The 45,292-nt window shown below is 71.4% G+C and carries 39 protein-coding genes and 1 pseudogene (1 of these 40 only partly in view); 14 read left to right on the top strand and 26 right to left on the bottom strand.

The window, feature by feature from the left end:
* Positions 1–19: 19 nt before the first annotated feature.
* From B2K11_RS13395 to xylA, 5 genes are all read right to left on the bottom strand, one after another.
* Positions 20–1,177, bottom strand: coding sequence for a class I SAM-dependent methyltransferase (locus B2K11_RS13395; protein WP_163618778.1), 1,158 nt, complete (start codon positions 1,175–1,177; stop codon positions 20–22).
* A gap of 176 nt (positions 1,178–1,353) precedes the next feature.
* Positions 1,354–2,979 (bottom strand): LuxR C-terminal-related transcriptional regulator, encoded by a 1,626-nt coding sequence (locus B2K11_RS13390; protein WP_163618777.1) that lies wholly within the window; start codon positions 2,977–2,979, stop codon positions 1,354–1,356.
* Complete coding sequence (locus B2K11_RS20485; RefSeq protein ID WP_204260129.1) at positions 2,924–3,352, bottom strand: hypothetical protein; 429 nt, start codon at positions 3,350–3,352, stop codon at positions 2,924–2,926. The genes B2K11_RS13390 and B2K11_RS20485 overlap by 56 nt, the downstream gene beginning before the upstream one ends.
* A gap of 329 nt (positions 3,353–3,681) precedes the next feature.
* A complete protein-coding gene (gene xylB / locus B2K11_RS13380) occupies positions 3,682–5,028 on the bottom strand; it encodes a xylulokinase (RefSeq protein ID WP_163618776.1) in 1,347 nt (448 codons plus the stop codon).
* 160 nt (positions 5,029–5,188) lie between these two features.
* The gene (xylA, locus tag B2K11_RS13375; RefSeq protein ID WP_163618775.1) at positions 5,189–6,397 is read right to left on the bottom strand and encodes a xylose isomerase; all 1,209 of its coding nucleotides are present in this window, start codon (positions 6,395–6,397) and stop codon (positions 5,189–5,191) included.
* Between the two features lie 158 nt (positions 6,398–6,555).
* Here xylA and B2K11_RS13370 point away from each other — a divergent pair, with 158 nt between their 5' ends.
* The gene (locus tag B2K11_RS13370; protein ID WP_163618774.1) at positions 6,556–7,719 is read left to right on the top strand and encodes an ROK family protein; all 1,164 of its coding nucleotides are present in this window, start codon (positions 6,556–6,558) and stop codon (positions 7,717–7,719) included.
* 61 nt (positions 7,720–7,780) lie between these two features.
* On the opposite strand, the gene B2K11_RS13365 is transcribed toward B2K11_RS13370, so the two are convergent.
* Positions 7,781–8,776, bottom strand: coding sequence for a LacI family DNA-binding transcriptional regulator (locus B2K11_RS13365; RefSeq protein WP_163618773.1), 996 nt, complete (start codon positions 8,774–8,776; stop codon positions 7,781–7,783).
* A gap of 175 nt (positions 8,777–8,951) precedes the next feature.
* On the opposite strand from B2K11_RS13365, the gene B2K11_RS13360 reads away from it, so the two are divergent.
* The 4 genes from B2K11_RS13360 to B2K11_RS13345 are packed head-to-tail and all read left to right on the top strand — an operon-like array spanning position 8,952 to position 14,450.
* Positions 8,952–10,241, top strand: coding sequence for an ABC transporter substrate-binding protein (locus tag B2K11_RS13360; RefSeq protein WP_163618772.1), 1,290 nt, complete (start codon positions 8,952–8,954; stop codon positions 10,239–10,241).
* A gap of 17 nt (positions 10,242–10,258) precedes the next feature.
* Positions 10,259–11,257 (top strand): sugar ABC transporter permease, encoded by a 999-nt coding sequence (locus tag B2K11_RS13355; protein WP_163618771.1) that lies wholly within the window; start codon positions 10,259–10,261, stop codon positions 11,255–11,257.
* Positions 11,258–11,271: 14 nt separating this feature from the next.
* The gene (locus B2K11_RS13350) at positions 11,272–12,150 is read left to right on the top strand and encodes a carbohydrate ABC transporter permease (protein ID WP_163618794.1); all 879 of its coding nucleotides are present in this window, start codon (positions 11,272–11,274) and stop codon (positions 12,148–12,150) included.
* Positions 12,147–14,450 (top strand): glycoside hydrolase family 3 N-terminal domain-containing protein, encoded by a 2,304-nt coding sequence (locus B2K11_RS13345; RefSeq protein WP_163618770.1) that lies wholly within the window; start codon positions 12,147–12,149, stop codon positions 14,448–14,450. The genes B2K11_RS13350 and B2K11_RS13345 overlap by 4 nt, the downstream gene beginning before the upstream one ends.
* Before the next feature lie 507 nt (positions 14,451–14,957).
* Here the strand turns inward: B2K11_RS13345 and B2K11_RS13340 are convergent.
* From B2K11_RS13340 to B2K11_RS13325, 4 genes are read right to left on the bottom strand one after another with little or no spacing between them, the layout of a single operon-like run.
* Positions 14,958–16,463 (bottom strand): alpha-L-arabinofuranosidase C-terminal domain-containing protein, encoded by a 1,506-nt coding sequence (locus B2K11_RS13340; protein WP_163618769.1) that lies wholly within the window; start codon positions 16,461–16,463, stop codon positions 14,958–14,960.
* Complete coding sequence (locus tag B2K11_RS13335; RefSeq protein ID WP_163618768.1) at positions 16,460–17,581, bottom strand: Gfo/Idh/MocA family oxidoreductase; 1,122 nt, start codon at positions 17,579–17,581, stop codon at positions 16,460–16,462. Before B2K11_RS13335 ends, B2K11_RS13340 begins: the two co-directional genes overlap by 4 nt.
* Positions 17,566–18,258, bottom strand: a complete 693-nt coding sequence (locus B2K11_RS13330; protein WP_163618767.1) for a ThuA domain-containing protein — start codon at positions 18,256–18,258, stop codon at positions 17,566–17,568. The genes B2K11_RS13335 and B2K11_RS13330 overlap by 16 nt, the downstream gene beginning before the upstream one ends.
* The gene (locus tag B2K11_RS13325) at positions 18,255–19,484 is read right to left on the bottom strand and encodes a Gfo/Idh/MocA family oxidoreductase (RefSeq protein WP_163618766.1); all 1,230 of its coding nucleotides are present in this window, start codon (positions 19,482–19,484) and stop codon (positions 18,255–18,257) included. The genes B2K11_RS13330 and B2K11_RS13325 overlap by 4 nt, the downstream gene beginning before the upstream one ends.
* A gap of 93 nt (positions 19,485–19,577) precedes the next feature.
* On the opposite strand from B2K11_RS13325, the gene B2K11_RS13320 reads away from it, so the two are divergent.
* From B2K11_RS13320 to B2K11_RS13310, 3 genes and pseudogenes are all read left to right on the top strand, one after another.
* Positions 19,578–20,576 (top strand): substrate-binding domain-containing protein, encoded by a 999-nt coding sequence (locus tag B2K11_RS13320; protein ID WP_239526050.1) that lies wholly within the window; start codon positions 19,578–19,580, stop codon positions 20,574–20,576.
* Positions 20,577–20,849: 273 nt separating this feature from the next.
* A complete protein-coding gene (locus B2K11_RS13315) occupies positions 20,850–22,301 on the top strand; it encodes an aspartate aminotransferase family protein (protein WP_163618765.1) in 1,452 nt (483 codons plus the stop codon).
* Positions 22,302–22,338: 37 nt separating this feature from the next.
* Positions 22,339–22,629 (top strand): annotated as a pseudogene (locus B2K11_RS13310) (hypothetical protein); the annotation flags it as partial.
* Positions 22,630–22,863: 234 nt separating this feature from the next.
* Here the strand turns inward: B2K11_RS13310 and B2K11_RS13305 are convergent.
* Both B2K11_RS13305 and B2K11_RS13300 read right to left on the bottom strand, forming a co-directional pair.
* Positions 22,864–23,190, bottom strand: coding sequence for an ATP-dependent DNA ligase (locus B2K11_RS13305; RefSeq protein WP_163618764.1), 327 nt, complete (start codon positions 23,188–23,190; stop codon positions 22,864–22,866).
* A gap of 20 nt (positions 23,191–23,210) precedes the next feature.
* Positions 23,211–23,786 (bottom strand): TetR/AcrR family transcriptional regulator, encoded by a 576-nt coding sequence (locus B2K11_RS13300; protein WP_163618763.1) that lies wholly within the window; start codon positions 23,784–23,786, stop codon positions 23,211–23,213.
* 111 nt (positions 23,787–23,897) lie between these two features.
* On the opposite strand from B2K11_RS13300, the gene B2K11_RS13295 reads away from it, so the two are divergent.
* A complete protein-coding gene (locus B2K11_RS13295; RefSeq protein ID WP_163618762.1) occupies positions 23,898–24,926 on the top strand; it encodes an SDR family NAD(P)-dependent oxidoreductase in 1,029 nt (342 codons plus the stop codon).
* Between the two features lie 61 nt (positions 24,927–24,987).
* On the opposite strand, the gene B2K11_RS13290 is transcribed toward B2K11_RS13295, so the two are convergent.
* The 6 genes from B2K11_RS13290 to B2K11_RS13265 form a co-directional block, all read right to left on the bottom strand.
* Positions 24,988–26,547, bottom strand: coding sequence for an SLC13 family permease (locus tag B2K11_RS13290; RefSeq protein WP_163618761.1), 1,560 nt, complete (start codon positions 26,545–26,547; stop codon positions 24,988–24,990).
* Positions 26,548–26,740: 193 nt separating this feature from the next.
* Complete coding sequence (locus tag B2K11_RS13285; RefSeq protein WP_163618760.1) at positions 26,741–28,798, bottom strand: NAD(P)-binding protein; 2,058 nt, start codon at positions 28,796–28,798, stop codon at positions 26,741–26,743.
* A gap of 146 nt (positions 28,799–28,944) precedes the next feature.
* Positions 28,945–30,105, bottom strand: coding sequence for a cystathionine gamma-synthase (locus tag B2K11_RS13280; protein ID WP_163618759.1), 1,161 nt, complete (start codon positions 30,103–30,105; stop codon positions 28,945–28,947).
* Positions 30,102–31,316 (bottom strand): pyridoxal-phosphate dependent enzyme, encoded by a 1,215-nt coding sequence (locus tag B2K11_RS13275; protein ID WP_239526042.1) that lies wholly within the window; start codon positions 31,314–31,316, stop codon positions 30,102–30,104. The genes B2K11_RS13280 and B2K11_RS13275 overlap by 4 nt, the downstream gene beginning before the upstream one ends.
* 193 nt (positions 31,317–31,509) lie before the next feature.
* The gene (gene msuE, locus B2K11_RS13270) at positions 31,510–32,127 is read right to left on the bottom strand and encodes an FMN reductase (protein ID WP_239526040.1); all 618 of its coding nucleotides are present in this window, start codon (positions 32,125–32,127) and stop codon (positions 31,510–31,512) included.
* Positions 32,124–32,984 (bottom strand): sulfurtransferase, encoded by an 861-nt coding sequence (locus B2K11_RS13265; protein WP_163618758.1) that lies wholly within the window; start codon positions 32,982–32,984, stop codon positions 32,124–32,126. Before B2K11_RS13265 ends, msuE begins: the two co-directional genes overlap by 4 nt.
* Before the next feature lie 216 nt (positions 32,985–33,200).
* On the opposite strand from B2K11_RS13265, the gene B2K11_RS13260 reads away from it, so the two are divergent.
* Positions 33,201–33,797 (top strand): hypothetical protein, encoded by a 597-nt coding sequence (locus B2K11_RS13260; protein ID WP_163618757.1) that lies wholly within the window; start codon positions 33,201–33,203, stop codon positions 33,795–33,797.
* Between the two features lie 9 nt (positions 33,798–33,806).
* On the opposite strand, the gene B2K11_RS13255 is transcribed toward B2K11_RS13260, so the two are convergent.
* A complete protein-coding gene (locus B2K11_RS13255; RefSeq protein WP_163618756.1) occupies positions 33,807–35,939 on the bottom strand; it encodes a DEAD/DEAH box helicase in 2,133 nt (710 codons plus the stop codon).
* Positions 35,940–36,131: 192 nt separating this feature from the next.
* Between B2K11_RS13255 and B2K11_RS13250 the strand changes: the two genes are divergently transcribed.
* The 4 genes from B2K11_RS13250 to B2K11_RS13235 all read left to right on the top strand — a co-directional run bounded on the left by B2K11_RS13250 (position 36,132) and on the right by B2K11_RS13235 (position 38,488).
* Complete coding sequence (locus B2K11_RS13250) at positions 36,132–36,461, top strand: DUF6412 domain-containing protein (RefSeq protein WP_239526039.1); 330 nt, start codon at positions 36,132–36,134, stop codon at positions 36,459–36,461.
* Between the two features lie 85 nt (positions 36,462–36,546).
* Positions 36,547–37,299, top strand: a complete 753-nt coding sequence (yidC, locus tag B2K11_RS13245; RefSeq protein ID WP_163618790.1) for a membrane protein insertase YidC — start codon at positions 36,547–36,549, stop codon at positions 37,297–37,299.
* Between the two features lie 37 nt (positions 37,300–37,336).
* Positions 37,337–37,729: a TIGR03618 family F420-dependent PPOX class oxidoreductase gene (locus B2K11_RS13240; RefSeq protein WP_163618755.1), complete on the top strand. Its 393-nt coding sequence runs from the start codon at positions 37,337–37,339 to the stop codon at positions 37,727–37,729.
* 141 nt (positions 37,730–37,870) lie between these two features.
* The gene (locus B2K11_RS13235; RefSeq protein WP_163618754.1) at positions 37,871–38,488 is read left to right on the top strand and encodes a TetR/AcrR family transcriptional regulator; all 618 of its coding nucleotides are present in this window, start codon (positions 37,871–37,873) and stop codon (positions 38,486–38,488) included.
* A gap of 84 nt (positions 38,489–38,572) precedes the next feature.
* Here B2K11_RS13235 and B2K11_RS13230 read toward each other — a convergent pair whose 3' ends face one another.
* The 7 genes from B2K11_RS13230 to B2K11_RS13200 all read right to left on the bottom strand — a co-directional run.
* Complete coding sequence (locus tag B2K11_RS13230; protein WP_163618753.1) at positions 38,573–39,697, bottom strand: Gfo/Idh/MocA family oxidoreductase; 1,125 nt, start codon at positions 39,695–39,697, stop codon at positions 38,573–38,575.
* Positions 39,694–40,521 (bottom strand): sugar phosphate isomerase/epimerase, encoded by an 828-nt coding sequence (locus B2K11_RS13225; protein WP_163618752.1) that lies wholly within the window; start codon positions 40,519–40,521, stop codon positions 39,694–39,696. The genes B2K11_RS13230 and B2K11_RS13225 overlap by 4 nt, the downstream gene beginning before the upstream one ends.
* 176 nt (positions 40,522–40,697) lie before the next feature.
* Positions 40,698–40,880 carry a twin-arginine translocase TatA/TatE family subunit gene (gene tatA, locus B2K11_RS13220; RefSeq protein ID WP_163618751.1) on the bottom strand — a complete coding sequence of 61 codons (183 nt, stop codon included), beginning with the start codon at positions 40,878–40,880 and terminating at the stop codon, positions 40,698–40,700.
* A gap of 13 nt (positions 40,881–40,893) precedes the next feature.
* Complete coding sequence (locus tag B2K11_RS13215) at positions 40,894–43,638, bottom strand: Tat pathway signal sequence domain protein (protein WP_163618750.1); 2,745 nt, start codon at positions 43,636–43,638, stop codon at positions 40,894–40,896.
* Positions 43,639–43,739: 101 nt separating this feature from the next.
* A complete protein-coding gene (locus B2K11_RS13210; RefSeq protein WP_163618749.1) occupies positions 43,740–44,285 on the bottom strand; it encodes a LacI family DNA-binding transcriptional regulator in 546 nt (181 codons plus the stop codon).
* 28 nt (positions 44,286–44,313) lie between these two features.
* Positions 44,314–44,943, bottom strand: coding sequence for a hypothetical protein (locus B2K11_RS20650; RefSeq protein ID WP_163618748.1), 630 nt, complete (start codon positions 44,941–44,943; stop codon positions 44,314–44,316).
* 4 nt (positions 44,944–44,947) lie between these two features.
* Positions 44,948–45,292, bottom strand: the end of a protein-coding gene (locus B2K11_RS13200; RefSeq protein WP_163618747.1) for a carbohydrate ABC transporter permease. The gene runs 552 nt beyond the window's last position; only the last 345 of its 897 coding nucleotides appear in the window; its start codon lies beyond the right edge, outside the window — the gene reads right to left on this strand; its stop codon occupies positions 44,948–44,950.

Here is a 45,292-nt window from a genome sequence, read left to right as displayed (position 1 = left end):
CCAGAGCCAGAGCCAGAGCTCAGACGATCTCGTAGAAGCGCCAGAGACCGAACTCGGGGATGAGGACGCGGACGTCGCTCCAGCCCGCCGCCCGTGCGTACCCGCGGAGGGTGTCCGGGCGCATCACGGTGCCGGTGGCAGCGCTCGGGCGATGGGACATGCCGTCGGGCAGGCACACGAACAGGCTGAAGCCGTACAGCAGGCGTTCGAGCTCGCTCGAGTCGGGGGTGAAGCGCTCCTCGGTCGCCTCGTCCATGATCACCACGACGCCGTCCTCTCGCACCGCCTCCCGTGCCGCGGCGAGGACCGCCACGGGGTGGGGCATGTCATGCAGGCACTCGAAAGCGAAGACGGCATCGAAGGGGCCCTGTGCGGCGACGAGTGCGGCGTCGGACAGCAGGAACTCGACGCGGTCGGCGACGCCGGCCTCGACGGCATTCCGCCTCGCCGTCTCGACCGACGCCTCGTCGATGTCGAAGCCGACCACCCGCAGCTGCGGATAGGCCTTCGCGAGGGCGATCGACGACCAGCCTCCGCCGGAGCCGAGGTCGGCGATGCGCGCCTGCGGCCGCCGCAGCACGTCGTCGAGGCGGCCGTTTCCTGCGACGACCGAGGGCAGCTGGTCGAACCACGGGCGGTTCATGTCGGCCTGGGCCTCTCGGGCGTGCCTGCCGAGCTGCTCCCAGCTCACGCCGCCGCCCGTCCGGTAGGCCTCCAGCAGTGCGTCGAGCTGGCCCGAGACGGCCGCGGCCATGCGTGCGAGGGGCTCGAGGTACGACAGGCTTCCCCGGTCCAGCAGCACCTCAGCCACGCCGGGCGCGAGCCGGAAGCGCCGCGCGTCGGCACGAGCCGCGCCGGAGTGCTCGCGCGACGCGCCTTCGCCGGTGGACGACGGCGCGGGGGCCGTCACCTCGTCGACCAGCAGGACGCCGCTCGCGGCCTGCTGCTCGAGCCACTCGCGGGCGTAGCGGGGGTCGCAGCCCGTGCGCGCCGCGAGCTCACTCGCGGCGACGCCGTCGCTCCGCGACAACTCGGCGTACCACCCGAGCTGCGAGCCCAGGTGGATGGCCATGATGTCGAACCAGCCGAGCGTCGCGCCCATGAGCCGGTCTGCGAACTCCGCCGTCGCGTCGGTTCCTGTTTCGGTTCCTGTTTCGGTGATGGTCGTGGTGGACATCGTCGTCTCCTTCGTGAACGTCCTTCGAATGTCTGGTTCCGACGGTACGGAGCAGCCGGTCGCCGGCGCGTCGGGTGAACCACGCAACTTCCCGGGCGTGGTCTGCATCATTCGGTGCACACGCCTGTGCTCGATGCGCCGCGGTGCATCGGGCGGTCAGCGGCCGCGACGAAGTATCAGCGTCCGCGCCGGCCGGCCTGCTCGTGCCACCACGCGGCGGCCGCCGTCCGCGAGCCGACGTCGAGCTTGACGTAGACGTTCGCGAGGTGCCTGCTCACGGTCTTCTCGCTGATGTAGAGCTCTTCGGCGATCTGCCGATTCGCCCTGCCCTGTGCGACGAGCTCGACGATCTCGCGCTCCCGGGCCGTCAGCGGACCGCCGTCGGCCGTCGCAGAAACAGACCGGACGACCACGGGCGGTGCTCCGAGACGCTCGAAGATCACGCCCGCCTGCTCGCGCAGCTGCCCCGCGAGCGCGGCGTCGCCACGCCGCTCGTGTGCGGAGGCCAGCCAGTACAGCACGTTCGCCTGCTCCCAGGGCTGCCGCAGCCGCCGGAAGAGGTCGAGGGCGACATGCAGGCGGCCGATCGCGCCTTCGGCGTCGCCGTCGTGGAGCATCGTCATCCCGCCGGCGTGGGCGGCCCACGCCTGGAATCCATCGCTGCCGAAGGCGCGGGCATCGGCCTCGAGCTCGTCGAGGAGCTGCTGGGCCCACTCGGTCCGCCCGGTGGCAAGCGCGATCTCGACTCCCGGACGCAGCAGCCGCGCCCGACCCATGCGGTCCCTCTCCTCGAGCGACGTCGTGATCATCGCCGCGGCGCGCTCCGGCTCGCCTTCTGCGAGCACCAGCAGCGCCTCACCGGGGACCGGATCGACGCCGGCCGATCGCGCTCGGCCGTATGCCGCGCGTGCTCCCGCCGCGTCGCCGCGCAGCCGGCGGATCTCACCCAGCTGGTGCCAGCCCTCGCCCGCGACCCACGGATGGTCGGATCCGAGATCGTCGCAGGCACGCTGCAACGCCGCCTCCGCGGCATCCCACTCCCCGCTTGCCGACTGCAACTCGAGCCGGTGCACGCGGCACACGCCGGCGTACACGACGTGCGCCCCGCGCGCCGCACACCATGCCTCGGCGGCGCGCGTCCAGTCGGCCATGCGGCGGAAGTCAGCCAGCTCGTGGCACACGTGGATCGTCGTGCAGAGCACGTCGCCCGCCCACTCGGGCTCGAGCTCGTCCGAGACGACGCACAGCATCGCCTCGTCGAGCAGGGCGAAGCCGGCGGCGGTGCGTCCGGCGCGGATCGCGTGCATCCCCGACACGACGGCACTCAGCGCCGACACCGCCGGAAGCCGCAGCTCGTCAGCCAGCTCCTGCATGCGCGAGACGCTCTCGGCGGGCCAGAGGGCTCCCGTGCCGTCCAGATCCATGCTCGCGGTCAGGTAGACGTCGTACGCGTGGCCCCGCCCGTCCCGAAGGTCGGCCAGGATCTTGTGAGCCCGCCGAGCCCAGGCGGTGCCGACGGTCAGCTCGGCGCGCGTGAGCCGCACCAGTGCGATGACGAGGGCTGCTTCGGCGGCGGCCATCTCGGCGCCTTCGCGGGAGAGCACGCGGAAGGCGGATTCGAGGTGCTCCAGGCCCGCCTCCTGGTGACCGAGCCACCACTCGCACGACGCGAGCGCGCGCAGATCGTCGCCGGTGGCCGCAGCCCCATCGCGGGCCGCTGCGAAGCCGTCCCGTGCCGTCTCCCAGTCACCGGACCGATATGCCGCCCGAGCCCGCTCGAGCCCGGCGATCGTGTCCGCCATGCGGGAATGGTACCGCCGCGTCGCCGTCGCCGCCGGGTGAGGACGCGGGCCCGGGTACAGGGTCCGCGAGCCGGAGCACGGCCCGCCGTCGGCGCATCGACATCCCGTAGAGCGCGAGCATGACCGCCATCGTCGCCAGATAGAACGCGTGCAGCACCCAGATCGGGCCGAACGGCAGGCTCACGACGTAGACGGTGTGCACGAGATTGCCCGCGTTGCCGAGGACCAGCGCGCTCGCGCTGTACGACCGCAGATCGCCCGAGCGGACGGCCTTGACCACCATCGGCAGGTTGGCCGCGGCGAACAGCACGGTCGAGACCGTGCCTGCGAGCATCGCTGCGTCCATACCCATGATGATGGCGACGTCCGCCACCGCGATACATCGGCCGTTCGATGCATCCGTGCGTGCGCGTCTGCATGATTCCGCCCGTCGCCCCTTCCGGCCGGTGGCCCGCGCCTGCGCCCGCACGGCCGGCCCGGTCGAGGATTCAGGAGACACGCCGTCCGCGGGCCCGCATCCCCGCTCAGCTGGCCCGGTTCTCCTGAATCCGCGACCGGCGGCCGGGTCGGCGCGAACGCGGACGCGGACGCGGTGGGCCAGACCGTCCGACGGGCGACCGCGAAGAATTCAGGAGAAACGCCGGCCAGCGGGGCCGGCGACGCCACCGCCACGCGGGTTCTCCTGTATCCTCGACGAGGCGATCAGGCGGAGAGGACGGATGCCGCCTGCCGCGCGGCGCCGAGCGCCACGTACTCTCCGGGCTCGGGCACCTCGACCGGCAGTCCCAGCACCAGCGGTGCGATCTCGCGCACCGCCTCGGACTGTGCGCCGCCGCCGATGAGCAGGGCGCGCTCCAGCGGAACGCCCAGGCCGCGCAGCGCGGCGAGACCCGCGGCGAGCCCGGACAGCATGCCCTCGACCGCCGCGCGCGCGAGGTTCTCGCGCGTGGTCGAGGCGAGGGTCATGCCGGTGAGCGAAGCGGTGGCGTCGGGCAGGTTCGGCGTGCGCTCCCCGTCGAAGTACGGCACCAGCTGCAGGCCCGACGACCCCGGCTGGGCCGCGAGAGCGAGCCGCGAGAGCTCGGCGTGGTCGACGCCGAGCACGCGGGCGATCGCGTCGAGGACGCGCGCGGCGTTGAGCGTCGCGACCAGCGGCAGGAACCGTCCCGTGCAGTCCGCGAACCCGGCGACCGTGCCGGAGGGATCGATGGTGCGCTCCTCGCTCACCGCGAAGACGGTCCCGCTCGTGCCGATCGACACCACGACGTCTCCAGGCCCGGCACCGAGCCCCAGCGCCGCCCCCGCATTGTCGCCGGCACCGCCGCCGACACGGCGGCCTGCGGCATCCGTCACCCACTCCTCGGGTCCGAGCACACGCGGGAGCACCGCGTCGTGACCGAGCGCCGCGACGAGCAGCTCACGGTCGTAGCCGCCGGTCGCGGGATTCCAGTACCCGGTGCCGGAGGCGTCCGAGCGGTCGGTGACGAGCTCGTCGAGCACCGGTCCGCGCGGTGATTCGCCGTCGGGGCCGAAGCCGCGCAGCCGCCACGTCAGCCAGTCGTGCGGCAGAGCGACGGCGGCCACGCGAGCGGCGTTCTCGGGCTCGTGATCGCGCAGCCAGCGGAGCTTCGTGATCGTGAAGGATGCCACGGGCACGAGTCCCGTCCGCCGCGCGAGGTCGTCGGCACCGAACTCGGCCGTGAGGTCGGCGGCCGCCTGCGCCGAGCGGGTGTCGTTCCACAGCAGCGCGTCGCGGATCACCCGCCCCTCGGCATCCAGCGCGACCATGCCGTGCTGCTGCCCGCCGATCGCCCACGCCTCGACCGAGTCCATGCCTGCGGCGCTCGGCTCCATGCCCGCGTCACCTTGCTCGACGCCGCCGGCATCGGCGATCGCCGCCTGCAGCGCCGTCCACCACGCCTCGGGGTCGACCGACGTGCCGTCCGGATGCGACGCACGCCCCTGCCGCACGACCGCGCGGGTTGCGGCATCCGTCACCAGCACCTTGCACGACTGCGTCGACGAGTCGACGCCCATGACCAGCGTCATCGCGCCCGCCCTTCCTTCATGTCCCGGTTTCCGTCCTTCATGTCCCGAATTGTGCCGGTGAGGGCGCTGTATCCGACAGAAAGTGGGACATGCTCAACCGGCGGGCGGGAAGACGGATGCTGCGGCCGACGCGCGGTCGGCCACAGCATCCGTTCGCGGGTCAGCCGCGGGCGCCGAGCAGGTGCTCGGTCGCGAGCTGCTGCAGGCGGACGAAGCCGCCGCCCTTGCCGCCGAGGTAGGCGTCGGTGTCGAAGTCCTCGTAGGCGGAGCGGTCCGCGAGGAAGTCGTCGTAGGACTCGCCGGGGTTGAGCGTCGGGGTCGACAGCTCGAACACCTTCGCCGCCTCGAGGGCCTCCTGCACTTCGGGGTCGGCGCGGAAGGCCGCGGCACGCTCCTTGAGCAGCAGGTACGTGCGCATGTTCGCGGCCGCCGAGTCCCACACGCCGGTCTCGTCCTCGGTGCGCGAGGGCTTGTAGTCGAAGTGGCGCGGGCCCTCGTACGCGGGCACGCCGCCGGGGCCGCCGTTCTCGAGCAGGTCGACGAGCGCGAACGCGTTGTGCAGGTCGCCGTGACCGAAGACGAGGTCCTGGTCGTACTTGATGCCCCGCTGGCCGTTGAGGTCGATGTGGAAGAGCTTGCCGTGGAACAGCGCCTGGGCGATGCCGGCGGCGAAGTTCAGGCCCGCCATCTGCTCGTGGCCGACCTCGGGGTTGAGGCCGACGAGCTCGGGACGCTCCAGCGAGTCGATGAAGGCGATCGCGTGCCCCAGCGTCGGCAGCAGGATGTCGCCGCGGGGCTCGTTCGGCTTCGGCTCGATCGCGAAGCGGATGTCGTAGCCCTTGTCGGTGACGTAGTCGCCGAGCAGGTTCACGGCCTCGCGGTAGCGCTCCAGCGCCTGGCGGATGTCCTTGGCGGCGTCGTACTCGGCGCCCTCGCGACCGCCCCACATGACGAAGGTCTTGGCACCGAGCTCGGCGCCGAGGTCGAGCTGGCGGAAGACCTTGCGCAGCGCGTACCGGCGCACGTCGCGGTCGTTGGCGGTGAAGCCGCCGTCCTTGAAGACGGGGGCCGAGAAGAGATTGGTCGTCACCATCGGCACGATGAGGCCGGTGTCGGCGAGGGCGCCCTTGAGGCGGTCGATCTGCTTCTGCCGCCCGGCGTCGGTCGAGCCGAACGCGAACAGGTCATCGTCGTGGAAGGTGAGACCGTAGGCGCCGAGCTCGGCGAGCTTCTCGACCGCGTGCACGACGTCGAGCGGCGGACGGGTCGGGCCGCCGAAGGGGTCGGTGCCGTTGTAGCCGACGGTCCACAGACCGAACGAGAACTTGTCGGCGCGAGTCGGGGTCGGTCCGGTGGACTGCGTGGGCATGACGCTCCTTTGCGATAAATGTTGCTGTCGAGAACATATACCAGAATACGCCCTTCGGCTACTCCCCGGGTCGCGGATGCGTCACGCAGTGCCGGTTGCCGCGCGGCGTGGACCCGCCGCTGCCCGACCGGGTCTCGGGTCGCCTCTACAGTGAGGGTATGAACGAGCCGGTCGGCAGTCGCCAGGCGAACCTGTCGCGGCTGCTGCGCCTGGCCCACCTCGAGGGCCCGGTCTCGCGTGCGACGCTGACCGGTGCGACGGGACTCAACCGCTCGACGATCGCCGACCTCGTGGGCGACCTCGTCGCCCTCGGCGTCGCGGAGGAGCGGGCACCCGACCCCAGCCGCCGCGTCGGGCGGCCGTCTCCGCTGGTGGCGGCGCACCCCCGTGTCGTGGCCATCGCGGTGAACCCCGAGGTCGACGCCCTCACGATCGCCGCCGTCGGGCTGGATCGCGCCGTGCGGCGGCGGGAGCGCATCGAGATGACCGGCCTGCTCGGGCCCGAGGGCACCGCACGGCTCATCGGGGAGCGCGTCGCCGCGTGGCGCAGCGACGACCTCGCCGAAGCGGCGATCGCCGGGGTCGGCGTCGCCGTGCCGGGACTCGTGCGAGCCTCGGACGGACTGGTGCGCGACGCCCCGCACCTGCGATGGACCGACACCGCGCTGCGCGAGCTCATCGAAGCCGCGACCGGCCTTCCCGCCGTGGTCGGCAACGACGCGACGCTGGGCGTCCTCGCCGAGCACCTCTTCGGCGCCGCGCGCGGCATCGACGACGTGGTCTACCTCAACGGCGGCGCGAGCGGGATCGGCGGTGGCTTGATCGTGCAGGGGATGCCGGTGGCCGGCGCCTCGGGCTACTCCGGTGAGTTCGGCCAGAATCGCCCCGGCATCGCATCCAGCGCCGATCGGCGGGCCGACAACGGCGTGCTCGAGGACGAGGTGAGCCGTGCTCGGCTCCTCGCCGTACTCGGCCAGGCCAACGCCGACGAGCCCGCGCTGGCCGAGATGCTGCGCGTATCGCGTGCACCCGAGGTCCGTGACGAGATCACGCGGCAGCGCCGCATCCTGTCGACCGCACTGGCCAATGCGGTCAACGTGCTCAATCCGGCCGTCGTCGTGCTCGGCGGGTTCCTGGCGATGCTCGCCAGCGACGACCTCGACGCGTTCACGGAAGCCGTCGTCGCCCAGACCATGCCGGCGAACGGCGAAGACCTCGAGATCCGGCCGGCGGCCCTCGCCGAGGATCGCCTGCTCATCGGCGCCGCCGAGGCCGCGTTCGCGGAGCTGCTGCGCGACCCGGCCGGTGTCGCGCTGAACTGAGCCGCGCTGAACCGAGTCGCGCTGAACTGAGCCGCGCTGAACTGAACTGCGGCCACCGACTTCAGAGCGGCGGAGCGGTCGTGCCTCGCGGAATGAGCCGCGTGGGCAGCGTCACGTGCGTCGCCGCCGGCACGTCGCCGTCCATGAGAGTGAGCAGCAGGCGAGCCGCCTCGGCGCCCAGCGTCTGCATGGGCTGACGGACGGTCGAGAGGGCGGGGGCGGACTTGGAGGCCTCCGGGATGTCGTCGAATCCGATGACGGAGAGGTCGCGCGGCACGCCCAGGCCGAGCTCCGCGGCGACCTTCACGATCTCCATGGCCGAGATGTCGTTCGCAGCGAAGATCGCGGTCGGCCGGTCGCCGCGACGGAGCATCTCGAGCGCGGCGACGCGGACGGCGTCCTGACGGTAGCTGCCCGAGCCCACGAGGACCGGATCGACCGTGATGCCGGCATCCGTCAGCGCCCGCCGGTAACCGGCGTCACGCGCGATCGACGAGCGCAGATCGGGCCGGCCGGCGATGAAGCCGATGCGGACATGCCCGAGTTCGAGCAGATGCCGCGTCGCCTGGAGCGCACCGCCGTAGCTGTCGGACTCGACGGTCGGAAGGTCGGCCGGGCCGGTGTGGGGGTCGATGGCGACGACGGGCACCTCAGTGCCCACGTTGACCACCGTGGGCGTCACCATGATGGCGCCGTCGATGAGCGTGCCGCTGAGGCGCGAGAGCGAGCGGCGCTCCCAGCCCTCGGCGGTGCTGTGCGAGCCCGAGTAGGCGAGCAGGTCGTAGCGCGAATCGCGCAGCGCCTGCCCCACCCCCTTGAGGATCTCGGCGCTGAAGGGCTCGAAGTCGGCGACGAGGACGCCGATGACCCCGGTCGTGCGCGAGCGCATGCTGCTCGCGATGAGGCTCGACTCGTAGCCCAGCTCGGCGACGACCGCGAGGACGCGGTCGGCCGTCTCGGTGGCCACGCCGTAGCGGCCGTTGACCGCCTTCGACACGGTCGCGACGGAGACGCCGGCCGCCGCGGCGACATCCGTGATGGTGGGACGACGCTTCATGATCTCGATAGCGTAACGGCATAGAAACCGTTTTCGAAAACGTTTGACAAACTATTTGTTGCGCACGCACACTTTTGCTTGCTCGGTGGCAGCGCCGAGCGGTGCGCGACCCGATCGCGCCGACCACCGCACCCCGGAGCAGAGGTGCTCCTCGATGAAGAGAAACGGGAATCACATGATGGGCAAGAGAATCCTCGCGGGTTCCGCAGCACTCGTCGTCGGCGCGCTCGCGCTCGCCGGCTGCAGTGCCGGCGGCTCGGGCGAGAACAGCGACGGCAACGTCGAGATGACGCTCTGGCAGAACTCGACCACCGGTCCTGGCCAGCAGTTCTGGAAGGACGCGATCGCCGCATTCGAGGACGAGAACCCCGGCGTCACGATCAAGATGCAGTCGGTCCAGAACGAGGACATGGATGGAAAGCTGCAGACCGCCCTGAACGCGGGCGACGCGCCGGACATCTTCCTGCAGCGCGGCGGCGGCAAGATGACCGCGATGGTCAACGCCGGCCAGCTGATGGACCTGACCGACCTCATCTCGGACGACATCAAGAGCGAGATCCCCGAGGGCTCGTTCGCCGCGGAGACGTACCAGGACAAGGTGTGGGCGATGCCGCTCTCGGTGCTCCCGGGCGGCTTCTTCTACAGCCAGGATGCCTTCGACAACGCCGGGCTCACCGAGACCCCCGAGTCCATCGACGACCTCAAGGCCGCTGTGGCGAGCCTGGAGGAGACGGGCATCGAGCCGATCGCCCTCGGCGCGAAGGCCGCCTGGCCTGCCGCGCACTGGTACTACTTCTTCGCGATCCGCGAGTGCAGCCCCGAGGTCATCGAGGCGACGGGCGACACGAAGGACTTCAGCGACGAGTGCTGGCTGCGTGCCGGTGAGGACCTGGAGGACTTCGCCGCGATCGACCCGTTCAACGAAGGGTTCCTCACCACCGAGCCCCAGCAGGGCGCGGGCAGCTCGGCCGGTCTGATCGCCAACCGGCAGGCTGCGATGGAGCTCATGGGCGCGTGGGACCCGGGCGTGATCGCCTCGCTGACGCCTGACGAGAAGCCGCTTCCCGACCTCGCCTGGTTCCCCTTCCCGGAGATCTCGGGCGGCGACGGCGAGCCCGGCTCGATGATGGGCGGCGTCGACGGGTACTCCTGCTCGGTCGATGCTCCGAAGGAGTGCGCGGACTTCCTGAACTTCGTCGCCAGCGCCGACCAGCAGACCGCGTACTACAAGGCCTTCAACTCGCCGCCGGTCAACACCGTGGCGCAGGAAGCCGTCACCGAGCCGTACCTGCAGCAGATCCTCGAGGCGTACAACAACGCGCCGTTCGTCTCGCAGTGGCTCGACACGGTGCTCGGCCAGAACGTCGGCAACGCGCTGAACGTCGCGGTCGTCGACATGCTCGCCGGCAACAGCGACCCGCAGAAGCTCGTCGACGCGGTCAACGCGGCAGGCAAGCAGGGCTGATCGTGTCTACCCGCGAGATGTCTTCTGACGCTCGCGGCCTTGCAGAGCACGACGGGGGCGGCATCACGCCGCCCCCGTCGGTGCCGCAGGGCCGCCGGCGCCCCCGAGGCCTAGGCTGGGCCGGCCGCCTCGAGGTCATGATCCTGGTGGGGCCGGCCCTGATCTTCTTCGTCGGCTTCGTGATCTTCCCGGTCATCATGGCCGCGTACTACGGGTTCTTCCGCTGGTCCGGCTTCGGCCCGGCGACCGACTTCATCGGGCTGCAGAACTACGTCACGATCTTCACCGACCCGATCTTCCAGCAGGCGCTGGGGCACAACGCCTTCATCGTCGTCGCCTCGCTCGTGCTCCAGGGCCCGGTCGCGATCCTGCTGGCACTGCTGCTCAACCGCAGGATGCGCGGTCAGTCCGTGATCCGTGTCCTCATCTTCGTCCCCTACGTGATCGCCGAGGTCATCGTCGGCACCGGGTTCAGCCTCATGCTGGCCACCAACGGAGCGGTGAACGGCTTCCTCGAGAAGGTCGGGCTCGATTGGCTCGCGCAGGACTGGCTCGCCGACCCCCGCATCGCGATCTGGACCCTCATGGCGATCCTCACATGGAAGTACATCGGGTTCGCCGTCATCCTCTTCCTCGCAGGGCTCCAGGGGATTCCTCAGGAGCTGTACGAGGCGGCCGCGATCGACGGAGCGTCGTACTGGCAGATCCAGCGGACCATCACGCTGCCGCTGCTGGGTCCGACGCTGCGCATCTGGGCATTCCTGTCGATCATCGGCGCGCTGCAGCTCTTCGATCTCGTGTACATCATCTGGGGTCAGTACGTGTCGTCCGTCGCGGGCACCAACACGATGGCCATCTACATGGTCGCGACCGGACGCAACTCCGGCAACTTCGGATACGGCAGTGCCGTCGCCGTCGTCATCTTCGTCATCTCGCTGGTGGTCGCCCTGATCTACCAGCGCACGATCCTGCGCCGTGACACCGCGGGGGCCATCACAGAGAGGGGCGTCAAGTGAGCTCCACGGACTCGATGAGCACCCGGACCATCACGCTTCGCGACACGGTGCCCGGGCGCCGCCGCGACGTCAACAAGCTTCCGTGGGGCAGCCCGGCGGTGTACTTCATCGCGCTGGTCATCATCGCGCTGATGCTCGGCCCCGTGCTGTACATCATCATCGGCGGCTTCCGCACGAACTCCGAGATCACCGTCGACCCTTCTGGGCTGCCGGTGAGCTGGAACCCGCAGAACTACATCGACGTGCTGACCAGCGGGCTGTTCTGGACCGAGGTGATGAACTCGACGATCGTCGCGCTCACGACGACCATCGGCGCGGTGGCCCTCGGACTCATGGCCAGCTACGTGATCGCCCGCTACAGCTTCGCCGGCCGCGGGGCGCTGTACGCCCTGTTCGCCGCGGGCCTGATGTTCCCGATCACGGTGGCGATCACGCCGCTGTACATCGTGGTGCGCAACCTCGGGCTCATGAACACTCTGCCGGGCGTCATCCTGCCGCAGATCGCCTTCGCGCTGCCGACGACGATCATCATCCTCGTCCCGTTCCTGCGGGCGATCCCGGACGAGATCCAGGAGGCCGCCTACATCGACGGATGCGGTCGCCTGTCGTTCTTCTGGCGGATGGTGCTTCCGCTCGCGGTGCCCGGTGTCATCACCGTCGGCATCCTCGCCTTCATCGGAAGCTGGAACGGCTACCTCCTGCCGCTGTTCATCCTGAACGACGAGGCCCAGTTCACCCTCCCCCTGGGTGTCCAGGCGTTCTCGTCGCAGTACTCGGTGGACACCGCGAAGGTGCTCGCGTTCACGTCCCTGTCGATGCTGCCCGCACTGGTGTTCTTCAGCCTGTTCGAGCGGCGGATCGTCGGCGGCCTGACGGGGGCGGTCAAGGGATGAGCAACGTCGTGATGCCCGCGGTCTCGCCGCGGGTGGAGTCCCTCCACGCGCAGATGACGCTGGACGAGAAGATCGCGCAGCTCGTCGGCTACTGGGTCGACAAGGGCGGCGAGGTCGTCGCCCCGATGGCGGGCGAGCGCGGCAACTCCGGACCCTACGAGGAAGCGACCGCCCACGGTCTCGGTCACCTCACCCGCGTGTACGGCACGCGCCCGGTGGAGCCGATCGCGCGGGCCGAGTGGCTCTGGGCGGAGCAGCGGCGCCTGCGCGCCGAGACCCGGCTGGGCATTCCGGCGATCGTGCACGAGGAGTGCCTGACCGGTCTGGCGGCGTGGAAGGCCGCGACGTTCCCGACGCCGCTGGCCTGGGGTGCGGCCTTCGACCCGGACCTCACCGAGGAGATCGGCGCGGCGATCGGCCGGTCGATGGCCGAGCTCGGCATCCATCAAGGGCTCGCTCCCGTGCTCGACGTCGTGACCGACCCCCGCTGGGGCCGCGTCGACGAGTGCATCGCCGAGGATCCGTACGTCGTCGGCACGATCGGCACCGCGTACGTGCGCGGGCTGCAGTCGGCCGGCGTCGATGCGACCCTCAAGCACTTCGCGGGGTACTCGGCGTCGCAGGCGGGCCGCAACCACGCCCCGGTGCAGATGGGCCGGCGGCGGCTGCAGGACGTCGTGCTGCCGCCGTTCGAGATGGCGATCCGCGACGGCGGGGTGCAGTCGGTCATGAACTCGTACGCCGAGATCGACGGCGTCCCCGTGGCTTCCGACCCGACGCTGCTCACCGACCTGCTGCGGGATGAGTGGGGGTTCGAGGGTACCGTCGTCGCCGACTACTTCTCGGTGGCGTTCCTGCACTCGCTGCACGGCGTCGCCGGCGACCTGGGCGAAGCGGCCGTGCTCGCGCTGCGCGCGGGGATCGACGTCGAACTGCCGACGGCCGATGCGTTCGCCGGACCGCTGCGCGACCGGCTCGCCGCGCATCCGGACGAGGTGGAGCTCGTCGACCGCGCCGTCCTGCGCGTGCTCGCGCAGAAGGAGCGGCTCGGCCTGCTCGACGCCGACTTCGAGGCGCCGCCCACCGAGGTCGATCTGGATGACCCCGCACTGCGAGCGCTCGCCCGGCGCGCGGCTGAGGAGTCGGTCGTCCTGCTGACCAACGACGGCATGCTGCCGCTCGCGGCTCCCGCGCGGATCGCCCTGATCGGTCCGAACGCCGACTCGGCGGAATCGCTCATGGGGTGCTACTCGTTCGCGAACCACGTGCTCGCGCACCATCCGGGCACGCCGCTCGGCTTCGAGATGCCGACCATCGCCGAGGCGCTGCGGGCGGAGTTCGCCGGCGCGGACGTCGTGGTGGAGCACGGCTGCGAGGTCGAGGATCCCGACACCAGCGGGATCGCCGCCGCGGTCGAGGCGGCGGCGGCCGCCGAGGTCGCGATCGTCGTGGTCGGAGACCGTGCCGGGCTGTTCGGCCGCGGCACGGTCGGCGAGGGCAACGACGTCGACGACCTCGAGCTGCCCGGCGCCCAGCGCCGCCTCGTCGAGGCGGTCATCGCCTCCGGCACGCCGACGACCGTCGTGGTGGTCTCGGGTCGCCCGTACGCGCTCGGCTGGATGCTCGAGGGCCCGGGGGCCGCGGGTGCGGTCGTGCAGGCCTTCTTCCCGGGTGAGGAGGGCGGCCCGGCCATCGCGCGGATCCTGTCCGGCCGCACCGAGCCGTCGGGACGTCTGCCGGTGTCGCTCCCCCGGTCGGCGGGCGCGCAGCCGTACACGTACCTGCACCCGGTGCTCGGCGGACCCACCGAGATCACGAGCGCCGACAACACCCCCGCCCTGCCGTTCGGGCACGGTCTGACGTACACGACGTTCGAGCGCAGATCGCTGACGGCGACGGATGCCGCGACCGACGGCATCCTGGATGTCACGGTCGTCATCGCCAACACCGGGGACCGGCAGGGAACGGATGTCGTGCAGCTGTACGCGCGGGATCGTGTCGCGTCGGTCACGCGGCCGGTCGCGCAACTGCTGGCGTACCAGCGGGTGTCGCTGGAGCCGGGCGAGTCGGTGTCGGTGAGCTTCGCCGTACCGGCCGCGCGCCTGGCGTTCACCGGACGCGACGGTCGCCGCATCGTCGAACCCGGTGCGATCGACCTCTGGGTAGGCCCCTCGTGCGCCGTGCGCGACGACGAGGCTCAGGTCGAGCTGACCGGCGATGTCCACGTCGTCACGGCAGCCGACCCGAGGGTGGCGACGGCTACGGTCCGCACCGGCGTCGACGCTCTGCCCATGCGCTGAGCCGGCCGAGAAGAGGGCCCCGCGGCATCGCGCCGCGGGGCCCTCTTCGTGCCGTTCAACAGGTCAACCGGCCCTCCGCAGGAGATTGAACCGATCCAACCTCCTGTTGAAGCGCGGTTGACCTGTCGAAGGAAAGGGGACGAGCGGATGCCGCCACCCGGCGCGGCACCTCGACCAGGCGCCGCTGGGCCTGGGCAGGACCTGGCCATGTCGCCGCGCTGCAGGCGTTTCGTCTCGCTCGTTCCTCGCTCGCTCAACGACCAGGGGAACAATCGCGATCGTTGAGCGAGGGAGCGCTCAACGACCGGGGGAACGATCTCGGTCGTTGAGCGAGGGAACGCTCAACGACCGGGGGAACAATCGCGATCGTTGAGCGAGGGAAGGCTCAACGACCGGGGGAACGATCTCGGTCGTTGAGCGAGGGAGCGCTCAACGACCGGGAGAACGATCCCGGTCGTTGAGCGAGCGAGCGCCAGCGACCGAGACGAAACGCCTCGGAGCCCGCGGCTACGCCAGGTCGAGTTCCACGGTCGCGAAGGAGTGCGGCGGCAGGGACACGGTCAGCACACCCGCGTCGACCGAGGCCTCGAGCGAGGCGGGCGCGACGGCGTCGGGGGTGCCGGGAGTGTTGTGGGCTGCGGCATCCGTCCCCGTGAGCACCCGGGCGCGACGCACCGAAGCCGAGCGGCCGCGCAGGTCGACCCGCACGTCCAGCGCCTCCTCGAGCGACAGGTTCGACAGCGACAGCAGCGCCGACCCGTCACGGGTCGAGGCCGAGACCGAGAGGCCGGGCACACCGTCCGCCGCGGCCGGCGACGAGAGCACGTGCGCGGCCAGGGCGGTCGCGTCGTGGTGGCCGCGGTTCATCTCGAACACGTGGTAGGTCGGGGTGAGCACCATCGCGCCGTCGTCGTCGGTGAGGATCATCGCCTGCAGCACGTTGAGGGTCTGCGCGATGTTCGCCATCTTCAAGCGCCCGGCGTGGCGGTGGAAGGCGTCGAAGTGCACGGCGGCGACCAGGGCGTCGCGCACGGTGTTCTGCTGGAACAGGAAGCCGGGGTTGGTGCCGGGCTCGACGTTCCACCAGGTGCCCCACTCGTCGAGGATGAGACCCACCTTCCGGTCCGGGTCGTACGAGTCCATGACGGCCTCGTGCCGGCGGATGACGCGCTCGATGTCGATCGCCTTGCGCATCGTGCCGTAGTACTGCTCGGCCGAGAACTCGACGGCGGGCTCGGTGTTGATGCCCGCGCCGGCGTGCGAGTAGTAGTGGAACGAGATGCCCTGGAACACCGGCGCCGGCTGCGAGCCGCAGGTGAGGCATCCGAGCGACTCGATGAGCGCGCGCGTCCAGGTGATGTCGTCGTCGGAGGCGCCGGCGGCGATGCGGTAGAGCTCGTTGCCGCCGTGGTTGCGGCAGAACGTGCCGTAGCGGCGCGCCTCGAGCGCGTACTGCTCGGCGGTCATGTTGCCGCCGCAGCCCCACGCCTCGTTGCCGATGCCCCAGAACGGCACCTTCCAAGGTTCGTCGCGCCCGTTCTCACGGCGCAGGCGCGCCATGGGGCTGTCGCCGTCGCGCGTCAGGTACTCGACCCACTCGCTCATCTCCCGCACGGTGCCACTGCCGACGTTGCCGTTCACGTACGCGTCGGCGCCGAGCATCTCGCACAGGTCCATGAACTCGTGCGTGCCGAAGTGGTTGTTCTCCACCACGTCGCCCCAGTGCGAGTTGATCATCTGCGGGCGGCTCTCGCGGGGTCCGATGCCGTCGCGCCAGTGGTACTCGTCGGCGAAGCAGCCCCCTGGCCAGCGGAGGTTCGGGATGCCGAGCGCCCGGAGCGCCTCGACGACGTCCGAGCGGATGCCCCGCACGTTCGGGATCGCGGAATCCTCGCCGACCCAGAAGCCGTCGTAGATGCAGCGGCCGAGGTGCTCGGCGAAGTGGCCGTAGAGGTGGCGGCTGATGACGTCGCCGGGGACGTCGAGGTCGATGACGGCGCGGGCCGTGGTCACAGATTTCTCCAGTCGGATGCGGGGGTGAGGGGAACGAGCGACGGGCGCGCCGCGGTGGTGCGCAGCGGAACGCGCACGCCGGATGCGGCCGAGGCCGACAGGGCCGTCATGATCTCGAGGACGTGCAGCGCGATCGCCCCACTCGCCCGCCCGTGACCGGCGACGAAGTCGAGCAGGCCGATGCCGCGACCGGAGTCCGCATAACCCGCCGACGGCTCGAGGGTCTGCCACGAGCCGCCGCTGCCGGGCCCGCCGGTGCCGTGCAGCTGCACGTCGCCCTCGAACATGTTGGGATCGGGCACGATCAGCGACCCGTCGACGCCGTGCACCTCGATGGGCGCCGCGGTCGAGCGGACGCCGTCGAAGCTCATGGTCACGGTCGAGATCGCTCCGGACGCGTGATGCAGGATGCCGGTGAGGTGGGTGTCGACGTCGACGTCGATGCTCTCCCCCGCCCGCGGCCCGGTGCCGATCACGCGCACGTCGCGCGAGCGCGACGCGGCGCCCGACACGGCCTCGACGGGCCCGAGCAGCTGCACGAGCGAGGTGACGTAGTACGGGCCCATGTCGAGGAGCGGGCCGCCGCCCTCGCGGTAGTAGAAGTCGGGATGCGGATGCCACGACTCGTGCCCCGCCGAGATCCACATCGCGGATGCCGACACCGGCCGGCCGATCCGCCCGTCGTCGATCGCCGCGCGCGCGGTCTGCACACCGGCGCCGAGCACGGTGTCGGGCGCACCCCCGACGCGGACGCCCGCGGCGGCCGCGGCATCCGTCACCCGCGCAGCGTCGGCGAAGGTCGCCGCCAGCGGCTTCTCGCCGTAGACGTGCTTGCCGTGCGCGATGGCGGCCAGCGCCACCTCGGCGTGCGCGGCGGGGATGGTGAGGTTGAGGACCGTGCCCACGCCCGGGTCGGTGAGCAGCTCGTCGGTGGTGAGCGCCCGGGATCCCGGGATGCGCTCGGCCGCGGCCTGCGCACGCGAGGCGTCGAGGTCGGCCACGGCCACGATGCGCACACCCGGGGCTGCCTGGAGCGTCTCGAGGTACTGACCCGAGATGTGCCCGAGCCCGACGATCCCGACGTCGCGCACCGTGCCGCCCGTCACCGTGCTGCCCATAGCAGTCCGCGCTCGATGATCGTGCGGACGTTCGGGTCCTGCAGCACGTCGAGGCTGTGCCCGGGCGTCGACACGAAGACGCGGCCCTGACCCCACTCGCGCGTCCACACCGCGGGCGAGACGATCGGCCGGTGCCACGGGTGGTAGGGCTGCACCGGGTGGGTCGTCGTCGCGAGCACGTCGATGAGATCGTCGTGCAGCACCCAGTACTGCTCGGTGGTGAGGCGGAAGTCGTCGATGCCGGCGGTGATCTCGTGCCTGCGGCCGAGGTCCGTGAGCTCGACGGTGTAGTCCAGGTAGTTGTCGGCCGGGTCGCCGTGGACCTCTTCGGGGTGCTTCGACGGGTGGGTGGCGAACTGGCCGCCCACGAGCTGCAGGTAGTCCGAGCTGGCGCGGAACGAGTCGGCGATGCCGCCGTGCCAGCCGGCGAGCCCGGTGCCGGCGGCCACGGCGTCGCGGAGTCCGCGCACAGCCTCGTTCGACGCCTGCGACATCGTGACGGACTGCAGCACGAGGTCGGTCGCGGCCATGCGGTCGGCGTCGGCGTACGCCTGCGGGTCCTCTTCGATCGAGACGTCGAAGCCGCTCTCGCGGAGGAACGGGAGGAACAGCTCGGTCGCCTCGACCGGATGATGGCCGTCCCATCCGCCGCGGACGACGAGGGCGGTGCGGGTCATGAGGGGATCCCTTCCGTGGGGTGCTCGGGGGCGTCGACGGCGCCGGACGCGACCGTCGTGAGGATGCTGTCGTGGGCGGCGCTCTGCTCGACCGCGGCCAGCACGCGCTGCACCTGCGTCGCGTCGGCGAAGGTGGGCGACACCGGGATCTCGCCGGCGACGGCGCGGACGAAGTCGACGGCCTGGTGCGTGAACAGGTGCTCGTACCCCAGTCCGTGCCCGGCGGGCCACCAGGCTCCGGCATACGGATGCCGCGCCTCTGTGACCTGCACGCGCCGGAAGCCCTGCGCGTCGTCGTCGGCGGCGTCGTACACCTCGAGCTCGTTCATGCGCTCGAAGTCGAACGCGATCGCGCCGCGGTCGCCGTTGATCTCGATGCGGTTCGCGTTGCGCCGGCCGGTCGCCATGCGGGTGGCCTCGAAGACGCCGAGGGCGCCGCCGTCGAAGCGGGCGGTGAAGGCGGCGGCGTCGTCGACGGTGACCGGCAGCCGGTCGGTGGTGTCGGCGGCGACGCCGCCGAGCCCCTCCACCGCCGAGCGGCGCGGCCGCGAGGTGACGAAGGTGCGGATGGTGGCCGAGACCGACGCGATGTCCTGGCCGGTGAGCCACTGCGCGGTGTCGATGCTGTGGGCCCCGATGTCGCCCAGCGCGCCGGAGCCTGCCCGATCGCGATCCAGGCGCCAGGTGTGAGGCGAGTCGGGGTCGCTCAGCCAGTCCTGCAGGTACTGGGCGCGGACGTGCCGGATCTCGCCGACGCGTCCCTCCTCGATGAGCCGGCGGGCGAGGGCGAGCGCGGGCGTGCGGCGGTAGCTGAAGCCGCACATGGCCACGACGCCGGAGCGAGTGGATGCCGCGGCCGCGGCATCCGTCATCTCCTGCGCCTCGGCGACCGTGTTCGCGAGCGGCTTCTCGCAGAGCACGTGCTTGCCGGCGGCCAGCGCGGCGAGCGCGATCTCGGCGTGGGTGTCGCCCGGAGTGCAGATGTCGATCGCGTCGATGTCGTCGCGCTCGACGGCCTCCCGCCAGTCGACGGTGTGCTCCGGCCACTCCCAGCGCGCGGCGGCCTCGGCGGTCGCGTCGGCGCGGTGGCCGACGAGCAGCACCGGCTGCGCCGAGAGCGGCAGGTCGAAGAAGCGCGGCGCGGTGCGCCAGGCGTGGGTGTGCATGCGGCCCATGAAGCCGGTGCCGATCAGCGCGATCCGCAGCGGCGATGTCGTCGTCGTCATCGGGTGTGCCCTTTCCAGCCACAGACGATGCCACCGCGCGCGCGGCACCGCGAGATTGTTGCGCAAAACCTCGGCCTGCGCGAAGGTGGTGCCGTGTCTGCGCGCGTGAACCTCACCGCGGTCGCGGCGGCGGCCGGCGTCAGCGTGGCGACCGCGTCCCGCGCCCTGTCGGGTCGAGGCGACCTCGCGCCCGCGACCCGGCGCCGTGTGCTGGCCGCCGCCCGCGCGCTGGGCTACACCCGAGACCCCGCCGTGGGCGGACGCCCGCCGGGGTCGGCGCGCCTGGTCGACCTCGTGCTCGGCTGGTTCCACAACGCCTACTCCGACGAGGTGACGGCCGGCGCACGCAGCGCCGCCGCTGCCGCCGGCTACGACCTCGTGCTGACAGAGGAGCGCGACACCCCCGACGACGACTGGCCGATGCGGATCCGCCGGCGCGGATCGGCGGGGGTGGTGCTCGGGCTCATCTCGCCGACCGCGTCGCAGCTGGCGGCGCTGAACGATGCCGAGATCCCGGTCGTGCTGATGGATCCGCAGGCCGAGACGTCACGCGGCCTCACCAGCGTGCGCACGACGGACCGCGAGGGCGGAGCGGCCGCGGCGAGGCACCTCGCCGAACGCGGCGCCACCCGGTTCGCGGTCGTGCTCGGATCGCCGCCGTATCGGTACGGTCGCGCGCGCAACACCGGCTTCCGCGAGGCGCTGCGACTCGTCCGTCCGGACGCCGATCTGACGGCGGTGCAGGCCGACTGGGGCGGAGCGTCCGCCTGTGAGGCCGCCCTGCCCGTCCTGCGCGGTCTCCGGCCCGGCGAACGGCTCGGCGTCTTCGCCTGCTCCGACGAGATGGCCGCCGGCGTGTACGCGGCCGCGGCGGCCACAGGGCGACGGGTTCCCGACGACGTGCTCGTCGTCGGATTCGACGACCTGCGCGGCGCACGCTGGCTCACCCCACCCCTCACGACCGTCCGCCAGCCGATCCGCGAGATGGCGGCGGCCGCCGTCACCGCGCTCACCGACGCCGCCGCCGGCGCTGCGCTGCCGCCCTCGCCGATCGTCCTCCCGACGCAGCTCATCGCCCGCGGCTCCACCTGAGCGCTCCCGGGGTCCCCGGATTCCGCGCCCGACCCGATCCCGACAGGTCAACCGCGCTTCCGCAGGAGGTTGAACCGTTCCAACCTGCTGTGGAGTCGCGGTTGACCTGTTGAGTGACGGGGTGAAGACCCCGAGCCACAGAGAAGAGCGGATGCCGGCAGCCGCGGGATCCGGACGGACCGGCGGCCGCGGCATCCGAACCGGACGAAACGTCGCGACCGGGCGCGCGGGGCACGCGAGTAGCGTGGGAGCACGTCCGACGGAAGGCCCTCCATGTCCACCACCGCGCAATCCGTTACCCCCAGCGGGGCTCCCGGCGATCGCCCCTCGAGGAGCAACCGCCCCGCGAGGAGTGAGTCGGAGCTGCAGCAGATGGCGAAAGACCACCTGTGGATGCACTTCGCCCGCCAGTCGGTGATGACCGAGGGTCCCGGGGTGCCGATCATCGTCAAGGGCGAGGGGCATCACATCTGGGACTCGCGGGGCAAGCAGTACATCGACGGCCTGTCGGGCCTGTTCGTCGTCGCGGCAGGGCACGGTCGCCGGCGACTGGCGGAGGTGGCGGCCAAGCAGGCCGAGCAGCTGGCGTTCTTCCCCATCTGGTCGTACGCCCACCCGGCGGCCATCGAGCTCGCCGATCGGCTCGCCGACTACGCGCCCGGCGACCTCAACAAGGTGTTCTTCTCGACCGGCGGCGGCGAAGCCGTCGAGACCGCGTTCAAGCTCGCCAAGTACTACTGGAAGATCCAGGGCAAGCCCACCAAGCACAAGGTGATCTCGCGGGCGGTCGCGTACCACGGCACGCCGCAGGGCGCGCTCGCGATCACCGGCATCCCGGCGATGAAGGAGATGTTCGAGCCGGTCACCCCCGGCGGCTTCCGAGTGCCGAACACGAACTTCTACCGGGCAGCCGACATGGGCGCCCCCTCGGACGACCTCGAGGCCTTCGGCGTGTGGGCGGCCGACCGCATCGAGGAGATGATCCAGTTCGAGGGGCCCGACACCGTCGCAGCCGTCTTCCTCGAGCCCGTGCAGAACTCCGGCGGCTGCTTCCCGCCGCCTCCCGGCTACTTCCAGCGCGTCCGCCAGATCTGCGACAAGTACGACGTGCTGCTCGTGTCGGACGAGGTCATCTGCGCGTTCGGACGCGTCGGCCACATGTTCGCGTGCGACGCCTACGGGTACGTGCCCGACATGATCACCTGCGCGAAGGCCATGACCAGCGGGTACTCCCCGATCGGCGCGACCATCGTCAGCGACCGCATCTACGAGCCCTTCGCCCACGGCGACCGCGCGTTCTACCACGGCTACACCTTCGGCGGGCATCCCGTCTCAGCCGCGGTGGCACTCGAGAACCTCGACATCTTCGAAGAGGAAGGCCTCAACGAGCGGGTGCGCGAATACTCCCCGCTGTTCCGGTCCACCCTCGAGAAGCTCACGGATCTGCCGATCGTCGGCGACGTGCGCGGCGACGGCTACTTCTTCGGGATCGAGCTCGTCAAAGACAAGGCGACGAAGGAGACGTTCGACGACGACGAGTCCGAACGACTGCTGCGCGGGTTCCTGTCGAAGGGCCTCTTCGACGCCGGTCTGTACTGTCGCGCCGACGACCGCGGCGACCCTGTGATCCAGCTCGCGCCGCCGCTCACGATCGGGCCGAAGGAGTTCGACGAGATCGAGCAGATCCTCCGCAGCGTGCTCACGGAGGCGTGGACGCGCCTCTGAGGCGGTAACATTCGCCGCCCGGGGTTATTGTTGGCGCGTGGGAACGATCTACTACGGCGGCGGCGCGATGCCGATTCACATCGAGGACCGCGCACTGGCGCACCTCAAAGTCGTCATTGCGACCAAGCTGCGACGCGATGAGAGCTTCACGGTGTCCTGGACCCACCCCGACGACCAGCCTCGCGGGCGCAGCACGATCTGGCTGCACCCGTCGATCCCGCTCCGGTTCGTGTTCGATGATCCCGAGCCCGCGCAGCTCAGCCGCGACTGGATCGAGGACCTCGCGAACTCGGCCAGCTCGACCGGCGGCATCCTGCTCGTCGCCGAGCACTTCGACACCGGGCCGGTGGAGGTGCCGGATGCCGCAGCGGGCCTCGGAGACGGGGCAGACCTATCGCTCGGCAAGGTCGACGTCGAGCACATCGACGTCGACCGCCTGACCGTCGCCGGCACCGAGGTCACGGCGGACGACGTCACCGCGTAGGCGTCGCGACGGCTGGGCCTTCCGCAGCGGCCGGGACCGCTCCGCAAGTGAGCGCTCCGCTCGACGCCGCACCGGCTCTTACGAAACCTCCGGCGCGACCGGCCCGTCGTCCTCGCTCGGCTCGGGAAGGATCGTGAGCCCGCTCGGTCCGCTGGCCGCGAGCATCAGATCCTCGACCCATTTGCGGTTGATGCGCGGCTGACGGCTGCCGAAGAAGTGGAACTGGATCGGCACCGAGGGGTGGATCCAGAAGCTCCGGCGGCCGCTGCCGTCGCCGATCTCGACGTCGAACATGAACGGCTCGGACCGGCGCAGCTTGTTCATCATCACGATGCGCAGATGTGCCAGCGTGCGGTCGTCGATGTCGACCGAGTTGGCGTTCGTGTCGTAGATGAACCGTCCCATGGCAGGAGCCTACTGCCGGATCATCGCGGCGCGAATGCGGCAGCGAAAAGCGCGCGAGCACGCCGCGCTACGGCGGGTCGCTGTGCGGGATCCGCGCGGGCCAGCTCGGTCGCCAGCATCCCTGCCGCGAGCGTCACGTCATCGGTCTCGATGTGGGTTCCGACCCGACCCGATTCGCGATCGCGGATCACCAGACGGTCCACCAGCGCCTGGAAGCGGGCGCCCAGGACGGCCACCCGAGGGTCTGTCAGATCGGCGGTGAGGAGCTCGATGAACGCGGTCGAGACGACCGCCTGCTCGACCAGGCGGTCGAACAGGTCGTCGATCGTGCGTTCGGGGTCGGAGGTGTACTCCTCGAGGTCGCGCACGTTGTCTTCGAAGACGGCGACGGCCAGGGCCGTGCGATCGGGGAAATGGCGGTACAGGCTGCCCTGCCCGACGCCGGCGCGCTTGGCGACGGCGCTGAACGGCGCGCCGAGGCCGCCTTCGGCATAGACCTCGCGGGCGGCGGCGATGAGCGCACGACGATTGTCGGCCGCGGCGGCGGGGCCACGATTCTGGCGGGGATGCGCACGGGGGGATGCGGTGCTGGGCACGGGTGTAGCCTAGTACCGGACAACGCCGTCCGGTAGGAGCCGCCCCGAAGGTTCCTCCACCCCGGACCCGCAGCCCGCCCACACTGCATGAAGAAAGGGAAAGAACACGCCATGAGCACCACCACCACCGCTCCGCTCACCGGAGCGTCCACCATCCAGACCTGGCTCGACGACCCTGCCGGCGGCGCCGCACTGCGCGGCCTCCTCGCCCAGGGCGGCCAGAGCGCCGACGCGCTCGCGCCGATCGCCTCGCTTCCCCTCGCGAACCTCGTCGCCATGAGCGGCGGCGCCTTCCCGCAGGCAGCCCTCGACGCGCTGATCGCACAGGTCAACCCCGGCGCCGTCGCCGCCGAGCCCGCCGCCGAGACCCCGAAGGCCGAGTGGGCCGAGAAGATCACGGCTGGGCGCTTCACGGGTCAGACCGTCATCGTCACGGGCGCCGGTTCCGGCATCGGCCGTGCCACCGCCTCGCGCGTGGCGCGGGAAGGCGGTCGGGTGATCGCGGTCGACGTCAGCCAGGAACGCCTCGACGAGTTCGTCGCCGCGCACAGCGGTGCGGACGTCGTCGCGCTCACCGCCGACATCACCGACGATGAGGGCGTCGCCCGCATCATCGAGGCGGCCGGCGACAGGATCGACGCCCTCGCCAACATCGCCGGGATCATGGACGACATGACCCCGGTCGGCGATGTCACCGACGCCGTCTGGGATCGCGTGTTCCGCGTGAACGTCACCGGCACGATGAAGCTCATGCGCGCCGTCATCCCGGCGATGCTCGCGCAGGGCAGCGGCTCGATCGTGAACACGTCGTCCGAGGCATCCCTCCGCGGCTCGGCCGCCGGTGCCGCGTACACCGCGTCGAAGCACGCCGTCGTCGGCCTCACGAAGTCGAGCGCGTTCATGTACGGCCCGAGCGGCATCCGTGTCAACGCCGTCGCTCCCGGCGCCGTGATCACCAACATCGAGGCGAAGTTCAACTCGCCGCTGGGCGCCGACCGCGTGCGCACCGGCATGGCGGTCATGGCGCCGCCGGTGACCCCGGACCGTCTGGCTGCGTCGATCACGTTCCTGCTGAGCGATGACGGCGTCAACGTCAACGGCCAGAACCTGGCCAGCGACGGCGGCTGGTCGGCCGCCTGAGACCCGCGACGCCCCGGTGGACCCGAACCACCGGGGCGTCGCGCATCACCCGGCGCAGCGGTCAGAACGGCCAGATGAGCGGAACGTAGAAGACGGCGACGGCGAGGAAGAACAGCGCGAGCGGCAGCCCGAGCTTCCAGTAGTCGCCGAACCGGTACCCCGCCGGCTCCATCACCATGAGGTTCGCAGGCGTCGCGATCGGCGTGAGGAACGCCGCCGCACCGGCGACAGTGAGCGCCATCATGAACGGCTGCACCGACAGGTCGAGAGCCTGCGCGACCGAGATGGCGATCGGCGCGACGATGAGCACCGTCGCGGTGTTGCTGATCAGCTGGCCGAGCACGACGGTGATCGCGCACAGGGCGAGCAATGCGACGTGAGGACCGGCGTCGCCGAGCAGCGACAGCATGCCGTCGGCCACGAGGTCTGCCGTGCCCGTGCTGCTGAAGGCCGTCGAGAGCGGGATCATCCCCGCGATGAGCACGACAGTCGTCCATGAGATCGAGTGGTACGCCGCCGTGACGGTGACCGTACGGGTGAGGACGAGCGCGCACGCCGCGAGCAGCGCGGCGACCGCCGGCGGCACCAGACCGGTGGCGAGCAGCACGATCATCGCGAGCAGGATGCCGATCGCCCGCTTGGCGCCGCGCCCGAGCGGCACCGACCGGCGCAGCTGCGCCGGGTCGTCGACCGCGAGCACCGCGGGGTCCTGGGCCCGCCGCGTCAGGTCGTCCCACGCTCCCTGGAGCAGCAGGGCATCGCCGGACTGGACGATGAACTCGGTGCCCTTGAGGTGCTCGTCGCCCCGCCGAGCCGCGAGCACGACGAGGTCGCCGTCGGGTGTCGTCATACCCGCGCACACGCGCGTGCCGATCAGCGGCGAGCGCGGTGCCACGACCACCTCGGTCACTCCGGTGTTCGGGCCGAGGAGCACGCCGGTGTCGAGCGTGAGCGAATACTGCTGGCGGAGCATGCGCGCATGCCGCACCAGGTCGACGGGCATGATGGCACCCTTCCGCTCCGGCACCAGGCGACCCCCGAGCAGCAGGATCACGAGCGTGCCGAGGAGCACCGGGATGCCGACCAGCGCGAATTCGAAGAACCCGAACTCCCGTCCCCCGGCGCCGGCGGCGAACTCCGACACGATGATGTTGACGGGCGTGCCGGTGAGCAGCAGGAGCGAGCCCGCGGAGGCCGCGAAGGCGAGCGGCATCAGCAGCTTCGACGAGGCGATGCCGGCGCGGGCGGCGACCACCACGACGAGCGGGAGCAGCGCGGCGACGGCGCCGTTGATGCTGATGAGCGCCGTCAGCCCCGCCACCAGCAGGGCGGTCACGAGGACGAGCGTGGTGCGCTTCGTGCCGGCACGGCCGATCACCTTCTGCCCCGCCCACGCCGTGACACCGGTCGCATCCAGCGACTCGCTCACCACGAACAGCGCGGCGATGAACACCACGGTCGGATCGCCGAACCCCGCGAGCGCCTCGGGCAGCGTCAGCACGCCGGTGAAGAAGAGCGCCAGCGCGACGCCGATGGCGACGATCCCGATCGGCACGCGGTTGCTCACGAACGCGATCACCGCCAGCACCAGGATGACGAGTGTTGCGGTGACGGGATCCACGGCCCCAGCGTAGCCACCGCGCTCGCGGAGCCGCCCCCGCGGAGCCGCCCTCGCGGAGCCGCCTCGCGATCGCCGCTCGGTGAATCGCTTCACTTGCGCTGAACGTACGCTCCCCGCGGCGATCCGTGTACGTTCAGCGCAAGTGAACCGGTCGGAGTTCGGGGGCGTGAGAACGAATGCATGCCACGAACGATCAGCCGCGGAGGACCGCCAGTCCTGCGACGTCATAGGCGAGCTCGACGGCCTCGAAGATCGCCGCGTCGATGGTGCGGGGGGCGAAGGCGTCGCCGATCACGACGACCCGCGGCGCGGCATGAGGCTCCGCGGTCAACCCGGGGAAGCCGACTGCCGCGCGCGGCTCGATGGCGACGACCGCGTCGACGCCCGGGATCATCTCGACGGCACCGGTGAGCGTGTCGCGCACTGTCACCACCCCGGGCTCGATCCCCTCCACCCGGTGTGCCGGGCGTCGCTGGAAGCCGCCGTGCGCGCCCAGACGCTCGAGCAGCAGCGGCCGGTCGTACCCGGCGCCGATGTGCGGGAACACCGTCTCGAAGGGCGTGATGAGCTCGAGCTCGTCGACGCGCTCGAGGAGCGTCAGCACGATCCCGGCGGCGTACGCCGTGCCATCGGCATCCACGACGGCGATCCGCCGGCCGAGCGGCGCCCGGCCCGCCTCCGGCGACACCGCGGCGAAGGCGTCGATGGTGCCCGCGGCGGGGAAGCCGCCCGTGTACGCGCCGCCGAGGGCGAGCGACGTGCCGGCCGGCGCGACGGCGCCCGCGGCGACCACGATGCCGTCCGCGGCTTCATTGCCCAGCGTCTCGGCGGTGGCATCGACGCCGAGACGCACCTCGACGCCCGCCACGGCGAGGTCGCGCACGAGGTCGTCGACGAGCAGCCCGACGCTCTCGCGCCCCGGCACGCGGCGAGCGAGCCGCAGCTGGCCGCCGAGCTCGTGCGCCCGTTCGATCAGGGTCACGGAGTGCCCGTCGGTGGCGAGCTCGACGGCGGCGCGCATGCCGGCCGGCCCTCCCCCGACCACGATCCACCGCTGCGGCGACGCCGTGCGCGGCCGCTCGCGCCGTTCGAGCTCACGCCCGGCGAGCGGGTTCACCGTGCACGACATCGCGAGTCCCCGACTGCCGCGGCCGAGGCATCCCTGATTCAGACGGATGCAATGACGGATGCCGCGCTCGGCGCCGTCGACCGGCTCGAGCCCGATCAGCTTGCGGCCGAGGTCGGGGTCGGCGATCTGCGCTCGCGTGAGCGCCACCATGTCGGCGATTCCCGAGGCGACGACCTCCTCCGCCTCCTCGACGGAGCGCGCGGCACCGACGCCGAACACCGGCACGTCGGGGTTCGCGGCCTTCACCGCTGCGACGTCGTCGCGGAGCCACGCGTACGGCATGGGCGAGGACGGGAAGACGTAGTGGACGTTGTGGTAGCCGCCGGCGGCGAGGTCGAGGAAGTCGATGCGTACGTCGGCGCGCAGCCGCGCGATGACCTCGCGCATGCCGGCGCCGTCGATGCCGTCAGGGTGGAACTCGTTCGCGACGATGCGGATGCCGACGGTGAAGTCGTCGCCCACCCGCTCGCGCACGGCCCGCAGCACCTCGCGCGGGAACCGCGTGCGCCCCTCGAGGTCGCCGCCGTACTCACCGGCGCCATATTCATCCGTACGGGAGTTGTAGAGGGGCGAGAGGAACTGGTGCAGCAGGTAGCCGTGCGCCATGTGGATCTCGACGCCGTCGAACCCGCCGTTTCGCGCGTTCTCGGCCGACAGCGCCCAGCCCTCGACGAGCGCAGCGATATCGGCACGGTCCATCTCGCGGGTGGCGTGCGCGGTCGACGGCGAAAGTATGCGCGACGGGGCATACACCGCGCGGGGACCCTCGGGTCCGTCGGGCTGCGCCTGCGCGCCGTGGTGGTTGAGCTGTACGAAGATCTTCGCGCCCGCCTCGTGCACGGCATCCGTCATCCGCTGCGACGCGGCGACGCCCTCGGCACGGTAGGCGTCTTCGAATCCGCGGATCGACCCGGTCGGGTGCACGAAGTGGTTGCCGGCCACGAACAGCCCGCAGCCGCCGCGCGCCCGGCGCACGTAGTACGCGGTCTCGCGGTCGGACTCGACGCGGTCGGAGTACTGCTTCGAGTGCGCCGTCTGCATGATGCGGTTCGGCACGGTGACCGCGCCGATGCGCAGCGGCTGCGCGAGGACGGACGAACGGATGCCGGGGCTCGCGGTCATGCCCCCGAGCCTAGGTCCCCGCGTGCCACCGCCCCGCGCGCGGCTTCCCCCCTGTTCACTTGCGCTATACGTACGCCGCGCCCGCCGTTTCGCGTACATATAGCGCAAGTGAACGAGGATCCGCGGGGGCCGCGCGCGAGCGTGATTCAGAGGCGGGCGAGGGCCTGCTCGAGGTCGGCGAGGAGGTCGGCGGCCGACTCGATGCCGACAGACAGCCGCACCACCTCAGGCGGGACGGCGAGCTCGGTGCCCCGCACCGACGCGTGCGTCATCTCGTCCGGGTAGTTCATGAGCGACTCGACGCCGCCGAGCGACTCGGCGAGCTGGAACAGACGCGTCGATTCGGCGAAACGCCGAGCGGCAGCGGCATCCGCCAACGCCACCGAGACGATCCCGCCGAAGCCGCTCATCTGGGCGGCGGCGAGCTCGTGCCCGGGATGCGACGGCAGGCCGGGGTAGTACACCCGGGCGACGCGGTCGTGCGAGGTCAGGAACTCCGCCACCGCCTGCGCATTCTCGCTGTGCCGCTGCATGCGCAGGGCGAGCGTCTTGATGCCCCGCGTCGTCAGCCACGCATCGAGCGGACCCGAGACCGCGCCGACCGCGAACTGCAGGAACTTCACCTCGCCGTAGAGGGCCTCGTCGTTCAGCACCAGGGCGCCGCCGACGACGTCGGAATGCCCACCGAGATACTTCGTCGTCGAGTGCACCACCACGTCGGCGCCGAGGGCGAGCGGCTGCTGCAGGGCGGGCGACGCGAACGTGTTGTCGACCACGACGAGGGCGCCCGCGTCATGCCCGAGGCGCGCCAGTCCCGCGATGTCGGTGATGCGCAGCAGCGGGTTGCTCGGCGTCTCGACCCACACGATGCGCGCCGGGCGCTCCTCGAGGGCCGCCCGCACGGCGTCGAGGTCGCTCATGTCGACGACGCGCACGCCGATGCCCCACGCGCCCAGCACACGGGCGATGAGGCGATACGTGCCGCCGTAGACGTCGTTGCCGAGCAGCACCTCGTCACCGGGCTTGAGCGCGGCGCGCAGCAGCGCGTCCTCGGCGGCGAGTCCCGACGCGAACGACAGCGCGTGCGCACCCCCTTCGAGTGCGGCGAGCTGCGTCTGGAGCGCCGTGCGGGTCGGGTTGCCGCTCCGGCCGTACTCGTAGCCCTCGCGGAGCCCGCCGATGCCGTCCTGTGCGTACGTCGTGGAGAAGTGCACCGGCGGGATCACGGCCCCGGTGGTCGGGTCGAACGCCTGCCCGGCGTGCACCGCGCGGGTCTCGAAGCCGTGGTCTTTCGTGGGCTCGGTCATGCGGGTGCTCCTTCTTCGGGGACGGTTCCGGATGCCTCGGGGCCGGGGAGTGCGCCGCGTGCAGGCGTTTCGTCTCGCTCGTTCCTCGCTCGCTCAACGACCGGAACCTCCGCGGGAACCTCAGCTCGCTCAACGACCGGAACCTCCGCGGGACCCTCAGCTCGCTCAACGACCGGAACCTCCGCGGGACCCTCAGCTCGCTCAACGACCGGAACCTCCGCGGGAGCCCCGGCTCGCGCGACCGAGACCTCCGCCGGGACGTCGAAGCCGTGGTCGCGCATCCAGTCGTCGTCGTAGAACCGGTTGAGGTAGCCGCGCCCATGGTCGGGCAGCAGCACGACGACGACGGCGTCGGCGGGCAGATCGCGGGCCGTCCGCAGCGCCGCGACGACCGCCATCCCGCTCGATCCCCCCACCAGCAGCCCCTCTTCGCGGGCGAGGCGACGGGTCATCTCGAACGTCTCGGCGTCACCGATGCGGTGGATCTCGTCGGGCACCGCGGGGTCGTAGCTGTCCGGCCAGAAATCCTCGCCGACGCCCTCGACGAGGTAGCCGTGCAGCGGGCCGCCCGAGTAGATCGACCCCTCGGGATCGGCTCCGACCACGCGCACCCCGCCGTCCGACACCTCGTGCAGGTAGCGGCCCGTGCCCGTGATCGTGCCGCCGGTGCCGATGCCCGCGACGAAATGGGTCACCCGGCCGTCGGTGTCGTGCCAGATCTCCGGGCCGGTCGTCTCGTAGTGGCTCAGCGGCCCGTTCGGATTCGCGAACTGGTTCGGCTTGAACGCCCCCGGGATCTCGCGGACGAGCCGGTCGGAGACGCTGTAGTACGAGCGGGGGTCTTCGGGCGGCACGCTCGTGTCGGTCACCACGACCTCGGCACCGTAGGCCCGCAGCACGTCGACCTTCGCACCCGCGAACTTGTCGGGCACAACGAAGATCATGCGGTACCCGCGCTGCACGGCGACGAGGGCGAGCCCCACGCCGGTGTTGCCGCTCGTGGGCTCGACGATCGTGCCGCCGGGCTTGAGCTGCCCGTCGCGCTCGGCGGCGTCGATGATGCGGCGCGCGATGCGGTCCTTGGTGGAGCCGCCGGGGTTGAAGTACTCGACCTTTGCGAGCACGGTGGCGGCGATGCCCTCCGTGACGCGGGTCAGGCGGACGAGGGGGGTGTTGCCGACGAGGTCGGCCACGCTCTGGGCGTAACGCACGATGAGTCCTGGAGTGTTGCCGCGCGGGAGCGCGGAGGGTTGGCGGGGTCGCGGGGGCCTGCGCGAAGCGAACGCTTCAGCAGCAGGGGCGACAACACCGACAGGTCAGCACGGGCGCCAGTCTAGACGCTCACCGCGGCGGCGTCGAGGATGACCCGACGGCCGGGCGCGAAGGCGTCGACGACGAAGGCGGTCACCAGGTCGCGACATACTCCGATCTGCGGACCAGCGCGGCCTGCTCCACGAGCGGCAGCGAGCGGTCGACGGCCTGCACGATGCGGCGGGCGACCTCGGGCGAGCTCAGCTCGTAGTTCGCGAAGTCTGTTGTCGACGCGTACACGCCGATCGGCAGCGTGAGCGCCTGGAAGAACCCGAACAGCGGCCGCAGCTGGTGCTCGATGATCAGCGCGTGCCGTTCGCCGCCGCCGGTCGCCGCGAGCAGCACCGGCGTGCCGACGAGGTCGTATTGGCCGACGAAGTCGAACAGGTGCTTGAACAGCCCGGTGAATGACGCCCGATAGACCGGGCTCGCCACGATCAGCAGGTCGGCGGACTCGATCGCCTGCAGCGCGGCCTCGACCTCGGGTGCGACATCCTCGCGCGTCAGCGCCCCCGCGAATCCCGGCCCGAGGGCGGCGATCTCGACGAGCTCGATCACTGCGGGAATGCGCTGGGCGACGCCCGCCAGGATGCTGCGGACCAGAGCAGTCGTCCGGCTGGGCTCCTGGAGGGACCCCGACACCCCTACGACGCGGATCGGGCGGTCCCAGATCGTCGAGCCGATCGTGGATTCCTTGACAGGCTCCGTCACACCGGCACCACGTCGAGCGACGGTGCCGGGCCGACCGCGGCGAGACGCCCGCGCGAGCGCGACCACTGGCTCCACGAGCCCGGGTAGACGACCACGTCGATGCCGGCCAGCGCGCCCGCCAGTGCGGTGTGCGTCGCGGCGATGCCGGAGCCGCAGTAGGCCGCGACCGCCACACCGTCCGCGACACCGGCGGCAGCGAACTCTGCGCGGATCTCGGTGGGCGGGCGGAATCTGCCGGCCGTCAGGTGGACGGTCGTCGGGAGGTTGACGGCGCCGGGGATGTGACCGCCTACGGGGTCGAGGGGCTCGGCGTCTCCTCGATACCGCTCCGGTGCCCGCACGTCGAGGAGCAGGCCGTGGTCGGGCCACTCCTCCACGCCGTCGATGTCGGCGATGCCGTCGGTGATCTCAGCGAGCACGATGTCGCCCGGCGGCTTCGGCAACACATCGCCCGTCTCGAGCGGCAGCCGTTCGGCGAGCCAGCCGCGCAGCCCTCCGTCGAGCACACGCACGTCGGCGAGCCCCGACCGCGTGAGCACCCACCATGCGCGCGCCGCGGCCACGGAGTGCACGTCGTCGTACGCGACGACCGTGTCGCCGTCGCGGATGCCCCAGCGCCGCGCCGCGGCTTCGAGCTGCGCGCGCGACGGCAGCGGGTGCCGCCCTTCACGGGGGTCGCCCCGGCGGGCCAGCTCGTGGTCGAGGTCGACGTACACCGCGCCCGGCAGGTGCCCGTCGAGGTACTCCGGGCGGCCCTCGGGCCGGTCGAGCCGCCAGCGCACGTCGAGGATCCGCGGCGGGGTCCCGCCGCGGATGAGGTCGGCCAGCTCGGTCGGCGAGATGAGTGGGGAAGGCATGTGGTCATGCTGGTCGGCAGGCGCGAACGGCGAAACGCCGTGACGACACACGCCGCGATACGGCGTCACGCGACGTCACACGAGGGGAGTCAGGCCGGCGGGGACGCCTCGGATCGGGCGTTCGGTGTGTCTCGGCCCGAATGCCTGGCGGTACGGGTGCGGGGGCCTAGCATGCGGCCAAGACACCAGTGGAGGAATCGGATGCCGCATTCCCGCGTGACACGCGAATCGAGGCCGCCGCGGGGCGCCCGCACCGCCCGAGTGCTCGCCGGGATCGCCCTCGCCGCCGCGCTCACACTGTTGGCAGGCTGTGGCAATGGCGGGATCCCGCTCCCGACCGCTCTGCCGACCACGCTTCCGACGGACGGGCCCACGAGCCTGCCCACGGCGCTTCCCACGCGCACCCCGATCCTGCCGACGCGGTCGCCCGCGCCCACCGCCGAGCCGACCACGGCGCCCGAGCCCACCACGCCGCCCGAGCCCACCGCCGAGCCCGAGCCCACCGCCGAGCCGACGCCCGAGCCCACCGTGGCGGAGCCGGCGCCCCCAGTGGCGCCTGAGCCCACGACGGCGCCCGGGCAGGAGTCGACGGCGACACCCGCACCGACGCCGAGCGCCACCGCGTCGCCGTCGCCGTCACCGTCGCCGTCGCCGACGTCGGCTTCCCCGTCGCCCACCGCGGACGCGGGCGACAACGCCGCGTCGCCGATCAACTGGGTGCCGTGGGTTTTGGTACTGGTCCTGCTCGTCGCGGCAGCCGTGATCTACCTCATCGTGCGCCGGCCCCGGCCGAAGCCCCCGACCGGCGCCTGAGCGGCGCCGTCAGCCGCGGAGCGCCAAGGCGAACGGCAGCACGGCGGCGGCCCCGGCGCGCCGGACCTCACGCGCGGCGATCGTCAGGGTCCAGCCGCTGTCGACCCGGTCGTCCACGAGGAGCACCGGACCCGCGGGGATGTCGAGACCCACGGCCGAGACGCGATCCCACACCCCGGCGAGCCGGAACGCGCTGTTGCCGCCCGGCTGGCCCGTGGGGCCCCCGTCGACGAGCTCGAGGGAACCGAGGAACGGCAGTCGGCCGATCTCGGCGATACCCCGGGCCAGCGAGTCGACCAGCTGCGGCTTCGCACGAGACGGCATCGCGACGACGGCGACCGGACGACTCTCCCAGCCCCATTCCGCGAGCACCCGCACGCACGCGGCCAGCACGTTCGGCGGCACGGGCGCGTCGGCGGCACCTGCCGCGAACAGCTCGCGCAGGACGCCGCCCCAGCCGAGATCGGTGAGCCGCGCGAGCGCACGGCCCTCGCCCGCCTGCTCGTCCACGGGAATGCGGCCCTTGACGGGCACACCCAGCCGATCGGCGCCGGTCGGCCACTGCCGCCGCGGCTCGATCGGCACGCCGACGCGGTCGAGGGCGGCGGCGGCGGCATCCGTCGCTCCGGCGGCGATCTCCGTCGGGAACCATGCGCCCGCGCAGTTGTCGCACCGCCCGCAGGGCACCGCGGTGTCGTCGTCGAGCGAGCGCTGCAGGAACTCCATGCGGCAGCCCGACGTCTCTTCGTACTCGATCATGTGCTGCTGCTCGGCGACCCGCTCGGCCGCGATGCGGCGATAACGCTCCTCGTCGTAGGTCCACGGCTCGCCGGTCGCGATCCACCCGCCGCGCACGCGGGCGACCGCACCGTCGACGTCGAGCACCTTCAGCAGCAGCTCGAGCGGCGTGCGGCGGATGTCGACCACCGCTTCCAGCGCGGGCGTCGACATCGGCCCGCCCGCCGCGGCGAGGGCCGAGAGCACGCGCTCCGCGCGGTCGCGGTCGGGCATCGACGCCGTGGCGAAGTACTGCCAGATGTCGCGGTCCTCGACTCCGGGGAGCAGCAGCACGTCGGCCGACGCGGTGGCGCGCCCTGCGCGACCGACCTGCTGGTAGTACGACACCGGCGACGACGGCGCGCCCAGGTGCACCACGAAGCCGAGATCGGGCTTGTCGAACCCCATGCCGAGCGCGCTGGTCGCCACGAGCGCCTTGACGCGGTTGTCTTTCAGGAGCGCCTCGGACTCTTCGCGCTCGTCGGTGTCGGTCTGCCCCGTATAGGCCCGCACGTCGTAGCCGCGGTCGCGCAGCAGGCGCGCCGTGTCGTCGGCCGCCGCGACCGTCAGCGTGTAGATGATGCCCGAGCCAGGCAGGTCGCCGAGGTGGCTGATGAGCCAGGCGAGCCTGCTCGGAGAATTGGGCAGACGCAGCACCCCGAGCCGCAGCGAGGCTCGCGCGAGCGGACCGCGGATCGTCAGGACTTCGGATGCCGCGGCATCCGTCCCCCGACCTTCGGCGCTGCCGGCATCGAGCTGCTCGGCGACGTCCGACACGACACGGCTGTTCGCCGTCGCCGTCGTCGCGAGCACCGGCACGCCGGCGGGCATGCGCGCGATGAGGTCGCGCAGGCGCCGGTAGTCGGGGCGGAAGTCGTGACCCCAGTCGCTGATGCAGTGCGCCTCGTCGACCACGAGCAGTCCGATGCGCGCGACGAGCTGCGGCAGCTGCTCGTCGCGGAACGCCGGGTTGTTGAGCCGCTCGGGCGAGACGAGCAGCACATCCACCTCGTCGCGATCGAGCTGGGCGAGCACGTCGCTCCACTCGTGGGCGTTGGTGGAGTCGATCTTCACCGCGCGCACCCCTGCCCGGGCGGCCGCCGCGATCTGGTCGCGCATGAGCGCGAGCAGCGGCGAGACGAGCACCGTCGGCCCGGCGCCGCGGCGGCGCAGCAGCAGCGTCGCGACGAAGTAGACCGCCGACTTGCCCCACCCGGTGCGCTGCACCACGAGTGCCCGCCGGCGGTCGTCGACGAGGGCCTCGATCGCCTCGTACTGCCCGTCGTGGAAGTCGGCGTCGTCGCGCCCGACGAGCGCGCGCAGCACCTCGAGGGCCTCGGTGCGGGTCGTGGTGGTGGCTGTCACGGTCTCCACCCTGCCCGATGTCGCCGACAGTGCGGGGGCTCCGCCGCGAACTGGGGATGCGACACGTCGTCGCCCGGCTGGGGAGGAGGCACGGCGGGAAGCGGGCTTTCGACAGGTGCCCGCCCACCTCGGAGGGGCCTGCGGGCGCCCGAGCCGCGTGTTAGCGTGAGCCGCGACGGGAGGAGGCGGCAGGTGCTCGAAACGCTCGTCCTCGCGCTGCGTCTGCTCGCGGAGGTCTTCGGCAGCGTGCTGCGCCCCCTCGCGGAGCTGGTCGCTTCGGTGGCGACTCCCGACGCCGGCGCACTGACGGTGGCCGCCGCGACCACCGCCGCAGCCGCCCTCGCCGCGCTGGCGCTGCTCGCGGTCGCGGTGGCGCTCTTCGCCGCCCCGGCGTTCGCCATCGCCGCTGCGCCGCATCCGCGCCGGGCGATCGCCGACGCCACCCGTCTGACCGAGTCCCACCCCGACGCGCCCGGGCACTCGCGCCCCCGAGCGCCGGGTTCCGTGGCACCGACCACGTAGTCGCCGACGCGCCCTCCCGAGGGCCGACGTCGATGCCGTCGTGGCCGCACGCCACGACCCGCACTCGACGATCGGACTCACACCCTTGGACCTCTACGCCTTCCCGCCCATCGCCGCGATCCTCGACGCGGCCTATGCCCTCCTGATGTGGCTCGCCACGCTGCTCGAACCGCTCGCCGGGTCGGCGGCGGCTGCGGCATCCGTCATTCTGCTCACGCTTCTCGTGCGAGCGGTGCTCGTTCCTGCCGGCATCGCACAGGCGAAGGCCGAGCAGACCCGCAGCCGTCTCGCCCCGCGACTGCGGGAGCTGCAACGGCGCCACAAGCGCGACCCGGAACGGCTGCAACGCGAGACGATGAAGCTCTACGCGGACGAGAACACGTCGCCGCTGGCGGGCTGCCTGCCGATGCTCGCGCAGGCGCCGGTCGTCGCGGTCGTGTACGCGCTGTTCCTCCATCCTACGATCGCCGGCCACGCCAACGCCCTGCTGGCCGAGGAGCTCTTCGGCGTGCCGCTCGGCGCGAGTCTTCTGGGCACGGTGGCCGCCGGCGCCACCACGGCGACGGTCTTCGGCGTGTTCGCGGGCGTCGTCGCGGTCATCGTGGTGGTCGCCGAGATCACGCGACGCGCCTTCCGCCCGCCGGTCGACGACTCACCCGCCCCCTCGCCGCTCGCAGGCGCGGGCATGGTGCGGCTGGCCGGCGCACTGCAGTTCACGACCGCGGTGTTCGCGCTGTTCGTGCCGCTGGCTGCGGCGCTGTACCTCGCGGTCACCGTCTCGTGGACGCTGGTGCAGCGCGTGGCGCTGCGCCGCGTCTACCCCTTGGCGGCGACGTGAGCGGTGGCCTCCCCTGCCACGGGGGGATGATGGACGGATGCGTTCCCTTGCCTCGCTGACCGACGACGGCGCGAGCTTCGTCTCGGACTATCACCTCGCGACCCTGTCGACGATCGGCAGGGACGGGGCGATCCACGTCGTGGCGGTCGGCTGCACGATCTCGGACGGCGTCGTGCGCATCATCACGTCGGACGGAACGCAGAAGGTGCGCAACGTCGAGCGCGATCCGCGGGCCACGGTGGCACAGGTCGCCGGACCCCGCTGGCTCAGCATCGCGGGCCATGCGACCATCGAGCGCGACCCCGATGCGGTCGCGTACGCGGTGGCGCTGTATGCCGAGCGGTACCGTCAGCCGCGAGTGAATCCGCGGCGCGTGGTGATCCGCCTCGACCCGGTCACCGTGATGGGCTCGGCCGGCCTGTTCGCATAGACCCAGAGCAGGATGCCGCCCGCACCTGCTACGACGGCGGTGCCGGCAGGCTCGCCACGGCGTGCGACGTCGGCTCTTCCGGCGGCGTGTGAATAATTTCCGCTTGGAGGTTTTTCGCCCTGCGCTCGGTATCATCGGCATATGACCGCGACACCCGACGAGATCCCCCGCAGCAGGGGACGCTATGCGAAGGGGATCGCGCGGCGCCAGGAGATCCTCGACAAGGCGATCGAGGTGTTCGCACGGCGCGGCTCGCAGAAGACGAGTCTGCGCGCGATCGCCGAGGAGGTCGGGGTGACGCATGCCGCGCTCACGCACTACTTCGGCTCGCTCGAAGAACTGCTCGTTGCGGTCTATCGCGAGTCCGAGCGCAAGGCCGGCACCACGAAGGCGGCTTCGCCGCCGGACTCCAGCCCCGCTATGGCCATGCGGGTGTCGGCCGAGGAGAATCGTTCGATCCCCGGCCTCGTGCAGCTCTACTCGACGCTCGTCGCCATGGCGCTCGAAGACAACCATCCCGCCGCGCAGGCGTTCGCCAGCGATCGCTTCACCCGGCTCCGGCACGACATGGCGGAGCAGGTGCGCGGGCTGCAGGCATCCGGTCATGTCCGTCCCGATCTCGACCCGACGCTCGTCGCCGCTCTCGTGATCGCCGCCTCCGACGGCCTGCAGACACAGTGGCTGCTCGACGCGACGGTCGACCACGAGGCTGCGCTGGAGATGCTGGACCGCCTGCTCCGCGGCGGCGCTCCCCGCTGACGCAGTCCGCGGCCGCCGACACCGCGAGACCGCGGGGCCGTCGGCACGGTGGCCGACGGACCCGCGGTCTCGGTGAAGCGATGCTTAGAGCGTCGCGGCGAAGGGATCGAAGCCCTCGGGCAGCAGCGGCACCGGTGCGACGGTGCTCTCGACGACGACGGTCGCGCCGGTCGCGGCGGACTCCTGGGCGGAGAGCAGGATGTCGAGCACGTGGAAACCGAGTTCGCCGGAGGCCACGTGCGGTCGCCCCTCGGCGATCGCACGCACCATGTCGAGCGCGCCGAGACCACGCCCGACCACGACATCCTCGTGCGCGATCTCGATCCACTCCTGCTCGAACGACATGCCGTCACGGATCACACCCAACGGCTTGACGTACGCGATGCGACCCGTGAACTGGTTCGGGTCGGGGATCACGATGGTGCCCTCGGTGCCGTGGATCTCGACGACGCCATGACGCTCGAGCGCGGAATCGAAGCTCAGCAGGCTCTGCGCCTGCGCACCCTGCTCGAACGCGGTGATGATCTGGATCGTCGACGGCACCTCGACGACGAACGTGGTCCCCGCGTTCGGGCCGGTGTGGATCTGACGCTCTTCGCGTGCCTTCGTACCGACGGCCGCGACCCGGTCGACGGGGCCGAGCAGGCTCACGAGCGCCGAGAAGTAGTACGGCCCCATGTCGAGAAGCGGTCCCGCACCGTCGGCGAACAGGAAGGCCGGACTCGGGTGCCAGAGGTCCGGTCCCTGCGTCTGGAAGGTCGTCAACGCGAACAGCGGACGGCCGATGAGTCCGTCCTCGATCGCCCGCCGTGCGGCCTGGAAGCCGGGGCCGAGCAGCGTGTCTGGGGCGGAGCCGACCCGCAGGCCGGCGTCCTCCGCCTCGCGCAGCAGCAGGGCGGCGCCGTTGCGGTCGAGGCCCAGCGGCTTCTCGGTCCACACGTGCTTGCCGGCGGCGATGGCCGCGCGCGAGACCTCGACGTGCACTGCGGGGATCGTGAGGTTCACGACGAGATCGACGCCCGGGTGGGCGAGGACGTCTTCGGCCGACCCGAACGCGGGGACGCCGTACTTCTCGGCCTGCGCCTGCGCGCGGTCGAGCAGCAGGTCGCCGACGATGAGCACCTCCACGTCCGGGAAGGACGACAGGTTCGCGAGATAGGTGTCGCTGATGACACCCACGCCGATGATGCCGACGCCGACCGCGCTCATCGGGCGAACCCGCCCTCGATGAGGAAGGCGTAGCTCGCCGCGATGTCGGCGAAGACGTCTTCGCCGGGGTTGTTGTCGTACTCGATGACGGCGTACTTGAGGGCGGATGCCGCACGCAGCGCGTCCGCGAGGGGCACGTCTCCGCCGCCGGCCTGGCGCTGGTCGAGGGCGTCTGAGCCGAACTCGCCGGCACCCGGGGCGAACGGGTTGCTCGCTGGGGCGATGCCGTCCTTCACGTGCACCGCGACGAGGCGGTTCCCGAGCCGCGACACGAGGGCCGGGACATCCTGACCGCCGACGAGCGCCCAGTACAGGTCGAGCTCGAGCACGACGCGCTCGTCGGTGAGGGAGACGAAGCGTTCGTAAGCGGTCTGACCGTCGAAGTCCGCCACGAACTCCTGCGCGTGGTTGTGGTAGCCGACCTCGAGGCCGAACTCGGCCGCCTTGTCGACGAGCACGTTCAGGCGGTCGGCGATGTCGGTGACGCCCTCCAGCGTGAACCAGCGCTCCGGCGTGACGAACGGGTCGATGACGGTCTTCAGACCGACCTTTGCGGCCGCCTCGAAGACCACCTCGGGGGCGGGCGTGGGGATCGATCCGTCGGGAGTCCAGAGCTCATCCGACAGCAGCGGTGCGTGGCCGGTGGGCGAGACGAGCCCCGACGCGTCCAGCGCGGCGCGGATCTCGTCGGGGCGACGCACGAAGTCGAACGCCTCGACGTTGCGCAGTCCGATCGCGGCGAGCTTGTCGAGCGATCCCTTCATGTCTGCGGTGAACTCCGCAGCGAGTGTGTAGAGCTGAACCGAGGTTTCTGGCAGGGCCACGTCGACCTTCCTTTCGTACGCAGAGCGGGGCATCCGATGTCGCCCGCAGTCAGAGTAGCAGAAACCTCCACCTGGAAGTTATGCGCTTCGACGACCGAGCACGACGAATCCGGATGCCGCGGTCATCGGCATCCGGATTCCACGCGGTCAGCGCCACTCACCGTGATCCCCGGCTGTCAGCCCTCCCGGCGTGAGGCGTCGCTCCCCGGCGAGTCCGCGAGGTCCTTCGTCTCGGTCTTCAGGATGCGCACCGACTGGCCGACGCCCTTGGCGAGCGCCGGAAGCCGCGCAGCCCCGAAGATCAGCAGGATGACGACGAGCAGCAGGATCAGGTGCATTCCGCTGATGTTCGCGAGCATGCTCACTCCCCCATCAGATGTGGTCGCCGACGAGGGCGAGGTTCTGGATCGCGGCCAGGCCGTACTGGGCGCTGGCATTCGTGCTGAACGGTGCCTCATCCACCGGATTGAGCACTGCGGGTCCGTCGACGCGCGTCGCCGTGAACGCCAGGCTCTCGGGGTAGCCAGCGTGCCCGGTGCGGAACTCGCGCCACGCGCGCTGGGCCAGGGTGACGTCGCCGAGCTGGTGCGCCGCGTACGCCGTCGCCCGCGAGTACGCCTGGCGCAGGTTCTGACTCCCCCACGAGACACCGGTGGCCTCCCGCTGTTCCGCGGACGTGCCGTTGTAGAGGCGGCAGTAGGTCACCCACTGCTCGGTCACCTCCGGGTCGTCGATGAGCTCGATCAGCTCGGTCATGAGCTCGATCAGACCGAAGACCGAGCCGAGCGAGCCCACCGAGACGCTCTGCTCGCTCGGTCCGCTGAAGGTGCCGTCCGCCAGGTTGTACCGGATGCTGCCACCCTGTGCCCATCCGTTCGGAAGGGCCGCGATCGTCTTCGCCCCGTTGATCAGCTTCGTCTGTGCGACGGGGTCGCCGTTGCGCTCCCATTCCGCGAGCCACGCCAGCGCGAGAGCACCCCAGTCGGTCGTGGTGCCCACCGCGAGGGCGTCGGGCTGCGGGTTGTACACGTCCGTGCGGATCTTCCGGATCGGGTCGAGCACCATGAAGGTCTTGTCGGCGTCGACGAGGTCGCGCATCAGGTCGCCGACGCGCTCGTCGGCGGTGAGGAAGTAGTAGAAGCGGCGATATCCGGCGTTGCTGATGCGCTGCTGCTTCGCACTGTCGCCCCAGTGCATGATTCCGTGCCGGGTGCCCAGGTCGCGGTACTTGCCCAGGTGGTAGACGTCGACTTCGCCGGTGTGCCGCGTCATCGCCTCGGCGAAGCGGAAGGCCGTGGCATCCCCCGTCCGCAGGTAGTGGTACCAGAGCCACATGTCGGTGCTGAGCTCGGAGTTGTCCCACGCGTAGCCGCCGATGTCGTAGCGCCAGACGTGACGGTCGCGGTCGTATTCGTGGATGACGTCGCCGTAGTCCCAGAAGCCGTACCAGGAGCGCTGGTCGACCTGCTGGACGTAGTGCTGGTGCATGAAGGCGAGCTTGTCCTCGATGGCGACCTTCGCGAGATTCGACCGGTCCACCGGCGCCCACGAACCGAACACGCCCGCGGAGTGGTTGTGTTCGGGAGAGCTCACCAGCAGCGGCGGCGTCGAGTTGGCGTCGGCGAGCGCACTGAAGTCCGCACCCGTCGGGGTGGCGCCCAGGGCCCAGAAGCTCAGCTCGGTGGTGCGGGCTGTGCCGTACGGCGACCCGAAGCCCGGCTCGTAGTCCTCGTAGGTGATCTCGAGGGCGTCGAGCTGCTCGGGGAAGGTGTCCTGCCCCAGGCCGTCGTGGTAGAACCGCAGGTCCATCGCGTCGGCCTTCGGCGACCACATCCACGTCGTTGCGGTCGCGACGTCGGTGCCCGCGCCCGAGATCTCGAGCTCGGTGGGGTGCAGCTGCCAGAAGTTGCGCATGCCGAACGCCAGGCCACCGGCGGGACTGCCCACGTACGCGAGACCGCGTGCCCGCTTGCCGGAGTCGACGCGGATCCAGGAGTGCCCCGACGAGGTGCGCTTGCGGATCTCGAAGCCCTGCGCCGTCAGCTGGCTGAGGCTGTAGTCGCCCCACGCGGGGATCCACTGGAGCCGGCTCGTCACGCGCTGGTCCCACGTCGCCGGATCCGGCGTCCACGTGCCGGCGATCTGCGCGTTGCGCGCCGCTGCGCCCGGATCGCGCCGGAGGCCGGTGATGCCCCGGACCGCTTCGCCGAGGACGCCGGCGCCTTCGCCCGCGAACCGGATGTGCCGGTCGTGCAGCTGTGTCGACAGCGGCACCGAGAAGCGGAAGCCGAGGCCGGTGATGAAGTCGGCGTTCTCGTCGCCGTCGAAGACGAAGGTGTGCACGACGCGGACGCCATCCGACCCGGCGTACAGGTAGAAGCGGACGTCGAACGGCAGCCAGCTGCGGTTTCCCTTCCGATGGCTGCCGGTGACCCTCACCACCGCACGGACCGGGCCCGCCTGCTCGACCTTCACCTCCGACACCTCGCTCTTGAACCATTCGCGGGCGACCTTCTCGGCGCCGTCGGTGTCGGGGCCGTCCTGTCGCGAGGCCACCAGGCGGCCGTCCTGCGCGATGACCGCGTCGCCGCGCCGGATGGCCGCGATGAGGTTCGGCCCCTGCTTCGGGAACTCGACGCGGACGACGCCGGTGTCGACGATCACCCGGCCCGGGTTGTCGTCGATCGTGATGGCGGATGCCGGTGCCGCGGGCGTGCCCGGTTGCAGCGTGTAGCCGGCGGCCCGGCCGGAGGCACCGCTGACGGCGTGAGCCGTCCACTTCACGGACCCGTCGGGCCACCACCCCGTCGGCCAGCTCTGGACCGGCACGGACTCGCCGGTCTCGGAGACCAGCGCGAAGGCCTGATCCGGGCTGAGCGCGCCGCGCGGCCACGGCACGCCCCACGTCGAGCCGGCCACGAGCTGGGCGGGGGTTCCGCCTTCCAGCCAGCGGAGCGGGATCGGGCCGTGCCCGGTCAGGGCCTGAGCGACGGGCTGCCCGAAGGCGCCGCGCACGACGGGCGCTCCGTGGGCGGCGGCGGGGGATGCCGACGTGAACGCCGCCGCGACCCCGGCGGCGACCGTCGACTGCAGCAGTGTTCGACGACTGATGTCCATGGCGATGACTCCTCGATGAATCCGCGGAGCCGTCGCTGGCCCCGACCGACACCGAAACTAGGCGCGCCCGTCGGCCGCGCTGATCAATCGGACAAAATCGGTCATCCCAGCGCGGCGAACGTCCGTGCGGCCACTTCCCGCCCGCGGGCGAAGGCGGCATCCGCGTCGCCGAGGGCGGCGATGACGCCTTCCTCCCCGATCACGACCGGAAGCCCGCCGTGGGCACGGTAGAGGGTGAGCTCCTGCCGGACGCAGCGGGCGATGGCCCTGCCGCGGGGCGCCACGACGAAGATCACGCGCGGCCGCTGTCCACGCAGCATCCTCACCAGGTCCGCACCCCGCTCGGCGTCGAGGCGGGAAGCGGTCACCGAGACGGCGTAGCCCTCGACGTCCGCCTGCGCGTAGACGCCCGCCGCGATCTGCATCGCAGCGGGATCCCGCAGCGAGTCGACCACGACCATCGCGGCGTTGGACGGGCGACCCGCCGTGGCCTGTGCGCGGAGGTCGACGACGTACCCGAGTCGCGCAGCCGCTTCGCGCACGCGCGACTCGTTCTCAGGCAGGACGCGCCGCGCAGAGCCGTTGAGCACCCGCGAGGCGGTCGACTGCGACACACCGGCTGCGCGCGCGACGTCCTCGAGCGTCACTTCGGCCGCCGCCGGCGACGGCCGATCGTCAGTGGGAACGGGCGACGACCGCACGGGCAGCGAGGACGAGCATTCCGGGCACGAGGACGACGAGCGGCGCGAACATCCAGACGACGACCCCCGTGAGGGCGAGAGCGAGCAGTAGCAGCAGCGAGCCCGTGAGGTCGCGCGCCGATTCGCCGGCAGCATCGCGGATGAGCGCGCTCCAGGACGAAGACGGCATCCAGCGCGCCGTCGCCCGCAGGAGGACGACCGCAGCCCCCGCACCGAGCAGGCCGGACGCCCAGCGGAACGCCGCGCCTCCCGGCATCGCGGAGATCAGCGGACTGGTGAGCGTCACCGAGATCGCCGCGAATCCGGCGGCCGCGATGAGACCCCACAGCCAGCCGCGCCGGAGCGCCCGGAGGAAGTCGCGTCCGAGCTCGGCCAGCGAGTCCGTCTCGCCCTCGACGTGGCGCCGGAAATGCGCCGCACCGGCGGCCAGGGCGGGGAGCGCCGTGACGGCGGGAATCGCGAGCACGGCGACCGCGAGGCTGACGACGATCGTCTCGGAGAAGAGGGCGAGGCCCCGGCTCGACATCACCCCGGCGATGCGCCGCACCCCGGTGGGCGCCGTCCGTCTGCCGGCGGCGGGCGGGACGGTCCTGGTGGAGGTCATGGGATCAGCCCTTCAGCCCCTGTGTGGCGACACCGTCGACGAGGTACCGCTGGAAGATGAGGAAGAACAGGAAGACCGGGATCAGGGCCAGCACCGCCATCGCCATCTGCCCGCCGTAGTCGGCCGACGAGCTCTGATCGACGAACAGCCGCAGCGCGATCGGAAGCGTGTAGAGATCCGGGTCCTTCAGGTACAGCAGGGGACCGAAGAAGTCGTTCCACGTCCAGATGAACGTGAAGATCGCGCTCGTCACCAGCGCGGGCTTCAGCAGCGGCAGCATGATCGACCAGAAGGTGCGGTAGTGGCCGGCACCGTCGATGCGGGCCGCCTCGTCGAGCTCGCGCGGAAG

The sequence above is a fragment of the Microbacterium sp. B35-30 genome, assembly GCF_010634855.1.
Taxonomy (GTDB): domain Bacteria; phylum Actinomycetota; class Actinomycetes; order Actinomycetales; family Microbacteriaceae; genus Microbacterium.
The sequence above is the reverse complement of the archived record's forward strand: the minus strand, read 5'-3'. Positions and strand labels throughout refer to the sequence as shown.

Coding starts and splice junctions, on each gene's coding strand:
- B2K11_RS13395 (WP_163618778.1), bottom strand. CDS start 1,177: ATGTCCACCACGACCATCACCGAAACAGGAACCGAAACAGGAACCGAC.
- B2K11_RS13390 (WP_163618777.1), bottom strand. CDS start 2,979: ATGGCGGACACGATCGCCGGGCTCGAGCGGGCTCGGGCGGCATATCGG.
- xylB (WP_163618776.1), bottom strand. CDS start 5,028: ATGACGCTGGTCATGGGCGTCGACTCGTCGACGCAGTCGTGCAAGGTG.
- xylA (WP_163618775.1), bottom strand. CDS start 6,397: ATGCCCACGCAGTCCACCGGACCGACCCCGACTCGCGCCGACAAGTTC.
- B2K11_RS13370 (WP_163618774.1), top strand. CDS start 6,556: ATGAACGAGCCGGTCGGCAGTCGCCAGGCGAACCTGTCGCGGCTGCTG.
- B2K11_RS13365 (WP_163618773.1), bottom strand. CDS start 8,776: ATGAAGCGTCGTCCCACCATCACGGATGTCGCCGCGGCGGCCGGCGTC.
- B2K11_RS13360 (WP_163618772.1), top strand. CDS start 8,952: ATGATGGGCAAGAGAATCCTCGCGGGTTCCGCAGCACTCGTCGTCGGC.
- B2K11_RS13355 (WP_163618771.1), top strand. CDS start 10,259: ATGTCTTCTGACGCTCGCGGCCTTGCAGAGCACGACGGGGGCGGCATC.
- B2K11_RS13350 (WP_163618794.1), top strand. CDS start 11,272: ATGAGCACCCGGACCATCACGCTTCGCGACACGGTGCCCGGGCGCCGC.
- B2K11_RS13345 (WP_163618770.1), top strand. CDS start 12,147: ATGAGCAACGTCGTGATGCCCGCGGTCTCGCCGCGGGTGGAGTCCCTC.
- B2K11_RS13335 (WP_163618768.1), bottom strand. CDS start 17,581: ATGGGCAGCACGGTGACGGGCGGCACGGTGCGCGACGTCGGGATCGTC.
- B2K11_RS13330 (WP_163618767.1), bottom strand. CDS start 18,258: ATGACCCGCACCGCCCTCGTCGTCCGCGGCGGATGGGACGGCCATCAT.
- B2K11_RS13325 (WP_163618766.1), bottom strand. CDS start 19,484: ATGACGACGACGACATCGCCGCTGCGGATCGCGCTGATCGGCACCGGC.
- B2K11_RS13315 (WP_163618765.1), top strand. CDS start 20,850: ATGTCCACCACCGCGCAATCCGTTACCCCCAGCGGGGCTCCCGGCGAT.
- B2K11_RS13305 (WP_163618764.1), bottom strand. CDS start 23,190: ATGGGACGGTTCATCTACGACACGAACGCCAACTCGGTCGACATCGAC.
- B2K11_RS13295 (WP_163618762.1), top strand. CDS start 23,898: ATGAGCACCACCACCACCGCTCCGCTCACCGGAGCGTCCACCATCCAG.
- B2K11_RS13285 (WP_163618760.1), bottom strand. CDS start 28,798: ATGACCGCGAGCCCCGGCATCCGTTCGTCCGTCCTCGCGCAGCCGCTG.
- B2K11_RS13280 (WP_163618759.1), bottom strand. CDS start 30,105: ATGACCGAGCCCACGAAAGACCACGGCTTCGAGACCCGCGCGGTGCAC.
- B2K11_RS13265 (WP_163618758.1), bottom strand. CDS start 32,984: ATGCCTTCCCCACTCATCTCGCCGACCGAGCTGGCCGACCTCATCCGC.
- B2K11_RS13240 (WP_163618755.1), top strand. CDS start 37,337: ATGCGTTCCCTTGCCTCGCTGACCGACGACGGCGCGAGCTTCGTCTCG.
- B2K11_RS13235 (WP_163618754.1), top strand. CDS start 37,871: ATGACCGCGACACCCGACGAGATCCCCCGCAGCAGGGGACGCTATGCG.
- B2K11_RS13230 (WP_163618753.1), bottom strand. CDS start 39,697: ATGAGCGCGGTCGGCGTCGGCATCATCGGCGTGGGTGTCATCAGCGAC.
- tatA (WP_163618751.1), bottom strand. CDS start 40,880: ATGCTCGCGAACATCAGCGGAATGCACCTGATCCTGCTGCTCGTCGTC.
- B2K11_RS13215 (WP_163618750.1), bottom strand. CDS start 43,638: ATGGACATCAGTCGTCGAACACTGCTGCAGTCGACGGTCGCCGCCGGG.
- B2K11_RS20650 (WP_163618748.1), bottom strand. CDS start 44,943: ATGACCTCCACCAGGACCGTCCCGCCCGCCGCCGGCAGACGGACGGCG.